The sequence below is a fragment of the Aquimarina acroporae genome, from assembly GCF_023195925.1.
Classification (GTDB): Bacteria; Bacteroidota; Bacteroidia; order Flavobacteriales; family Flavobacteriaceae; genus Aquimarina; species Aquimarina acroporae.
This window is the reverse complement of sequence record NZ_JALPRE010000003.1, coordinates 345,162-402,832: the sequence shown is the minus strand read 5'-3', so window position 1 is coordinate 402,832 and position 57,671 is coordinate 345,162. Positions and strand designations below refer to the sequence as shown.

At 34.6% G+C, this 57,671-nt stretch carries 40 protein-coding genes (2 of these 40 cut by a window edge); 13 read left to right on the top strand and 27 right to left on the bottom strand.

Annotated elements, in window-relative coordinates:
* The 4 genes from M0D21_RS06290 to M0D21_RS06275 all read right to left on the bottom strand — a co-directional run.
* A protein-coding gene (locus M0D21_RS06290; protein ID WP_248327600.1) for a hypothetical protein crosses the window boundary here: on the bottom strand, positions 1 to 568 show its 5' portion. It extends 350 nt beyond the left edge of the window; 568 of the gene's 918 nt are visible here — the first part of the coding sequence; it begins with the start codon at positions 566 to 568; its stop codon lies off the left edge, out of view.
* Between the two features lie 222 nt (positions 569 to 790).
* Complete coding sequence (locus M0D21_RS06285; RefSeq protein WP_248327599.1) at positions 791 to 1,684, bottom strand: hypothetical protein; 894 nt, start codon at positions 1,682 to 1,684, stop codon at positions 791 to 793.
* 29 nt (positions 1,685 to 1,713) lie between these two features.
* Entirely contained in the window at positions 1,714 to 5,802 is a 4,089-nt protein-coding gene (locus tag M0D21_RS06280) for a TOMM system kinase/cyclase fusion protein (protein ID WP_248327598.1), read from the bottom strand.
* Positions 5,803 to 5,853: 51 nt separating this feature from the next.
* Positions 5,854 to 6,813: an FHA domain-containing protein gene (locus M0D21_RS06275; RefSeq protein ID WP_248327597.1), complete on the bottom strand. Its 960-nt coding sequence runs from the start codon at positions 6,811 to 6,813 to the stop codon at positions 5,854 to 5,856.
* Positions 6,814 to 7,391: 578 nt separating this feature from the next.
* Here M0D21_RS06275 and M0D21_RS06270 point away from each other — a divergent pair.
* The gene (locus M0D21_RS06270) at positions 7,392 to 7,601 is read left to right on the top strand and encodes a hypothetical protein (protein ID WP_248327596.1); all 210 of its coding nucleotides are present in this window, start codon (positions 7,392 to 7,394) and stop codon (positions 7,599 to 7,601) included.
* Between the two features lie 93 nt (positions 7,602 to 7,694).
* On the opposite strand, the gene M0D21_RS06265 is transcribed toward M0D21_RS06270, so the two are convergent.
* Genes M0D21_RS06265 through M0D21_RS06240 form a run of 6 tightly spaced genes read right to left on the bottom strand, consistent with a single transcriptional unit; the run spans position 7,695 to position 12,363 of the window.
* Positions 7,695 to 7,976, bottom strand: a complete 282-nt coding sequence (locus tag M0D21_RS06265; RefSeq protein WP_248327595.1) for a hypothetical protein — start codon at positions 7,974 to 7,976, stop codon at positions 7,695 to 7,697.
* A gap of 60 nt (positions 7,977 to 8,036) precedes the next feature.
* Complete coding sequence (locus tag M0D21_RS06260; RefSeq protein WP_248327594.1) at positions 8,037 to 8,447, bottom strand: group III truncated hemoglobin; 411 nt, start codon at positions 8,445 to 8,447, stop codon at positions 8,037 to 8,039.
* Positions 8,448 to 8,459: 12 nt separating this feature from the next.
* Positions 8,460 to 10,727 (bottom strand): nitric-oxide reductase large subunit, encoded by a 2,268-nt coding sequence (locus M0D21_RS06255; protein WP_248327593.1) that lies wholly within the window; start codon positions 10,725 to 10,727, stop codon positions 8,460 to 8,462.
* Positions 10,728 to 10,732: 5 nt separating this feature from the next.
* Positions 10,733 to 11,452, bottom strand: a complete 720-nt coding sequence (gene ric, locus M0D21_RS06250) for an iron-sulfur cluster repair di-iron protein (RefSeq protein ID WP_248327592.1) — start codon at positions 11,450 to 11,452, stop codon at positions 10,733 to 10,735.
* Entirely contained in the window at positions 11,439 to 11,888 is a 450-nt protein-coding gene (locus M0D21_RS06245) for a hypothetical protein (protein ID WP_248327591.1), read from the bottom strand. The genes ric and M0D21_RS06245 overlap by 14 nt, the downstream gene beginning before the upstream one ends.
* A 43-nt stretch (positions 11,889 to 11,931) precedes the next feature.
* Complete coding sequence (locus M0D21_RS06240) at positions 11,932 to 12,363, bottom strand: RrF2 family transcriptional regulator (protein ID WP_248327590.1); 432 nt, start codon at positions 12,361 to 12,363, stop codon at positions 11,932 to 11,934.
* 223 nt (positions 12,364 to 12,586) lie between these two features.
* On the opposite strand from M0D21_RS06240, the gene M0D21_RS06235 reads away from it, so the two are divergent.
* The 3 genes from M0D21_RS06235 to M0D21_RS06225 all read left to right on the top strand — a co-directional run bounded on the left by M0D21_RS06235 (position 12,587) and on the right by M0D21_RS06225 (position 15,362).
* The gene (locus M0D21_RS06235; protein ID WP_248327589.1) at positions 12,587 to 13,327 is read left to right on the top strand and encodes a hypothetical protein; all 741 of its coding nucleotides are present in this window, start codon (positions 12,587 to 12,589) and stop codon (positions 13,325 to 13,327) included.
* Positions 13,328 to 13,954: 627 nt separating this feature from the next.
* A complete protein-coding gene (locus M0D21_RS06230) occupies positions 13,955 to 14,698 on the top strand; it encodes a sensor histidine kinase (RefSeq protein ID WP_248327588.1) in 744 nt (247 codons plus the stop codon).
* The gene (locus M0D21_RS06225) at positions 14,691 to 15,362 is read left to right on the top strand and encodes a response regulator transcription factor (protein WP_248327587.1); all 672 of its coding nucleotides are present in this window, start codon (positions 14,691 to 14,693) and stop codon (positions 15,360 to 15,362) included. The genes M0D21_RS06230 and M0D21_RS06225 overlap by 8 nt, the downstream gene beginning before the upstream one ends.
* Before the next feature lie 21 nt (positions 15,363 to 15,383).
* On the opposite strand, the gene M0D21_RS06220 is transcribed toward M0D21_RS06225, so the two are convergent.
* The 5 genes from M0D21_RS06220 to M0D21_RS06200 form a co-directional block, all read right to left on the bottom strand.
* Positions 15,384 to 16,169, bottom strand: coding sequence for a hypothetical protein (locus M0D21_RS06220; protein ID WP_248327586.1), 786 nt, complete (start codon positions 16,167 to 16,169; stop codon positions 15,384 to 15,386).
* Positions 16,170 to 16,297: 128 nt separating this feature from the next.
* Positions 16,298 to 18,862, bottom strand: coding sequence for a hypothetical protein (locus M0D21_RS06215; RefSeq protein ID WP_248327585.1), 2,565 nt, complete (start codon positions 18,860 to 18,862; stop codon positions 16,298 to 16,300).
* Between the two features lie 33 nt (positions 18,863 to 18,895).
* Positions 18,896 to 19,951, bottom strand: a complete 1,056-nt coding sequence (locus tag M0D21_RS06210) for an AAA family ATPase (protein ID WP_248327584.1) — start codon at positions 19,949 to 19,951, stop codon at positions 18,896 to 18,898.
* 24 nt (positions 19,952 to 19,975) lie between these two features.
* Complete coding sequence (locus M0D21_RS06205) at positions 19,976 to 21,679, bottom strand: hypothetical protein (RefSeq protein WP_248327583.1); 1,704 nt, start codon at positions 21,677 to 21,679, stop codon at positions 19,976 to 19,978.
* 56 nt (positions 21,680 to 21,735) lie between these two features.
* A complete protein-coding gene (locus M0D21_RS06200; protein WP_248327582.1) occupies positions 21,736 to 22,146 on the bottom strand; it encodes a DUF1842 domain-containing protein in 411 nt (136 codons plus the stop codon).
* Between the two features lie 283 nt (positions 22,147 to 22,429).
* On the opposite strand from M0D21_RS06200, the gene M0D21_RS06195 reads away from it, so the two are divergent.
* Positions 22,430 to 23,311, top strand: a complete 882-nt coding sequence (locus tag M0D21_RS06195) for a phosphatase PAP2 family protein (protein ID WP_248327581.1) — start codon at positions 22,430 to 22,432, stop codon at positions 23,309 to 23,311.
* 17 nt (positions 23,312 to 23,328) lie between these two features.
* Here the strand turns inward: M0D21_RS06195 and glpK are convergent, their stop codons facing one another.
* The 9 genes from glpK to M0D21_RS06150 form a co-directional block, all read right to left on the bottom strand.
* Positions 23,329 to 26,502: a glycerol kinase GlpK gene (gene glpK / locus M0D21_RS06190; RefSeq protein ID WP_248327580.1), complete on the bottom strand. Its 3,174-nt coding sequence runs from the start codon at positions 26,500 to 26,502 to the stop codon at positions 23,329 to 23,331.
* A gap of 162 nt (positions 26,503 to 26,664) precedes the next feature.
* Positions 26,665 to 27,567 (bottom strand): GyrI-like domain-containing protein, encoded by a 903-nt coding sequence (locus M0D21_RS06185; RefSeq protein ID WP_248327579.1) that lies wholly within the window; start codon positions 27,565 to 27,567, stop codon positions 26,665 to 26,667.
* 5 nt (positions 27,568 to 27,572) lie between these two features.
* Entirely contained in the window at positions 27,573 to 28,952 is a 1,380-nt protein-coding gene (locus tag M0D21_RS06180; RefSeq protein ID WP_394802450.1) for a vanadium-dependent haloperoxidase, read from the bottom strand.
* Positions 28,936 to 32,070 (bottom strand): VCBS repeat-containing protein, encoded by a 3,135-nt coding sequence (locus M0D21_RS06175; protein WP_317249801.1) that lies wholly within the window; start codon positions 32,068 to 32,070, stop codon positions 28,936 to 28,938. Before M0D21_RS06175 ends, M0D21_RS06180 begins: the two co-directional genes overlap by 17 nt.
* A 124-nt stretch (positions 32,071 to 32,194) precedes the next feature.
* Complete coding sequence (locus M0D21_RS06170; protein WP_248327577.1) at positions 32,195 to 35,500, bottom strand: VCBS repeat-containing protein; 3,306 nt, start codon at positions 35,498 to 35,500, stop codon at positions 32,195 to 32,197.
* Between the two features lies 1 nt (position 35,501).
* Positions 35,502 to 38,729 carry a VCBS repeat-containing protein gene (locus tag M0D21_RS06165; RefSeq protein WP_248327576.1) on the bottom strand — a complete coding sequence of 1,076 codons (3,228 nt, stop codon included), beginning with the start codon at positions 38,727 to 38,729 and terminating at the stop codon, positions 35,502 to 35,504.
* Between the two features lie 171 nt (positions 38,730 to 38,900).
* Positions 38,901 to 40,388, bottom strand: a complete 1,488-nt coding sequence (locus M0D21_RS06160; protein WP_248327575.1) for a RagB/SusD family nutrient uptake outer membrane protein — start codon at positions 40,386 to 40,388, stop codon at positions 38,901 to 38,903.
* Between the two features lie 23 nt (positions 40,389 to 40,411).
* Positions 40,412 to 43,390 (bottom strand): SusC/RagA family TonB-linked outer membrane protein, encoded by a 2,979-nt coding sequence (locus tag M0D21_RS06155; RefSeq protein WP_248327574.1) that lies wholly within the window; start codon positions 43,388 to 43,390, stop codon positions 40,412 to 40,414.
* A 286-nt stretch (positions 43,391 to 43,676) separates the two neighbouring features.
* Positions 43,677 to 45,344: a glycoside hydrolase family 13 protein gene (locus M0D21_RS06150; protein WP_248327573.1), complete on the bottom strand. Its 1,668-nt coding sequence runs from the start codon at positions 45,342 to 45,344 to the stop codon at positions 43,677 to 43,679.
* Positions 45,345 to 45,673: 329 nt separating this feature from the next.
* Here M0D21_RS06150 and M0D21_RS06145 point away from each other — a divergent pair, with 329 nt between their 5' ends.
* Together M0D21_RS06145 and M0D21_RS06140 are read left to right on the top strand one after the other, a co-directional pair.
* Positions 45,674 to 46,699, top strand: a complete 1,026-nt coding sequence (locus M0D21_RS06145) for a LacI family DNA-binding transcriptional regulator (RefSeq protein WP_248327572.1) — start codon at positions 45,674 to 45,676, stop codon at positions 46,697 to 46,699.
* Positions 46,700 to 46,822: 123 nt separating this feature from the next.
* Positions 46,823 to 48,871: a glycosyl hydrolase family 95 catalytic domain-containing protein gene (locus M0D21_RS06140; RefSeq protein WP_248327571.1), complete on the top strand. Its 2,049-nt coding sequence runs from the start codon at positions 46,823 to 46,825 to the stop codon at positions 48,869 to 48,871.
* A 5-nt stretch (positions 48,872 to 48,876) separates the two neighbouring features.
* Here M0D21_RS06140 and M0D21_RS06135 read toward each other — a convergent pair whose 3' ends face one another.
* Positions 48,877 to 49,914, bottom strand: coding sequence for a LacI family DNA-binding transcriptional regulator (locus M0D21_RS06135; RefSeq protein ID WP_248327570.1), 1,038 nt, complete (start codon positions 49,912 to 49,914; stop codon positions 48,877 to 48,879).
* Between the two features lie 295 nt (positions 49,915 to 50,209).
* On the bottom strand, positions 50,210 to 52,510 hold the full coding sequence (gene bglX, locus M0D21_RS06130; RefSeq protein WP_248327569.1) for a beta-glucosidase BglX: 2,301 nt from the start codon (positions 52,508 to 52,510) through the stop codon (positions 50,210 to 50,212).
* Between the two features lie 315 nt (positions 52,511 to 52,825).
* Here bglX and M0D21_RS06125 point away from each other — a divergent pair, with 315 nt between their 5' ends.
* From M0D21_RS06125 to arsM, 6 genes are all read left to right on the top strand, one after another.
* On the top strand, positions 52,826 to 53,161 hold the full coding sequence (locus tag M0D21_RS06125; protein WP_248327568.1) for an arsenosugar biosynthesis-associated peroxidase-like protein: 336 nt from the start codon (positions 52,826 to 52,828) through the stop codon (positions 53,159 to 53,161).
* A gap of 77 nt (positions 53,162 to 53,238) precedes the next feature.
* Positions 53,239 to 54,309: an arsenosugar biosynthesis radical SAM (seleno)protein ArsS gene (gene arsS, locus M0D21_RS06120; protein WP_394802449.1), complete on the top strand. Its 1,071-nt coding sequence runs from the start codon at positions 53,239 to 53,241 to the stop codon at positions 54,307 to 54,309.
* Positions 54,310 to 54,330: 21 nt separating this feature from the next.
* The gene (locus M0D21_RS06115) at positions 54,331 to 54,831 is read left to right on the top strand and encodes a rhodanese-like domain-containing protein (RefSeq protein ID WP_248327567.1); all 501 of its coding nucleotides are present in this window, start codon (positions 54,331 to 54,333) and stop codon (positions 54,829 to 54,831) included.
* A 40-nt stretch (positions 54,832 to 54,871) separates the two neighbouring features.
* Positions 54,872 to 55,477 carry a TIGR04282 family arsenosugar biosynthesis glycosyltransferase gene (locus tag M0D21_RS06110; protein WP_248327566.1) on the top strand — a complete coding sequence of 202 codons (606 nt, stop codon included), beginning with the start codon at positions 54,872 to 54,874 and terminating at the stop codon, positions 55,475 to 55,477.
* 4 nt (positions 55,478 to 55,481) lie between these two features.
* Positions 55,482 to 56,294, top strand: a complete 813-nt coding sequence (locus tag M0D21_RS06105; protein WP_248327565.1) for a purine-nucleoside phosphorylase — start codon at positions 55,482 to 55,484, stop codon at positions 56,292 to 56,294.
* Between the two features lie 117 nt (positions 56,295 to 56,411).
* The gene (gene arsM, locus M0D21_RS06100) at positions 56,412 to 57,380 is read left to right on the top strand and encodes an arsenosugar biosynthesis arsenite methyltransferase ArsM (protein WP_248327564.1); all 969 of its coding nucleotides are present in this window, start codon (positions 56,412 to 56,414) and stop codon (positions 57,378 to 57,380) included.
* Between the two features lie 63 nt (positions 57,381 to 57,443).
* On the opposite strand, the gene M0D21_RS06095 is transcribed toward arsM, so the two are convergent.
* A protein-coding gene (locus tag M0D21_RS06095) for an NADH:flavin oxidoreductase/NADH oxidase family protein (RefSeq protein ID WP_248327563.1) crosses the window boundary here: on the bottom strand, positions 57,444 to 57,671 show its 3' end. It continues 993 nt past the right edge of the window; the window shows 228 of its 1,221 coding nt (coding positions 994-1,221); its start codon lies beyond the right edge, outside the window; its stop codon occupies positions 57,444 to 57,446.

Sequence of the window (57,671 nt, the reverse complement as noted above, 5' to 3'; positions counted from 1 at the left end):
CAAACTTAGATTTAGCAATTGAAGTATCTAAAACAATATTAGTGCTTATAGGAATTTTCATCTCGCAACCCGGCCAGAAATACCATTTCTCTCCAGAGTCAATTGATATAAAACCTTCTAACTCACCTTTAATTTCGTTAAGAATACTACTATATAATTTTGGTTGTTCGTTATAAATATTTACCAATTCAGGTATAGTATACCCTCTGTTAAACTTTAATTGACCATCAATCAACTGTGTTCTTAGTAGGACTCCATTGGATAAAAAACCACGTCTAAAATGATTATAGTTGATATAAGCATCTCTAATAAAATCATTGATAGATTCAAAAAAATGAAATGTGTTAAAGAACTCAACGATTCTTAATATATCTCTTTTGGTTTCTTCTTCTTTTGTATCTAAATCAGAAAATTTTGAAGCTATTACTTTATCAATCGTATCATACACCTGATACAATGGATCATTATTTGGTTTTTTATCAAATAATGATTTTACATCGTTCCGTACAGTTTTTTCCAATTCTGAATTCTTCTCCGATAAGGAGGTTTTCAATTCTTTTGTGATCATGGTTTAAAGTTTTAAGAGTTAATAGTTAAAAGATTGATTTCTAGCGAAAAAACACTTTTGCATACGAAATAACCATAATACATACATAGTCTTAACTTCGTCCACCTACGGTTTTAACCATCTAGAAACCAAACTTTTATATAATTTACTTTAAACCAAACAGCTTGACAAAAAAGCAAGGGTTTTTATCAAGGTTTTAACGTTTTAGAATCTTCACTAGTATTAAGAAGTCGTCGCTACAAATTCTTCTATTCCTTTTTTACTTGAGATTTCCATATTGGTTAATATATCTAGTCTTGGGCTATTGTATGGCACATACAAGGTATAATGGTACTTCTCTCCTTTTTTCAAAGCCAAATCTATTTCACTAAATCCTTGATTATTTTCCTCTTCAAACTCAGGTTTAGACCTATTTATAGAGAAAAATCCTGGTTTTAGTCTTTGTTCATCCGATTTTTCACCTTCCTTATAATAAAACTCATTGTCTCCTAATAAAGAAACTTCTAATTGGTATGGTTTCTCTTCCATCACAATTTGTGTTGCCTCATCAGACCCCTCTATTTTTTTAGTTACTACAAATTTTGACTTTTGCACAGAGGTATCAAGTAATATAGAAGTACTTAAAGGCATTTTCATTTCACAACCTGGCCAGAAATACCACTTTTCCTCAGACTTATCAACTTGGCCTATTGCGCCTCCAATGTTATTTAATTGCGTATCTATTTCATTAAGAATACTTTGATATTCTTGATCATTTAATGAACAAAGTTCATTGATATTATATTTTCTATCCACCTCTACATTCTCACCATTCTTCTTAGTACTAAATAAAGCTCCATTAGTCAAAAAACCATATCGTAAATGGTTATGCTCTAAATAGGCATCTCTAATAGCATCATTAGTAGATTCAACAAAAGATAAAGTGTTAAAAAACTGTGTAATTCTTAAAATTTTATCCTTTGTTGTATCATCTGGTATATGACTATCGATCATATGATATATAATATATGATCCGTCGTTTGCAGGTTTAGCATCAAACCTATCTTTAATTTCTTTTCTAATCTCATCAGCACGTTGGCTTACTTTTTTGTCGGCAGTTAAATCTTGTGTACTCATTTTTGTGATTTTAATTATTTAGATTGTGATTACTTTAAGTTCTTGAGTTGTACATAACGTTTAAAGACATCCAGATTTTTAATTTCGGACATCTCTTCGCAAAAATCTGCTACCGTAGCTAATAATGTATTTGCTTTTTCAGTTTGTTTTTCTTGCAATAGCAATTCACTATAATCTACAATAGCATTTAGTTTTAACAGACCAAATTGCATCTCTTCGGCATATTGTATTGAAGTATTAAAAAGAGAGTCTACTTCATCTGTTATTTTTTTGTTACTATAATATTTGGATAACCCTAGCAAGTTATAAGCAGTTGGAAGAAGAGCTATTTGCTTGCTACCTATTTGTCTTTCTATAGAATCTTCTAATAATTGTATAGCCTTATCATATTTTTGATCTTTTATATAAGTTTGAGCCATAGATGGTTCATAAAATGATAATGCCAAACTTTGACCGGCTTTTATTATTCCATCTCTTTGTATTTCAGCAGTGTCTGTTTTTCCATTAACCCAATCCTCAATAATATAAAACAAACAGGCAACCCAAACTTCATCAAGTCTATTCCCCAATACCTCATGCAATTCATTGACATATTTTCCACATAAACTTTTATCATTGACAATAGAAAGAAAACATACCATAAAAACATAAGAGGTAACAACCAAGGAGTCATTTTCGGTAGTCTTTGCATATTTTATGCTATCCTCATAAAGGCTCAGAGCTTTATCAAAATTCCCCCTGAAACTATAAATAAACCCTGCCATACCTGTGGCAAAAATATAGGGATCAAAACCATACTCTTCAAAAAGAGTTTTATCTTGCTTTAGATCAAAATTTTTAATCACTTTGGTAAGTAATTTTTCGGATTTTGATATATCTCCGGAAACAAAGTAAGATTGTCCCAAAAAAGAAGAAATTGCCATTTCCACCTTGTGGTTTTTCTTCTGAATTGATTTTTCAATGAGTTGTTCCCCAATATCTTTGGCTTCCTTACTTTTTGATTGTGCATGGAAATAAGAAAACAATGCCCAATCATTTTTTAATTCGTATTCATCGATGTTTTCATCAACAATAAAGTCTTTTTGAGATCTCAACATCCCTATTAATTCTGCATTCCTAGTAGCCATATCAAACGAAATATGACTCCCCCAACCTTCTTTTAAAGAAACTGCAGCCTGAACAAATATGTTAAGTTCCAACTCGCGTTTCAGTTTGCGATATTCATCCTTGATATTTACAACCCATTCTTTACTAATTTCATGTAATCGAAGTGCCTCTTCGTTGGCTGAGTTTTTTATATTCTTTTTAATCGCCTCCAATCCTAAATGAGATGCCTTGTTGTAGTTGGTAGCTTCTGCATGATGCCATGCCAATTCGAAAGGGTTATCTCTAACCATCTCATCAAAATCATTCTCCATGGTTTCTGCAATTCTACCATGAACTTCTTGCTTTAGCAAAGACACCATACTATCGTAGGCTGCATCTCGTATTAATGCATGACGAAATACATACTTTTCATTTTGTACCCGACGATGATGATAAATTAAATTCGCATCCATAAGGGCATTAAGGTTCGTTTGCACCATACCTTCATCATGTAATGATGATTTTACCAACAAATCATAGGTAAACTCTCTACCTATTGCAGAGGCAAGTTGTGCTGTTTCTTTGGCAAACCCAATATGATCTAGTCTTGCATTTAATAACCCTTTTAAGGTTACAGGAACCGACGCTGCATCAAAATTTTGTGCCAGCGTATAGATATCATCCTCTAATACCAAATACCGCTCTTCTAAAAGCATGCGGGTAAGGTCTTCTATAAATAAAGGGATTCCGTCGGCTTTATCTACAATATAATTTAGCGCTTTTTCAGCAATTGACTTTTGTTGTAATATATCTTTGATAAAAGACTGTGTAGATCCTTCATTAAGAGTTTCAAGTCCTATTTCGCTAATATTTTCTGAATTCCAATCAAATTGAAACTCTGGTCGGGTTGTGAGCAGTAACAAATAATTTTTATCATTCATTTTTGCTACTATAGTTCTTAAAAAATCTAAACTTGTAGGATCGATCCAATGCAAGTCTTCTATGATAAGAGTGAACTTTTTATCGGTATCGATATGAAGTATAAGCTTTTCTAATGCATCGTAAAGAACCTCTTTTTGTTCTATTGGAGAAGCCTTTGACACTTGGTAGGTCTCATCCAAAGGAATTGAAAACCATGAACATAATACAGGGATGACTTTTTCAGGATCGACATCAGATTTCTTTAGCGCTTCTTCGAGATGCGGAATCACAGTTTCATTATCATGAATTCCCATATCTCTTTTTAGCATTTCAAAAATAGGATGTAACGCATTATTCTGATGCTCAGGAAGACAACGACATTCTCGCACTGCAAAATCTTGATCGATCAATTGTTTTTTGGTTTCGTAGATCAACTTCGACTTTCCTATTCCGGCCTGTCCTTTTATAAGTAAAGCCTTTCCATCTTTTTCTTGTATTGAGTCCCAGGTTTCATAAATTTTGGCTAGTTCTTTGTCGCGACCAACCATTTTTTGATCTGCACTTCGCGGACTTAAATTTGAAAGGGCTTCTGTTTGGCGTTCTCCTGTTAAAAGATAAACCCTCGAAGTATTAATTGTACCTGAAAATTCTTGCGTTGTATTAAATTCTTCAAATTCCAGATGTGCTTCTAGTAATCTTCTGGTATTTTCTGAGGCTAAAATGTGCCCCGGTGGTGTTGAATATAAAAGGTTAAAGGCTTTATTGGTTACTAATCCTTCTGGGGAACTATTATGTTTTACCAATACAGTCCCAGAGTTCATCGATATCCTTATTTCCAGGCCAACCCCATGTTTGGCAAAAAGCAAAGTGCTTCTCTTTTGCAATTGTCCAATAAGTTCTAGTGCCGTTCTTCCTGCTCGTCTGGCATCATTATCACTTCCTTGAGGATATCCAAAACACATCATAATGGTATCGGCAATGATCCCAGAGATATGGGCACCAAAACGAACACCTACATCTTTACATAAATGCAATTGATCTTTTTGAATGGTTTCAATGGTTTCTATATCCATCATTGCACTATCAGATACCGATAGTGAAAGTTTTGCGCAAAGTACCGTGATTTGTCTTTTTTCACTATGTGCACTACGCCAAACCAACTGATTCACTTCGGTAGCATCTTCTGATCGCAATGAGGTTTCATTTTGCGGTTGTATCTGCCCTACCAAAGTATTAAAGTTGATTTTAGAAAACTCTTCATAAGCCAATGCTGCACTAGCAATACGTCTTGAATGATTTTTTTCTAAAACACGATTGAGTACTTTGCCCAAAGAATGCCCAAAAATTGAAGGAGGTAAGGGTACATCTGCCGGGTTTAGTTGTTTCTGAAACACCTCTGCTACATTTGCTCCCTGAATCGCAGGTTGACCTGTAAGGCATTCTAATACAATTAACCCCCAGGCATATAAATCTGATTTTACTGTAGGCGGTTCTCCTCTTAACTGCTCTGGAGAACTATAGGCCGGAGTCCCAATCACTTCGTGAGTAAGGGTTATATCTTTATAATCATCTGTTCTAAAATCATGGGTAAATATTCCAATTCCAAAATCTAATATCTTGATATGCGACCTCGTTCCTGTTTGGGTCACCATGATGTTATGTGGTTTGAGATCACGATGAATAATTCCTTTGGCATGCGCAGCAACCAAAGCATCGAGAACTTGCCCCATAAGTACTCCGGTTTCATTGGCAGATAGGCCATTATGCAACGTAATTAAATCTTTTAAGGTCTGTCCTGAGATATATTCAAAAACGGCAAAAGGTTCCTGATTTGCGGTAACTCCTTTATCTAGAAGTTTGACAATATTGGGATGATTAATTTCTGCACATAACTTTGTTTCGCGATCAAAACGGGCAATTTGTTGCTTTATAGATTTTTGATCCGGTATTTCCTTAAACTTCAGTATTTTAATAGCTACGGTTTGCCCTGTGCTAATTTGTTTTGCTTTATAAACAATTCCGTAACCTCCTTCTCCAATCTTCTCAAGTATGCTGTAGTTTTCAAGTTCAATATCGACATTGGGGGTAGGCTTAGTCGAGTGATTCTCCATGATTTAATTTTAAATTATCTCCTTTATAGTTTTATAGATTTATAATTCATTTCAGTTTGCTGTTGCCAAAACTTCTCCAATACACTGATCTTCTTTTAAGATTTGAAAAAATTGATGAGCAAAACGTATTTCGCCATATCGTCTTTCAATAATGTTTGAAAAGAGATAACCATATGGCTTTGTTTCCAGTAAAAATTTTCTAATTCGATAGATTTTCAAGTTCAAATAGTAGGGATCTAGTTCTTTACCAAACTCTTTACTCATATCGTCTAGTAAATCTTCGATTGACATCCAACCCTGATCACCAATAACAGCACCAGTTTGCACATCTTCCAGCCTTTTTCTCGCCAAGGCTAAAAGAATATAATTGTGAACTCGCTCTCCCAAATCTAGTTCAAGGTTTTGGGTGATAATCTTAATATTGATATGTTCTTCGTCTGAACTTAGGATAAATTGAAAGTAGGCATTGTTCACTACGTGCCCGTTATCCATAGTATCCTCCAACATCTGGTTTTCTACGAACACATACTCTTCATTATCAACAAGGTAGGCGTTATTATGAATCAAGTCTATAATATTACCCTCTTTTTCTAATTTCCAGGTTGCATCCTCTGGGTAAATTAAAACCTCTGGTTCTTCTTCATTTGGAAATGCATGTCCCGAAGTAAGCTCTATTATCTTGTTCTGGTCTTTAACAGACATTAAATAACTAGAAGGGGGATCTATATTTATAATATCCCACTGCGTAGATTCATGCTCTCCAAACTGGATTTTATGTCCTTTAGAAAGTTTTACTGCCGTATTGTTAATATACTCTCCATTTACTATGGTACCATTTCTACTATGGTCCTGAAGATACCAATGACTGCCTCGCCAAGATACTAAAGCATGTGATTGCGATATATCTTTTTCTGTAAGATAAGTGTTTACTATGTTACGATTTCTCCCAAAAGTATGTTGGGTATTGAGGTAAACAATTTCTCCGGTACTTTTATTTTTAATGATTGCCATTACTTAACTAGCCCAATTAAGTTCATGAAAATTCTTATCAGAATAAAATCGACCTTTTAAATTTCGGTTTTCATCATCTACTACAACTAAGCTTTCTACCTTCAAGAAATTTAGTTCATGATCAATGTATTTTCTAAGCAAATTTTTTAAAATATTTTTCTAGGGTTAGTACAATCACATTGCTCTAATCTAATTAGGTTCTGTGAGTTACATTTCCTGTTAAATACTACCTCTAAACCCTATCAAAAAACATCTTTTGAAGATTGTAAAGTATCCTTCTTTAACATGTGCCCTTTTTCCAAATATAAAAAAGAATATCACTCTTTTTATTATTAAAACTAAATTATGTGATTGGCAGATCATATTTTGCGGTTTACCCGTATTTACTATATGTAAAGAGCATAATTAGAAATCCTATCATACATTATTTTTAGCTTTTTAGCATAATCAGGTTTATTATTTCTTGGAGTATGTTTTGAAATATCTCAACATATATTCAGAGCTAAATCTCAGTGAAATACCATGAAATATTTTTAATAAGGACCTTTGGTAACTTTAATCATGTAAAACATCTTATTATGCCAAACAAATCAAAACAAATGAGAGTATTATTTACAGTACCAGGCTCTGTACCCATTCATAATACTTTTGATTCAGATCATCAAATTTCAAGTCCTGCTAATACCTCAATGAATTTTGCTAGAAAAGAGAGCCGTAAAAGAAGGCAAGGTAATACCAAACGAAAGAATGCTACTATCGTTTTGTATTCGGTTTCAAAGAACAAATAACTAATAAACCGAACAAAAAAACCCCTTCAAAAGTATCATATAATGATATCTTTTGATAGGGGTAATAAAATAAAACACAACAATTCTATGCTGTCATAGTAGATTCACAATCACAAAAAGAATGCTAAACACAGTACTTAGAATTAGCAAATTAAAACTTATTCTAGGCTTTTGTTGAGACAAAATAGCACCATTAAAAAACATGCACAGTATGGTTATGATAAATAGTTGTACCATTTGAAGTACCGTATTTCCATTCATTAAAATAAACATTGCTGCAACCGATCCTAAACAACTTTGTCCTATAATAGCTATTGGTGAATAGCCTATAATCCCCTTTTCATATTCTTCTAAATAACTTTGATAAATTTTCATGACTCTATTTTTTAAGAAACCTAGATGAATAGTTATTTCAGCTAAGTTTCAGATTATGTATTAATTATTATTTTCAATTTGATCTGTTGGTCTGTTCTTCCAGATCGATATATATTGGCTAGTCGCCATTTTACGTGCAGCATCTTTTGCCCTTTGGGCTATATCTCCTTCATACAGCTTATCAATGGTTTCGAACCAGAGCTCTAACCATTTTCCAAAATGTATCTGACTGATAGAGTGATTTAGATTTTGATCTACTTTTTTATGAACCTGCGCTGGGTTTCCTTTAAAACAAGCTTTCCCAAATAATGCTGTTACCCAAAAATCTGTTAACTTTTCTATGTGTACTGGCCATTGTTTTGGGGTTATATGGTTATTAAATATTGGTCCCAATACTTCATCTTGTCGTATTTTTTTATAAAAGCCAGACACCAATACAAAAACATCTTCTCTCTCATGTATATCTTTCATTTTTACCTGTTTTTATGAAGTTTTAAAGTCTCCTGTGTTATAGATGGATTTTTGAATGGTTTTCTTTTTCCCTTTAATACAGTACAGTGTCTCTTGTATTGCAAACCAGCAGAAATAGAATATTCCTATTGAAAATAGAATATCACCAATCATACGAAGCCATTTAAGAGTTTGTACAGTAGGCGAATACAATAGTTCTGCATCTCTGGCGAAGGAGTACCCTTTTGTTATTGAAGTATAGGCCTGGATTATACCTACAGGCAATAGACTAAGCACTACCATTGCGATTAAACCTATATTCAAAAACCAAAATGCTCTTTTAAGTTTTGGAGAATCCCAGGACCTATCTGAATAAAATCGTAAGCAAATAATAATAAAGCCCATTCCTAACATTCCATACACACCAAATAAGGCAGTATGTGCATGAACAGCAGTGGTATTTAATCCCTGAATATAGTATAATGCAATTGGTGGGTTGATTAAAAAGCCAAATACTCCTGCACCTAGCATATTCCAAAATGCCACAGCAATAAAGAAAAATATGGGCCACTTATACTTTTGCATCCAAGTGGTTGATTTCAAAAGGTTCCAATGCTCTCGAATTTCAAATCCCATTAAAGTAAGTGGCACAACCTCTAAAGCACTAAAGGTAGCTCCAAGTGCAATCGCTTGCACTGGTGTTCCCGAATAATAAAGGTGATGAAGTGTCCCTATAATTCCTCCTGCCAAAAATATGGTCGCTGACGCTATCGACGCCTTACCAGCAGTTTTTGCCGATAAAATTTTCATTCGTAAGAATATAAATGCGATAATTACCGTAGCAAAAACTTCAAAAAAGCCTTCTACCCAGAGATGCACTAACCACCATCGCCAGTAATTGATTACAGGTAAACTACTGTTCTCCCCATACATCAGTCCTGAAAAGAAGAACATACCTATCGCCATAACCGATATTAACAGTATGATCAACAAATGTTTCGAATCATCATTTTTTTGGATCCCATACAAAATATGTCTACCGACCATACCTACCCACAGTACTAGACCAACAGCCAAAAACAACTGCCAAAACCTACCTAAATCCATATACTCATACCCCTGGTGGCCAAAGAAAAAATTGGTTGTTGTATCTAAAAACTGATGTACTCCCAACCATTCTCCTACTAAGGAACCTAGTACTATTACAAGAAGTGCTACAAAAAGAAAATTAATTCCAAAAATCTGATACTTCATCTCTTTGCCACTAATCATGGGTGCCAGAAATAAACCTGTAGCCAACCAGGTCGCCGCTATCCAAAACACTGCCAACTGTGTATGCCACGTTCTGGTTATGGAGTATGGCAAAAAACTGGCCAAATCAAATCCAAAAAAAGCCTGTCCTTCTACCGTATAATGCACTGTGAGGATTCCCAATATAATTTGCAGCCCTATTAGCAATGAAATAACAATAATGTATTTCAGTACCGCTTTTTGGGATTTAAATAAGGTTATGGTTTTCAGGGGATCTTTCTCTGGATGCTTACTGGCTTCTCCTTTTTCATGATTTCTTACGTAGTAATACACTAATATTCCAATGAATAACAACAATAATATAATTGAAAAACCAGACCAAATTTGTGAATCTGGTGTAATGATATTGTCTATTAAGGGTTCATGAGGCCAATTAGAGGTATATGTATACTCTTTACCTGGTCTATTGGTACTTGCAGCCCAAGAAGTCCAAAACAAAAATGCATTAAGCTGATCTAATTTTTTAGCATCAACCAGTGCTCCTTCTTGAATAGCAAATTGTTCATGTCCTTCTGAAAAAATTGAGGCATAATACAATGCATTATTTTTAAAAGCATCATATTTTGCAGATGATATAGTTATACTGTTATCTGACGTATTAAATGTATTGGTTCTTATATGGTTAATTAATCGAGCCTTTAAAGCTGCTTTTTTCTCATCACCCAAATTTTCATAGCTATCTTGAAATTCATCTTTTGCCCAGGCATCTAACATATAAACCGCTTCCTTGTGAATCCAATCGGCTGTCCAGTCGGGAGCTACATAACTCCCATGCCCCCAAATTGATCCAACTTCCATACCTCCAATTGACTCCCAAACATTTTGCCCTTCTTGTATGTCTTTCTTGGTTAATATTACCTCTTGAGTTTCTTTTACGATTACTTTATCTGGAATTGGAGGCTGAGTTTGATAAATCTCTGTTCCTACCCATAGTAATGCTACAAACGACAGTGTAACTACACTTATAAATCCGATCCAAATCTTCTTCATTGTACTTATTTTAGGCTGTTTTCTATTTCTATTGCTTTTCGGAAAAGGATATTATTTTCCAGATGAATATGTTTATGCAGATCTTCCTCAAAATCTTGTAACATTGAGAATGCTATGTTATAGGTGGTACATGCATCTTTTGGAGGAGTATAACTATTGGTTATTTTTGAAATTAGCCTAAAACGATGCCCTGCATTGTCGTGCTCCTCATGCATCATAGCAATTGGATTTTCTACTGAATTAAATGAAATTGAGGTTTCTACTTTATTGCCTTTACTTGCTCTTGCCAGTTTTTTGAAATATGGGAAAAGAATCAATTCTTCCTTCTTCATATGTGTAGTAAGTTCATTTGCACTTTCCTGAAAAAGGGCTTTAACTTTAAATAACTCTGGGTGGTTTTGCCCGTGTACCTTACATAGCTTTTCTAGATACAGCTTAATCTCTGGTATCTTGTTTTCTACATATTTATGATGATTGTTATATATATAATCTGACAAAAAATCAATATCCCAAGATTGATAATCATTGTTATCTGGTTTCTCTTTGTAATCAATATCTAATTCTTCAATTAGCTCCTGCACTACAATATTATTATCCCTACAGACCTCATCAATACTGCGATTTCCGTTGCAACAAAAATCTATTTGATGGTTTTTAAATATCGTAGCATACTTATAATCTTTTGCTACGATATCACTTACCAAAGTGTTTTTATCTATTTTCATTTGTACTTATTTTTAAATGTTTTATTCCAAAAATGATCAGAGAAGTCACTTTTATCATTTCTAATACTACATACCACAAATGCAATCTGCTTTTAGGAACATCTGCTCCTTGAATGATGAATTGAGCCCGTTGGTCCAGTGCAGGTAGTAGCCATAGTGTTTGGGCTATTAGAATGAAAAGTGGTATTGAAAGAAAAATGAGACGGGTTTGCCTGTTTTTGGTTTCTTTTACACTTGTAAACAACAGTAGCAAACCGAAAGTGATTTCAACTTTGTTTAAGGCATTAAATACTAACTTACCAACACTTAAACCTATTTCTGTGGTAACTCCTGGAGCTTGAAATTTTAACCATGCCTCCATAAAACTTATAGCACCAATAAAACCTATCCAAATAAAGGTGATTGCTATTGTAGTATTTTTGTAATTTTTTCTCATAAAGGATTAAAAGATCTTTTTATCTTTTATTAAATTAAATTTTTTATCTTTTAAGAGTTGCCAGATCTGCATTTAGATCATTTGCCAATGTCTTTAACGATGTATTTTCAAGCATATGTCTAAGATCATTTCGTATGGCTACAAATTTGTGATGTAACGGGCAAGGGGAATTAGCATCACATTGCTTTAATCCTAAACCGCAACCAGTATATATAGCATCCCCATCAAGTACTCTTACTACCTCGCTTAATTTAGTATTCATTTTTTCCTCTTCTATAACAAATCCTCCATACGGCCCTTTAATAGATTTTACTAAATTATTCTTCGTAAGTTGTTGTAGAACTTTTGCAGTAAATGCTTGTGGCGAATTTATTTCGTCAGAAATTGTAGACAAACTCACCTTATTATTTTGAGATGTTTGCTGGGCTATAAAAATTATAGCTCTAAGACCATATTCGCAAGATTTTGAAAACATACTACTAAGTTTGGTACAAAACTATATAATATTTTTATAACGGACAAAAATATCCTTTATAAAACTATATTTTTTTCTTAAACCTCTTATTAATTCTACTTTTTTTACCGAATTTAGAGGGGAAAATAAAAGTCTACCAGGTTGCAACAGACTTTTTTAAAAACTCAGTTTTTGAGTTCCACTATTTTCATTAAATTTTCACTAATCTCTTAAACCCTCTAGAATGTCTGCACTAACAATCCACCAAATTAAAACCAACATTGCTGTTTGGAATCGAATAAGATGCACAGATCTCGGAAAATCGTTTTTAACATCTGTCAACTATTTCAGCATTACCTATCATGACTACACTATACTTAAAGAAACAAGAAATGGTATACCTCCTAAAAACATTCACTGCTATTTTGCTATACACAACGGAGGCTTGCAATTTTATCTAATCAACGACATTAACGATGCATTATTAGCCTCTTTTGATGGTGCAACCGAAGAAATCATTCAAATAGAACCAAAATTTGACGAAAACAGCACTGAAATATGTATTCCTAGGATTCCAGTAAGTAAAACAAAACCTATAAATGAACCTCCGTTTACAGACCAAATTGATCCAGCAGATGCACATCTTCGCATTTTAGCCTGGAACTACTGGGCCTCAAACTGGTATACTTCTTTAAAAAAGCAAGAAAAGCTGGATCATAATGTATTGCGAGTAATGACCATCCCTATGGAAGACCTTACCAGACTATTTAAAAATGACAATGACTCTGATTGTTACCCCGAACGAAGTATTAATGTCATGTTTGGGTTAAAGATTTTTCAAGACTTCGGTCTCAATATGGAGTTCATTTTAGACAATCGCCTAAATACTGATAAAGTGCCATTAGAATCTGGAGATCAGGTTTTTATGGATGTCTCAAGACCGAGACCTCCTTTTACTATTTCTGAGGATTTCAACTTATTATAGTACTTCACTAGCTTATATATTTACTAAGTACCCAAGAGATATGGTGGATTTTTTGTCAATCGGATTTTCTGTATTGTGCCAACTTACGATTCTTATTGGTCTTCTATATTGTTTTATAAGAAAGTACTTTTCTTCTATGACACTCTATTTGAGTCTAATTCTAATTATTGAGATAATGGGTTGGTTTGGTGAGGCTAATTTGTTTCTGTTTTCTATATCCTACTATATACATTTATTCTTTTTGGGGCACTATATTCTAATACATCTTTTAAGATGGGAAAAGAAAAAATTTATAGTGCTTTCCTTAATTTTTCTAACTCCTATGATCTACAGTTTGATTTCTAATACAGAAGTGACTTCCTATCAGTCTTATGATAGAATATTCTATATTTTCTCTATTATCATTTTACTCATAGCTGTGCTATTTAAGTATTTTGATGGTAAATTGTTTTTGTCAAACACTACGATCACCATATTTCTAACAATTCTCTTTTATTTTGGGATCGATTTTATTTTGGCGCTTACTACTAATTACCTTGTAAATGAACATCTTAATTTAGTTGGGTGGATCTGGCTCTTCAGGGCTTTTTGTTTGTTTTTATTTTATGTCGCAATAGTAAATTTAACATGGAAGACTGGAAAAACCCTTTAACTCCTATATGGTGGATTGCAGGAACATTATTCCTGTTTTCTCTATTGCTGTTCTTTATTATTGTATTGACCAAGAAATATGTGAAAAGAATAAAAAGAGAAGAACAGCAAAAAGTGAATCTAAAAATAAAGCACAATGAAGAATTGCTGCAAAATAGTATTGACATTCAGGAGAAAGAACGTACTCGAATTGCCGCCGATGTACACGATGAATTAATAGGGCAATTGCGTAGAATACAACTTATGAATACCGATGAGACATTAAAAATCCCCCTCAAAAACAGTATTGAGACCGCAAGAAGAATTTCTCATGACCTTACCCCACCCTTACTCAATGAGAGCTCTCTAAGTCAATTGTTTTATGGTGTTTTAACACCCATGAAAAATACATTCAAAATTGATTTTTATGCTTCAGAAAAACATGATGTTAATATTCCTGAAAAAGTTAAGATTAACATTTACAGAATTTTACAAGAAGTTATTACAAATATTGAAAAACATGCGGAAGCCTCGCAAATTTTTATTAGATTAAAGGTAGCAAAACAATTTATTTTCTTATCCGTAAAAGATGATGGTCTTGGGTTTGTCGAGAACAAAAATAAAGGACTCGGAATGAAAAATATTTCTCTAAGAACCAAACAGTTAAACGCAGAGTCTAGATTTACAAAAAATTACCCCAAAGGAACAAAATTTATATTTTTTTACAAGAAAAATGGATAATATTCAAATCGCATTAATTGAAGACGATAAGTTAATCGCTAACTTATTAAAAGATTACCTCGATAGCATTGAAGATTTTTCGATACTTTCACTGTCCTATAGTGGTAACTCTTTTCTGGATTCGATAGATCCAGATCACTTACCGGATCTTGTTCTTACTGATCTTCGCATGAAAGATGGGACGGGTAAAGATGTAATAGATGCATTAAACAAAGAATATCCAACTATAAAATCTATTGTTATTTCTTCGCATTATCAGGCCAATTATTTAGGATATATGTTTAAGTCTGGAGCCAATGCTTTTATTCCTAAAGGAATTGACAAAAATGACCTAGTTACGGTGATTCGAAATGTATATCGTAACGGGCACCATTTAGATGTAGATCAAATGGAAGTTTTAAGAGGCCAAATAGCGTCGAATACTCCCGTAATTCCGACCAATAATATTGATGAATTAACCCCAAGAGAATTAGATGTTCTTAAGCTATTATGTTATCAACTTACAGCCAAAGAAATTGGAGAAAAGCTTTTTGTAAGCAGAAAAACAGTAGAAACCCATAAATCTAATTTATTATCCAAAACAGGAGCTAAAAATATCGCTGGACTTATCATTTTTGCAGCACAAAACAAATTAATAGAGTTAGATAAAATTATACTCACCTAATACACAAAGCCTATAGAATAATTACTTCTGAAAAAAATCATGCGTCATTTGTAACAGTTCTTCATAAGAATTTGGAAATTTATCCTTTAGTGGAATTGTAAAATAAATAGTAATGGCAGGGAATTTCGAATATAGACTGTCAAAACCTATGTTTTTACACCTTAGCTTAGTTAACGACTTTAAAACATTATAGCTATCCGAAGAAATTGCATTTTTGATTCCTGCCAAAACAAATTTTAGTTGGGGTCTTTCGGGAAAGGCCAGATATACTTCATGAATTTGGTTTTCTATTTGCTGTAGCCATATGCATTTACACCTTTTGAATAGTGTGCTTTTTGTAAAACTGGTATAATATTTATGCAGTTCGGAATGTATTAACATCTGAATCTGTTCTGGTTGCCAATTACTTTGATAAGTATACTTTAATAATTCATACTTTTCTTTATTTTTCCACCTATAGGATTTTATAGTACTACATTCTTTTTCATGTATATACAAACATTTACTTTCTTGCTCCAGAAGAGGTATTCGTAACCCATTATACAATGAAAAAGCACTAGTTTTTTCTTGTATACGAAGAACCTCTTGCGGACAATCTTGCCCTACCAAAAGGTCATTAATCTTGCTATAAACAGAACGATCATCTTTATGATGATATGCATAGAATGTAGGTTTATATCTTATTTCTACACCTCCGGATGTAAGTTTAACCGACCATTCCAAAATCTGCAAACTATCCTTATCAAATAGAGGTTTAAATAGTTGTAGTGGATCAGACGCTAACTCTTTGTCTATGGATACAATCATTAGATTTACTATTATCTTATACTTCGTGTATTATTCATCTTCAAGAAAAGTAAACTCACCCTCCCCCCGAATTTTCCATCATACCCCCCAATAGAAAATATTAAGCTTGGATGAGTTTATGAGTATATCTACCAGCTATCCCAATGGGTTATTTTATGCCATGCATGGCTAGCAAAATCACCAAAATCACCTCCAAGGGATTCAAAGGCATTTTTAATCGCATCTACACTGTAGCCTGCTCCTTTCATGATTTCATTAATTACATCGGGCGCAAGGTTAAATGCAGATTTTAACGCTTCTGCTGTTTCTTTGGCTCCAAAACCTGCATATTTCAATGCCGATGCAGCCTCGTTCTGGGTAGCACCGAATCCTTCTTTTAAGGCATTTGCTACTGCTGTACTAGAAGCATTAAAGGCGCTCTTAACTCCCGAAGCTATTTCATTGACTCCATAACCAGCACCATGCATTATAGAAGCAACTTCGGCTTCAGATTTCTTAAAAGCAGTTTTAAGCCCATTTGCAACATCTGTAACTCCAGCGATGAAAGCTTGTTTTACCAACTTAGCCCACTTGGCAGCATCTTCAATGATAGCTTTGAAAATATCTTCTACATGACTTAAAATGTAGTTCTCTGCAGATTCTAGCACTCCTTTTATACTGCTTATATTAATGTCTGCATCATAAGGTCCAAAACTAAGACTCAATCCTTCAAAAGTGAAACCTCCCTGAACTTTAAAATCAATATTAGATGTTGAAGTAGAGATAGCTAATTTTAAATCACAGCTATCATTAATCCTTAAAGTTCCTAAACTAAACCCTGCTATGGTAGGGAAAGGAACATTTATATCTAATCCGTAACTAAAGTCACCAGAGAAATTATGATAGTCCTGAAGCACACACTTCATTTTTGTTTCTATGATAGCTCCATAATCCAGTTCAAACTGGATTCCACTTTTTGATATCGAAGCTTCGATCTTTTCATTGATCAAATCGAACAAACTCACTTGTGCTCCCAACGTAAAATAAGGTGAGGATGATGTGCTTATCGTCATCTCTGGTCCACCTGGCACGACCAATTGCTTGGTAGTTGCACTACTGATAACCTTCCTCTCAGCTGCCGTTTTAGGTATGGTATTGTTTGGAATTGGGTTTCCGTTTTCATCAACCTTAATGGTTACTCCCTTTCCATCTCCAGATAACTTGAATAAGGAACCCAGAGAAAGTGGAGACATGGTAATTTCGCCAGATACACCGTGTGCAAGATCAATTCCTAAAGCTCCATAAAATGTTAATCCCAGAATATCCATATACGCACTAAATCCATACCCCATAGGTGCCAACGAACCATCGGGTAATACAACTGGTTCCATTGGATTTTCGGCCCATCTAAATGATAAATCACTAAAAGATACCGGGAAATCTAAATGTATAGAGGTATTGGTAAATAATGTAACTACCTCATCGAGATCTAGTTTCGGTACGTAAAACGAGAGGTACAAGGGATTTGGTATTTCTTCTTCCATTTGGCAAACAATCGCAAACTGGTCATCATCTAGGGCAATTCTATTTTTATCATCACCAATATGGAAAGAACCATCTACACCTATAGCCAAACCTGCCGGTTCAAAAAACAATCCTATACCCACTCCAAAAGAGTCAAAATGTAATCCCTTTATAATCGGTGGCGTTAACAGGGTTGTTTTATTCCCGGTTAATTCTACTCCAACCTCTGCCTCAATATTATCAATAGTCATTGCAATTTGAGCATCGATAGTTGGGCTTTTGAATATATTGAAAGGAATAGTTGCTTTGATTTCGAACACCACAAATTTGAATAATGGATTAATCGTTAACATCATTGTTGGCTTATCGATATCAAATGTTTTACCATTTCCGATAGGAATTTTCACATCGTCTAACGTGAATGTTAAACAGTTAACTCCCATACTTAGTCCTGGTTTAAGAATTACTTCTATTCCAAAGGTAATCTCGGGACTGGGTAAAAAAGAAAGAATATGATCTAGTACTCCCTCCTGAAATGTAACATTATTGATATTTAGTTTCCCTCCTAAACGTAAAACTTCGTTTTCTTCGGAAGAAAAGAAATCTGAAATTACCACATCTGGAAAACCCGAAGGCCAATCAATACCCATGTACTTGCACAACTCACTCAGCCTATATTCCTGTTCTTGAGGTGGTTTGTTTTGGGTCTCGGGTGTTCTAGCCAAAGTAACCACCTCAAGCATATAGGAAATAAAAGTGCAAGAGGTATAATCTGTAGTTCCTTTAAAAAAGCTATTTACTTTATCTGGGTTTGCTTTACCTCCTTTTATTAACTTCTGAAAAGCTATTACTTCTGGATTATTTGGTGAATCCTGAAGTAGCTTTACAAAAGCCTGAGTAGCCTTCATGATATCCACATCGCTTTGTTCTACAGTAAACGTTTGTGGATCATTCCCCAGTGTAAATACTCTTTTTATAGGGTTGTTATTCGAGTCATAAATGATATATGTAGAAATAGGTCCATGAATGGGTTCAAAAACTTGATTCCCTTCTGCATTTACAGAACTGATATTTGTTAATGAACCAAAAAAATTGGACAGGCTCTTATTGTCTTCGTTATCTTGAAAAGCATCATATACAATGACCTCTTCAGACAACTTGTTGTCTAGTGTTATTTTTGGAAATGCCATGTCATTTCTTTTTAGTGTTAAAAAAATAGTTCTTTAGAGTTCTACGGGTTCTACCTCTTCGTTGCCTATGCTTTCTTCGTATTTTTCTATAGAGGTAGCCTCCTCTGCACTTTGATATTCTGAAGCAATTCTTTCCCATTCTTCACTCGCAGATTGTGCCGTCTCGACAGCCGCATTACTGTCGGTAATTAAACTATCTATTCCTGCTTGATGATCTGCACTTAGTGTACTTACAGATTCTTTCAGAGAAGCTCTAGATGTTTCTAATTCTTTAATAGCGTCTTTTACACCTTTTCCGCTTTCAGTAGCCGTTTTAGCTGCTTTTACCTTTTCCTGGAGATCTGCATAAGCTTTTTCAAAATCTTCAGTGGGAGCAATACCATCTGTTTCTATCTTTTCTTTAATATCGCTCATCAACTTATCTATATCTTCTAAAGAACTATCGATAGATTCTTTTGAAGGTTCAATAGATTTTTCTTTAATTTCTTTAATCTGAGATTTAAGTTTTTCAAGAATATCATCATCTGTAATTGAATCAAAATCATCTACATCCAATATCTCACAAACCTTATTTTTAAGAGCGTCAGACAGATCTGTACTAGAAACATCTCTAGAAGTCAATTTGATACTTTCACCTTCTAAAGTAGTATCATTAGCAATAAGACTTAAATGTTTTGTCTCTATCCCTTCAGGAAGGTTTGGTGAGTCTGTAATAGCATTTCCTTTGTGAATAAAGGTATCTTCATTAAACACCGTTGACGAAGTGTCATAAGTTCTTAAATCCTTTGCAGGCTTAGTTTGTAAAGGATCTCCATCAAAACAAAGTTCTCCCTTATCATTAACACTCCATTTTGTGGGTTGAGAAGACCTAACTTTTGGATCATTACTGAAACCAACATATCGTTCTTCTTTAAAAAAGGCTCCTGTACGTCCATCATCTCCTCCAGAAGAACTTGCTTTTCTTCCTAGTTCTAGTCGTATTCTTGTAAACTTTTTTGTCTCTGTATCAAATTGATAGTATGAAGAAAACTTTGTACTTCCTTCTGTAAATGATCCTTTAGAAGGATCAGTAAACCATGTGATTATCATAATTGTTATTTTTGTCGTTAATGTTTAAAGTTCAGTGGGAATCTCATCGGTTTCTGGCCATTCTTCGTCATCGGCATCATAACCCGAATCATCGGCTTCATCCTCAATTTCCTGTTCACGTTCTTCTTGTGCCTTATCCAACGCATCAGATTCTTTGGCAGCATCATCTACGGCTTGAGAAGATTCTTCTAATGAAGATTTTTCCCAATCATGCATTTCGTCTGAACTCTCTTGTAGTGTTTTATCTATACTTTCTGAAGCTTCCGTAAGAGTACTGTTCGCTTCAGAAAAATTTCCATCTTCTATATCTGTTTTCACTTCTTCGAATGAAGATTCCATATCAGATACAGCTTTTTCAAAATCTTCGGTTGGAGTATATCCGTCACTAATCTGTTCACTTATTTCCTGATTAATTCTACTAGAAGTTTCCTCCATCGTATCGGTCATAACACTCTCTTGCATAGCGTTTGAAGTTTCTGTATAACTATCTGCTACTTCTCTTGAATCACTAGTAAATTCTGATTCTTTGCTGTCTGCCTCAGAAGTGACATCCTGATCTGGAGTTTCATCTACGGTCTCTTTTCCATCTTTAAAATCATCCTCAGACTTTGATTTTTCTCTTAGTTTATCAACCTTACTCTTAGCAGATTTTCCAATTTTCATAGCAAACTCTCCCAAGAATAGCAGACCAACAATTAAACCAACTGTTTGGCCTAGTTTGGCGAAAGATGCATCGAATGAAGACGTTTTTTTCTTACTAGCAGGTTTACCGGGTATTTGTCTTGCTGTTTGTGAAGAAACTACATTTTTGTTTGCAATGGTTCCGGTTACCGCTGGGCCAATTAAATAGCTTGATACTGGAACACCATCTTTCATTGTAGTTTGAATTACATTCATCCAAACCGGAGTAAGAGAAACCGACACATCTTGTCCCGGGTTACTATCTCCCATGGTACTATCTCCATTCATTACTACTGTAGTTGTTTGTGGTGGTGAGGCAAAAACAGGATTCCCTTTAGCATCTGCGCTACACATGGTTAATGTGGCCGAATCTTCTTTTTCGTTTGAAACAATATTCAACGTAGCGATTAATACCGGAACATAGTTTGCTGGTGTTGGGTTTGGAGCTTGCTCATATAGAAAATATGGACCTTGCCAACCCGAAGTGAACATTTGTAGCCAAGTCATAACTGCGTTCCATGAACTTAATGTACAATTTTGAAAATTTTTGGTACTTGCAAAAAATGCATTAGTACTGTCAACACTTCCTTTTTTTAATGCTGCATATAGATTTTTGGTCAAAGCAGAGTTAGGATTTGCCATGGCAAAACGATGAAACAAAAAAGATTGAATCATAGCCTGTCTATCTGAAGTCTCTACACTGTATTCTAATGGTGGCGGATTATCAAAAGTAAACTGTATCGCCGACATAATTTTTATGGGAAACTGATAGTAATACGCATTATTAAGCTCCTTGATTACTCCGGTATACATAGCTTGTAACATCGATGCCTCTCGAATGGTTTGAACCTCTACAGTTTGGCCAGAAGCGATAGTGCTAAGTTTTGTATACTGATAAGGAGAGGTAGCTCCATCTTTGGAAGGATTAAAAACGTCATACACATCGATCGAATGTGGCAGATTGTTGGTCACCTTTACGATCGGGTTCTTATTTGTTGCCTGGGTACTAGATGCTTCGGCAACTGGGCTTTCATTTACTGTACTCATTTTTTTAGGTTTTAAGTGAAAAGAGCACCATGCATTGTATGGTGCTCTTTTAAAGTTTAATTTTCAGATTTTACGGGTACATTATTAATTTTTTGTCCTCCATAAGAGAACCCTCCCTGTCCATTCCAGCTATCGTCTATATCCATATGAGCAAAAAACTTTTGCTCCATTATCCCAATTGCCGGAGGTGGGAATGATTGAAAATATTCTCCTTCTAAACTTACAATCTTAGTGATTTTACCGAATCCTGTAGCGCGAATAGTTCCTTTTACATTTTCGATAGTAATATTTCCACCTTCTATAGCTTGGGTAATTTCAACTGTACCAGAAACAGTATTTTTTGAAGGTACTACCACCAAAGAAAAATGTACTATCGGAGCACCTGGTGTACCAACATTTCCTATGGTACCTTTGGTTAAATATGCTCCTGCAATTGCCGGACTTAATTCAAGTTCTTTTGTACTCATTTTGTAGTTTTTAAGAGTTTTGTTCCTACTCTATTAATGGGTTTTCAGATGACCCCAGGGGAAAAGTTTACGTAAAAGTGAATTTCAATACACCGGTAATTGAACTCCAATCAAAGTTCTAAAACACAATAGTTTTTTTACTCAGTACAAATATTGAAATTGGCAAAATGGGTATTTATACTTTATGAAATTTCATTTTTATTTTAGCCGAAGATTGGTTTAAATAAGAGCATTTAGGTTTAGTTATGAATAAGTTGTTATTTTTGTATAGCAAATTTGTACTATGAAATATTCTCACACCCTATTATTTCCCGTCTTCGCTTTTTTAATCTTTCACTCTTCTTATTCTCAGAATTTGACCAAAAAAGCTACCTCAGATTCTATATCTGCTCAAGAAACCCAGAAAGGAATGACTACTTGGCAAATGATAAAATATGACGGAGCATCGGTTTATGGAAGTGTTAAAAATGCCTATACCCAGCCTTTTAGATGGAAAGAAAAAGATTGGGCCACTTTTGGAGGTATTATGGGTGGAACCTTAACATTATTGGCCTTAGATGAACCTGCAAATGATTATTTTCTAGATCAGGGTGAAGATATACCAAGTGGTGTTAGAGAAGTAGCTTTTAGATTTGGAAAACCTTTGGTAAATTATGGATTAACTACTAGTGTGTATGCATTAGGACTAATTACCAAAAATCAAAAAATAAGAAAAACAGGTGTGCTTTTAATAGCTTCAGCAACTGCTGGAGGGTTACTACAAACATTTAGTAAAACTTTGGTAGGTAGGGCTAGACCTCTTACAGACGAAGGTAATTTAAGCTTTAGATTTTGGTCTAGTGAAGCAGGGTATCACTCTTTTCCTTCGGGACATGCAATTTTATCTTTCACCACAGCATATGCTATTGGTAAACAATTTAAAAACCTTTGGATAAAAGGAGGTATTTACACTCTTGGTATGCTTTCTCCGGTTTCTCGTCTATGGTCTGGTGCACATTGGTTGACTGATGTTGTTCTTGGAGTTGCATTAAGCGTAGTTATCGTTGATGGTATCGACAACTATCTCACCAAAAAAGAACGATATGTACACTACGAGAAAAAGAACAAAATAAGATGGAATCTTAACCTAGGTGCTGGACGACTCGGAGTTATTGGTACGTTTTGAGTTTTAAAAAACCACTATTATTCGATCTCTTTGTCATAATATGTTGTTGCATCATCGAGCAAGATATTGAGATAATTGTTTTCTTTTTCTAAACGAGTTTCGTCCCATTTCAGATACTTTATAAGATCTTCCTCTATGATAGATCGGTAGGTATGCACGCTTGCTATATCAAAATACAATCTTCCCGTTCTTCTTACAAAGAAATCGGCAAGACTATTGGTCATTTCATGATGAACACTATACCATAATTCGGCTCTAATTAGTCTTTCTTCTATAGCATCATTTAAAAAATAATTCACCTTGTTGATAATAATATCGGTTTGCTTACCATAGGTAGATACCAGATACCAGCCATAGTAAGGGTCTTCTATTTTTAAGTCTTTAAGCCTTTGGGTCACTTCTTGTAAGTATATATCAACCTCTTCTAGCGTATTTAAAGGCATACTGGTTAGTTGAATTTGCTGTGTATGAGACTTTGAAAACTTTTCTCTTCTTTTACTGCTCATGGTTTTGAGAACAGTATCGATAACACGCTGTGCCATTTTACGATACCCCGTAAGTTTCCCTCCTGCAATAGATATTAATCCTGTTTCTGAAATAAAAATTTCATCTTTTCGTGATAACTCTGAAGGATCTTTTCCATCTTCATGAATTAAAGGTCGTAGCCCTGCCCAATTTGATTCGATATCATCAATAACCAAATTTAAACTCGGGAACATATGATTTACTGCATTTAATAAATAAACGGCATCATCCTGAGTAGCTACTACTCGATTTAGATTTGCATTGTAATTTGTATCGGTCGTACCCACATAGGTGGCTCTTCCTCTGGGAATGGCAAAAATCATTCTTCCATCTGGTACATCAAAATAAATAGATTGGGTTAGCGGAAATTTTTCTCTTGAAAAAACAATATGCACTCCTTTGGTAAGGTGCAAGTGCTTATTATTCATTGAGTGATCTTTTTCTCTTAGCTTATCTACCCAAGGACCCGCTGCAGAAACATAGTTTCTTGCCTTTATTACAAATGTATTTTGGGTATTATGATCCAAACATTGTAGATTTTTGATTTTTCCATCTTCATCATAATTAAAGGATGTCATTTCACAATAATTAATACTATTGGCCCCAAAAGATGCCGCTTTTTTAAGCAATTCGACCGTTAGTCTGGCATCATCTGTTCGATATTCAGCATAATAACCTCCACCTGTTAATCCTTCTTCATTAAGTAATGGCTCTTTCGTTTTAGTTTCATCTGCTGATAGCATTTTACGTTTATCATCTCCCTCGACATTGGCAAGAAAATCATAAACCTTTAAACCTATTGAAGCCATGAATTTCCCGTAGGTACCTCCTTCTATTATTGGAAGCAACATCTTTTCGGGGACTACTAAATGGGGAGCTAGTTTATGTACAGTAGCTCGTTCTGTACCAGATTCTTTTACCAAACCAATTTCCATTTGCTTCAGATACCGTAATCCTCCATGTATTAGTTTTGTAGATTTATTACTGGTACCAGATGCAAAGTCATTTTTTTCTATTAGGCAAACCTTTAATCCTCTTGAGGCTGCATCCAAAGCTATTCCTGCTCCGGTAACTCCTCCGCCTATAACGGCCAGATCATATTTTTCATTCCCAGCTTTTCTTAGTTGCATATCACGATCCAGAACAGAGAACCGTATAGGTCCCTCTTCTTTTACAGCATGCATATTTTTATTTACAGATTTTGTTCTCTCTACCGCCTGCTGCCAACCCGTATACTTACGATTTCGTTCATGTGCTGTAATTTCTGGATTGAATATTCTATCTACTGCTCTAATTTTTGAGATATCTTTCTTGCGCCATACTCCTGCTTTAATACCTGCCAAAAATGCTGCTCCTAATGCGGTAACCTCAAGCATTTGGGGTCGATCTACATCAACATTTAGAATATCTGCTTGAAATTGCATCAAATAATTATTTGCAGAAGCCCCACCATCGACTTTAAGTTCTTTCATTTGCTTTCCGCTATCCTCAACCATCGCTTCCAAAACATCTCTGGTTTGATAAGCTAATGCCTCAATAGTGGCTTTAATAATTTCATTTTTGCCCGAATCAAGGGTTAATCCGTATATCGCACCTTTGGCTTCCATATCCCAGTAAGGTGCTCCCAGACCTGCAAAAGCCGGTACCACATATAAGTCATCAGAAGATTTTGTTGTGTTGCATATCTCTTCGGTCTCCGAAGCCTTATCGATAATTTCTAATTTATCTCTGAGCCACTGCACAGATGCTCCTCCCACAAAAATACTTCCTTCTAAAGCATATTTTATATTGTCCTCAGGCAGACTACAGCATAAGGTAGTAAGTAGTCCATTTTGCGAAGAATAAGGTTTTTTACCAGTATTCAAAAGCATAAAACAACCTGTACCATATGTATTTTTAGCAATTCCAGTCTTATAACCTCCTTGCCCAAACAAAGAAGCTTGTTGATCTCCGGCAACTCCGTAGATTGGAATTTCATATTCCTTATAGCTTACGGTTCCAAAATCTGAAGAAGAAAACTGGACTTCAGGTAATAAAGATTCTGGAATATCAAGTTCTTGTAAAAGTTTCTTATCCCATTCTAAACTAATAATGTTATACAACATTGTTCTAGATGCATTAGAATGATCTGTGACATGACGCTGTCCATTCGTAAATTTCCAAATAAGCCAAGTATCTATGGTTCCAAAAAGAAGTTCTCCTTTTTCTGCTTTTTCTCTAGCGCCTTCTACATTATCCAATATCCATTTTAATTTGGTACCAGAAAAATAGGAGTCAATCACCAGCCCTGTATTTTCTGAAACATATCCTTCTAAATCTTGTGCTTTAAGATGATCACATATTTTTGATGTTCTCTTATCTAACCAAACAATGGCATTATGTATAGGCTCGCCAGTATTTTTATCCCATACTACCGTAGTTTCCCGTTGATTGGTAATCCCTATTCCTCCTATTTCATCGATAGATATTTTAGATTTTTCCAACACCTCAACAAAGACTTCATTTTGATGTTCAAAAATTTCCAAAGGATTATGTTCTACCCAACCAGCCTTAGGGTAATACTGGGTTAATTCCTTTTGTGAGATACCACAAATTTCTCCAGAATTATTAAAAATTATTGCTCTTGTACTCGTAGTTCCTTGATCAAATGCTATGATATACTTCATAATCACATTGTTGAATTCTATTTAATATCCTGTAACGACTAACTTATCTTAGCTCTTCATGTTTTAAATTTTCCATCCTAAAAAAAGGTATTTTGAGGTTTCAAAAAACAATCTATGCTACTCTGTGCTACAATATACTACAAAAAATAAAATTAACCTCTCTCAATGTGTTTTTATTGGAATAAATATTTCCGCTTTCCAATCTAATTCATTACCTCCGTTCATAGGATTGTTGTAAAACATTTCTAAAGGTTCCAAGACAATATCAATGTTATTTTTACTTGCATAATTCATGATTGCAAACCATGACTGATCACTATTCTTATAGTTACCGTAGTATGTCGCTTTAATTGCTTTTGAAGAGCTTATATTTCCTATTTGCAGCAAAGGGTCACGGTGTAACGAATCACTTTTTACAATGATAGGAAATCCAAAATCAAATTCAATATCATCACTATCTTTATTCCAGGATTTAATCTTCACAAAGGGAAGATCTCCTTTTTTATCTTTTTTTACTATGGAGACAAGCCTATCATTTTTACTAATCATCTCGCCAGCTTTCTCAGCTCTTTTAGACGTCCCTTGTACTGCAGCATATTCAAAATCGGGCATGCTAACTTCTCCATTGATCTCAACAACAAACTTTTTAGAAAAATCATATAATTCCTCTCTAAATCTGATGAGTTCTTGTTTTACATTTTCTACTCGATTTGAAGATCCTGTTAAAATATGAAATCTGTTTTTTAATTTGTTTTCTTCTGAAATAATGCCCACCACTACTTTGGTAACCGAATCATTTACTTGAGTAAAAGACCAATCAAGTATAAATGACTCATTATCATCAATTATTCTTTGTTTCACATTCTCAAAAACAATATCGTCTATTACCTCAACAGCTTTCTTGTTCTCTCCCCACGAATCCCAGTGTTTTACTTCATAAAAAACCCCTTGAGAAGCTATGTTCGATTTAAAACTTATTTGATAATCGTATTCTCTAATAAACAAAAACCAGGTTAATAAACCTACAATAAGAAAAACAGCTACTCCAAAAATCTTCCGTTTCATCAACCTTAGTTTGTCATTTTAAGATTTTGCACCACAAATTTTCCCAATGATCTCCCTTGTTCTAATCCAAGATCAATCGCTGCGCGATAATGGATCCCTCCATATAATCTACTTATGGCCGCTTCTTCGGCCGCCTGATGAAAAGATATAAAGGATCGAATAGGTAACCCATATGGTTCTTCCGTAGTATCATTAAATGCAAAACCATCCCCAAAAATATCGGTCAAAACCGTTGAAGCAGCACCAGAAACCACCGAATGTCCACTAGTATATTCAGGAAATGGAGGAGTTTGTAAAACAGGTTCCCAATTCTCATCGATATGTTGATTAATTAGTGTTTCTGGTCTAATAAGATTACTTCGGTATTTTTCATCCCAACAGCTTATAAAAGCATCTGCAATGGCTATAGATGTCTTGGTATATGCATATACCGTTTGGTTAAAATCTGATTGGGTTTTCTGACAGGCTATTTTACAGATTCCAATCCAATGTGCACCAGGAGTGATTTTTTTGGTAGCAAACATTAAATGTCCCTTATGAGTAGACACATAAGGATTACAGTCCCAAAACCTTGCGATTTGAATTTTCTCAGAGGTTTCTCCTTCATCTTTAATTGTATTTCCGACTTCATATGTTTCTAATACTTCCTTAAAAAAAGGTGAGTCTTTTTCTAAAGAAAAATCAGGATGTCCTTTGGGTGTAAATTGTGATGCAGAATCTATAATCGATGGGCGTATCTCTCGCCAATGAGGTTCTATGCCGTCCATGTAATCTGGAGGTGTTGGCTGCCATCTTGCAGGATCATCTGTATTAACCGAAAACTTAGGCATCGTTCTGGTTTGGGCATAATTATCTGTAGTTATCCACTTTTTAATATGACTTGCTACTTGTAGACCATAATCTCTTGAATTTTTGAAGCTTTGTTCATTTATTGCACCCCATGAGGCATACAAACTATCTCTGTATTTTTCTATTTTATCTTCTGAAAAGATCAGTTCCTTCCCAACATCTAGATAAGCTATCAAAGCAGCTACTTTATAGTTTACTATTTTGGTGGTATCTGCAGCTGGAACGGTTTCTAAACCATGTAATTGGCTCGCTAGAGATTTATATTTTTGATTTTCCTGTCTTATAATCTCATACGCTGCTATATTAGGATAATTATATATTCTACTCGCCACAGGGGGAGAGAAGATATCATGTACAATAACCTCAGTTAACTTATCTACTACTTTATGATAATCTTCCTGATTTAACGAAATCGGTTTTGACTCCTTTTCACACGAAGTACAAGTCATAAGTAATCCCAAAATAAACATAGAAACTTTACTCAGGAGATATATCTTCTTTTTCAATTGAAAACTTGTTCTATTCGTTGATTGCATAAATTTCGATTTTTTCATTGTTCATTGTCACTAAGAGATAATCTATTCCCTTAAAATTAATCATATTTAAACTTCTTACAGATTTTTGTGTAAAATTCAAACCAGTATCGTCACCTGTAATCATTTCCTTATCATTCTTAACAACAGCGCCAGGAAAACCGTCGAAACGGCCATGAAATGGAATAAGGCCATGGTAATTACCTGCCATTAGAACCTCTTTGGAACCATCTTTATCAAAGTCGTAACTTATCATTTTGGTCATAGGTGCAACTTGCAGTTCATCATCAAAGGGTACAAATGCAAAAGTTCCTTGTTCATTCTTGAGATACCCTGAAGCCAGTTGATGCACCTCAAACAGCCTAGCATTATCTAAGGTTTTCTTATCGAATATTTCTTCCATAGTTTTACCTGCAAAGCTTTTATAACTTGTAAATTTTTTACGTAAAAAATTCATTTGCCCTGCAAGATCATCTAACCCCAAAAGTGTATAATATTTAGCATCCTTTTCTTGTGCCAGTATTGTTTCAGTCTTTTGATTACCGTCAAAATCTCCGTAGTACATTCGCAATGGAAATTGCTCTGTGGCTCTAAACTTGGTATTCAAACCATAATTCCCGAGCATATAATCTACATCTCCATCATTATCGATATCGAATGGTTGAATTGTTTGCCATAATCCGTTTAGTTTTTCTTTCAGTACAGTTGTTGTCACATTAGTCAATTTCCCTTTTTGATTTTCAAAAAACTGAGGAGAAGTCCATTCTCCAACAGTGATCAAATCTGGAATATCATCCTCATTAAAATCGGTCCATATAGCATCAGTTATCATTCCTAAAGTTTCAAGCTCTTCAACATTGTCTACACTAAAACTTCCATTATCATTTTTCAAGATATAAGAATTAGGTAGTTTTCCAAAATCATTAGAAACGGCATATCCTCCCACAAAAAGATCTAAATCTCCGTCGTTATCTATATCACACGGTTCGATAACAGAAGTTTGTTCAAAAACATCTACCAATTGATTTTGCATAAGAGTTTCACCCTTATTGATATACAATCGATCCAACAACTGTTTAGACGTTCCGAAAAATTCTCCTCCTGCTGTTCCTACCAGTAAATCATTGATATTATCATTATTAAAATCTTCGATAAATGCAACAACATCTTCCTGGGTTTTAGAAGCTGTAAAAAGTGAAGTAAACTCTTCTACAAATCCCTCATTGGTCTGTAAAAACAACTTCGATGTTTTATGTTTGGCACTTCCGAAGAAAATATCATCTCTCCCATCGGCATTAATATCCCCCACTGCTACACCAGGTCCTTTATCTGAAATTTTATAAGGAATCAACTTTTGCCTATTTACATCCTGATAATTATTCTCTTTGTGAGTATACTTTAATCCGGGAATACTATCTACCTTCCTAAACCATTTTTTTGGCTTAGTAAATAACAAGGGGTAGTTTACCTTATCTCGCTTATGTAGTACTTTAATGGTAAGCGTTTGATTCGTTTTTATCTTCTCTGCCACTTGAATAGTATGGTCTGGCCAGATTATTTTTAAAGAATCGACCATTTTAGCATCTTTATAGCCTAAGTGAATTATGGGTTCTGACGAAGATTGGAAACCTCGTGAGGTATACAACTGTTTGTATTGCATTTTACCCTGATGGTATGAGATAACTTTGGTTCCAATACCAAACGGATTAGGCTTTTTGTAGACAAATTTCAGTTTTAAATAATTTGCGGTTGTATCTACTTTGTTTTCAAAAATTGTAGCCTTTGCATTTAGATTATTAGTTATTACATCTAAATCTCCATCATTATCTAAATCTGCATATGCACTCCCGGTAGATATAATACTATCTTTTGGAAGCCATTGCAATGTTTGATTGGTAAACCGTATTCCCTTTTCGCCTTTGAATATATAATTTTGTACCGCTCCGGTTGGCATAATATTTAGTGCTTCCCGATCTATCAATTTTGTAGTGGTAAGTTTATCCTTAATTTTTTCATTAGAAATAAACTTAATGTAGTCTAAATCATTTGGTCTTTTAGGAATTCCATTAGATATAAAAACATCTTGGTTACCATCTTGATCATAATCTGCAAAAAGTGCCGACCAACTCCAATCGGTTTCAGAAATCCCACTCAATAAAGCCGTTTCGGAGAAAAAAGCGCCACTTTGATTAATATGTAGCATATTTCTAGCATACTGATAATGATATCCCAATTGTTTTGTTCTCATTTGGAGCATATCTATAGTTTCATCTCCAACAGAGGCTTTTAGTACTTTTTCATCTTCTGGAGCCATATCTAACGTGAGCATATCCATATACCCATCATTATTGATATCGGCTACATCGTTACCCATTGAAAAACGACTGGTATGTCCGAATTTTTCTTTCAGTTTTTCTGAAAACGTTCCATCTCCATTATTGATATAATAATAATCATCTTCATGAAAATCATTACTTACATAAATATCTACAAATCCATCATTATTAAAGTCTGAAGTTGCAATCCCCAACCCATAGCCATTAGCTCCTCCAAATATTCCTGCTTCCTGGCTAACGTCTGTAAAAACCTCTCCATCGTTACGCAACAATTTATCTCCACTTTTATAGTCTCTTTTATTACGTATACTAGCTTTACCAAATGAATTTTGTGTATGTACGGCATGATTGAGTAAATACATATCTAAATCTCCATCATTATCATAATCGAAAAAAGCAGAAGTCGTTGAATAATTCTCAAAATCGAGCTGGTATTGTTCTCCTTGTTCTGTAAATGTACCATTGCGATTATTGATAAACAGTTCATTCTTTCCTTTAAGCCCTTGTATACCGGATACTGCACAAACGTAAATATCTAGATACCCATCACCATTTACATCGGCCATAACTGTACCCGTATTCCAATCTGAATTTCCTCCTACACCTGCTTGCTTAGTAATATCATCAAATTGAAAGTTTCCCTTATTAAGATACAAGGAGTTTTTACCTTGATTAGAGGTAAAAAACACATCGATTAAATCATCATTGTTGATATCCCCAACAGCCACTCCCGCACCATTGTAGAAGTACAAATAATCCAAAATATTAAGGCTATCTGTTGCCATTAAATTATTTTGAAAAGTTATGTTACTATTTTTAGATTGTACCTTTACAAATAGAGTATTTTGCTCCTGTTTTTGCGTACAGCCTACGAGAAAAAGTACTAGAAGATTTACTATGTACCACAGTTTACTCATTCAGCTTAAATATTTTTGGAGATTCATTATTTAAAGCGGTAAACAAATATTTTTCCTTAGAACTATTTTCTACCCAATTGAGAGATTTTACTTCACCTTCTATCAAAAATCCTGTAGACTTTTGTTCTTCATAACTTTGTTTATCTCTACTAATTAGAACTACTCCCCGACTTGCATCCAATCTAGAGAACTGAGGTTTAAAGTTGTAATTATTTCCTCCCAAAATAAGATCTAAAATCCCATCTTGGTTAAGATCAATAGTCTCTACATCGTTAATACAAGACAGCTGAGCTGATACCGGTAACATCTTGATTTCGAAATTACCTTGACCGTCATTATAGGCAACCAAGCTTGCAAAAGTATTTACTTGTTTTACCGAAGCTTTTTTTAGAATATCTGGAGAAAACAATTCTTGAATTGATTTTGTTGCATACTCTGAAAATTTAAGGTTTTGCTTCTTCAATGAGTTGATCTGTCTGGTTATTTCATTTTTTAAGTGTATTGGAATGTCCTTACCATCTATGGTTTGGGTGAAAATTTGCTCTATGGTGCCATTATTATCAAAATCACAGATAAAAGCTTTCATAGGTTTTTCAGAAGTAGCCTCATAAATTCCATTTAATCCACGATTTCCTAATATCAAATCGATATCTCCATCATTATCGAGATCCTCAGCTTTTACAGTATGAAACCATCCTGAAGTATCATCTAAGTTGGAAGTAGTAAGTTTTAATCTAGTACCATCATTTTTTAGAATTTTTGGACTCATCCAGTCTCCAACCACAATGAGGTCTGCTTTACCATCGGCATCTACATCTTTCCATGTAGCATCTGTAATCATTCCTAAGCTCGTGAGCTCTGGAGCATATGAAGCTGTAACATTTTTGAACCCTCCTTTCCCATTATTTTGCAACAAAAAACTTTTAGGAGTAACTCCGTATGTTCCCACTTCACTAAGGCTTCCAACAAAAATATCTAAATCATTATCTTGATCATAATCAAACAATCTAACGGTCGAGATATTACTACTTGATGGTAAAATAATGTCTCCTCTTGAAAAATTTCCTTGACCATCATTCACATAATATCTTACCCCTGTTCTTGCTCCTTTAAAATTTCCTCCTGATCCAACGATCAAATCGAGGTCCTGGTCACCATCAATATCTCCAAAAGCGGCAGCAGTATCTTCAAAAAAGTCTTCAGTAGTAAAACCTGACAACTGTAGTTCTCCTTTACTATTTTGAAAATACAAAACGCCCTGCTGTTTAAATGCTCCTCCGACAAAGACATCCTGATTACCATCATTATTTACATCTGCAACTGCTATAGCAGGTCCTTCTTTAGATTGCATTTTATAAATGAGTCCCTCATAATCAAAGTCTACATAATGATCCTCTTTATGTGCTGCTATATCCTGATTTTGCGTTGTAAAAAATATCTTAGCGGTATGGGCAACCTCATCAGTAACATTTTGTGCTTCTTTCTGATCTACTTCGATCAAAGTATTTAAAGCAACATCATGCAACGTTTCAGATTTTCCGTTGGGATATACGATACGCAATGAATCTGGTTTTCGATCTTTCCCCATACCGATAGTCATTACATAGTCTATTGAAGATTGAAAACCTCTAGTTGGAATTAGTTCTTGCCGTATAATTTCATTTTCACTAAAAACTTCAACTACACTCCCTATAGCATATGTATTTTGCCCTTCTCCTTTTACCTTTAGCCTGATGTAATTGTTATTCTCTTTTTCGGTATTATTTCGATACACGAAAACTTCGGCATTAAAATTACTTACAATCAAATCTAGGTCTCCATCGTTATCTAAATCCCCATAGGCCGATCCATTTGAAAACGTGGGTTCATCGAACCCCCAATCTTTTGTAACATCTGAGAAACTTAGATCTCCACCATTCTTGAAAGCATAATTGGGAATAGGATTTGATGGCATTTTATTGATAATACCATCTATTTCTTCCTTTTTACCTGTAAGCGTCATTTTTTGAATGATATCATTGGCGAAAAAATTCATAAAATCCTGATCGGTAAGATCATGGTATATACCATTGCTCACATAAATATCTCTATACCCATCATTATCCATATCAAACAACAATGCTCCCCAACTCCAATCGGTTTGTGCTACACCTCCGTAAAAAGCGATCTCAGAAAAGGTATTATCCTGATTGTTTAACTGCAATGAGTTTTGCATGAATTGGTTATAAAAATCTCTGTTTTTTTTAAGGTTGAACACATCATAAGTTTCGAAGGCACTGGTTTCTTTCAACCTTTGATCTTCTTCTGGCAACATATCGGTTACAAAAATCTCTGGATACCCATCGTTATTAATATCTGCCATATCTGCACCCATAGAAGAAATACTTAAATGCTCAACCCAGTCTTTTATTTCTTCACTAAAAGTCCCATCTCCTTGATTGATATAGAGGTAGTCTCTCTCATAAAAGTCGTTTGAAACATAAATATCTGGTAACAAATCTTTATTTACATCACCTATAGTAACTCCTAGTCCAAAACCAATTAAACTACCGTAGATTCCGGCCTCTTCACTCACATCCCTAAAAACACCGTCATCATTACGTAAAAGTTTATCTCCGCCTCCTTTTAAGATTGGAGGTAGATCCCAGTCCTCAGCTCTTAGATTTCTTTTGTTTACAAATCCCAAACTACTTACTGGTATAAAACTGTTATTAAGGATATATACATCAAGATCCCCATCTCTATCATAATCGAAAAAAGCAGCATGCGTTGTAAAACCGCAATCTGCCAAATTATATTCGGCTGCCTTTTCGGTGAACGTAAGATCTCCATTATTAATAAACAATTCGTTTTTTTGATCATCCCCTTCTACATTTCCAGCATTACACACATAAATATCTAATAACCCATCGGCATTAATATCTACCATCACCACACCTGTAGACCAAGAATTTTTTCCTGTCGTTCCCGATGTTTCGCTTAGATCTTCAAACTTAAAACCCCCTTTATTTAAAAACAATTTATTGTTTCCTCTATTGGCGGTTAAATAGACATCGGCCAAACCATCATTATTAATATCTCCTATTCCTACACCTCCTCCATTATAAAAATTCCGGTATTTGAAAATATTGAAATCTCTTTCATTTTGCACTTCATTAATGAAGTTAATGTGCGTTTGATCTGATGACAATTTTGTAAATAACTTTTCTTCGGAAGTTGAAGTTGAAACCTCTGTTGTTTGCTGTTTACACGAAAAAATAAAAAGCCCTAAAATCAATATTTTTAGTGATGATCGCATGTTAATTTTTAATTTTTTTTGCTAGTTGTAAGCTGTCATTGTTTATTCCAAAAAGAAAGTATTCTTCTTCGTTCACCTTAAGTTTTTGAATAGATCTAACCGCTCCTGTTATTTTAAAATCTTTTGTAGCCATATCCTTAAAATTCCCTTTACCATCGTTGATTAATAAACTTCCGTAAGAAGCATCTAATCTACTTAATTGTGTATTGATCTCATAGGTGTTTCCGCCTAAAATAATATCAGGAAAATTATCTCCATTTACATCATCTACACACATGTCATGTACAGATGAAATTTGTGTTTCCCAGGGAAGTACTATACTCTCAAAAGTAAGGTTTCCTTTATTTTCAAAATATGTGGTTGCCAGTGTATATACTTCTTTTTTCTGAGCCGATGTAATTTTACTTTTGGGGAAATAACTTTCAAAATTGGCTTTTGCAAAATCACCGTAAGACAGGAATTTTTTGTTTAGTGTCGGTATTTGCTTACTGAGTTCATCTTTTGTGGCTATGGGAGTTTCTTTACCTCTATAAAAATAAGTTACAATTGGATCTACTTTACCATTACCATCAAAATCATTTCTATACAGCTGTATAGGCTCATCTAAAGAGGCTGATAGCCTTGAATTGAGTCCCCAGTTACCTGCTAAAATATCGAGATCCCCATCATTATCCATATCAGCAACTTCTACACAATTCCACCACCCATTTGTTTTCTGAAGTGTATCTGGTGTACTATTTTCAAAATGTCCTTTACCGTTATTCAGAAAAACAGAAATAGGCATATAGTGTCCTACAACTATTAAATCTGAATCTCCGTCTTGATCTATGTCTACAAAATTAGCATCAAAAACCATCCCTATCTGGTCGAGTTGATTAGCATAACTATTTGTTACATCACTAAACTCTCCAGAACCATTATTAAGCATAAGATAATTCTGGGGTGTTTTTCCATATCTTCCTGGCACAGTATTAGAGCCTATAAAAAGGTCTATATCTCCATCTAGATCTATATCGGCCGATGTTACAGTAGATCCATTCGTTTTTATATCTTCTATACCGCTATCGAATTTTATGAACTTACCTCCTTCATTTTTATATATTCTAGGTGTACCTCTATACTCGGAAAAAGTTTCATTTCCGGCAGACAAAATCACCAAATCCAAATCTTGATCGCCATCTATATCGACAAATGTCTGAACAATATCTTCAAATTTGATATCTTCTTCAAAAACAGACTGAATACTTTTCTCAAATTCTCCGTTTACTTGCTGAATTAACAACTCTGAGGCATCAAATCTTCCTCCGGGAATAAAAATATCGTCTAAACCATCTTGATTAACATCTACCACCGAAACATGAGGACCTTCGTTAGAAATTGCATAAGGAGCCAAGGGTTCACTAGTAAAATCTTTAGTCTCAAATTCTTTATGCTCCCATGGTATAAAACACGAATCATTTTTTATAAAACTCACGATTCTTTCCCTTTTTGAACCTTTATCACCTCTACCAGTTCTTTCGAGTACATTAACCGAATTAATTTTTAAATCTTTAAAGGTTTCGGCATTGCCATTAGGCCAATGCACCACTATAGAGTCAATACTAGTTTGATTACCAAGTCCAAAATGGATATCTCCAGAAACCGATGACAGATACCCTCTTGTTCTATAATTCTCATAAGCTTGCATCTCATTATTTGCAAAGAGCGTAACTTTTGAACCGACAGCATCAGGGTTATTATCTGAACTTTTGAGTTTTACTTTTATGAAGTTGTTTTTTATCAGCTCATTGGCTTTGTTCTCATAAACAAAAACATCTTCGTCTATATTATTGGTAATAATGTCTAAATCTCCGTCATTATCAAGATCTGAAAACACTGCACCATTGCTATATGATTTTTTGTTTTGCAACCACAAGCTCGACATATTCTTAAAGGTCAAATCCCCATTATTTTTATAAAAATAATTTGATGCTTTCTTATCTGGTAATTCTTTAATCAATGAGAGGTCTTCACTTTTCATCCCCTTATTGATTCTTTTTTGGATTTTTTCATTTGCGATAAAACTTATAAAATCCATATCATTCGTAGCTCCTTTTATTCCGTTCGAAATAAATATATCTTTATATCCATCGTTGTCTAAATCTGCAATAAGCGGAGCCCAACTCCATTCTGTAGCTGCTATCCCTGAATAAAAAGCTATTTCACTAAAAGTATTTCCTCCTCGATTGAGCTGTAGGGTGTTTTGCATGTATTGCGGTTGGTATCCATTTTTCAAATATTGATTATAGGTAGTATACCCATATTCTGTACCTGAAGCTTTATAGGTTTCTAAATCTTCTGGTAACATATCTAGCGAAATAATATCATTTAAGCCGTCATTATTAATATCAGCAATATCGATACCCATAGAAAAGTGTGAAGTATGCCCAATTTTGCCTTTTTCTTTGGTAACAAGCTCTTTAAACTCTCCATTTTTTTGATTGATATACAAATAGTCATTTTCAAAAAAATCATTTCCAATGTACAAATCTGAAAAACCATTATTGTTCAAATCACCTGTGGCAATTCCCAATCCGTACCCAATTTTACCTTGATAAATTTTGGCTTTACCAGAAATATTCATAAAAACACCATCGTCATTTCTATACAATCGATCTCCAGACAACGAATCGATTTGTTTTCTTTTTGTTCCTCTACCATAGGTTCTATTAGGATGAACCGAATGATTAAGCAAAAACATATCTAGGTCTCCATCTTTATCGTAATCGAAAAAAGATGATTGTGTGGCGAGTGAAGCAATATCTAAATTGTAGTTACTGGCTTGTTCTTCAAAAACCGGAATCCCATTTTGATCTGGCCCACGATTTATGAATAGTTTGTTTTTACCTGTTATCCCCAGAAAACCACTCACTTTACAGAGGTAAATATCTTGCCATCCGTCATGATTAACATCAATGACTGAAACTCCTGTCGACCATCCTTCTTCGTCCTTTAAAATCTCAGGAGTTGCTTCTCTAAACTGAAGGTTTTTTTGGTTTAAGTATAAATGATTTGCACCTTGATTGGCGACAAAATATAAATCTTCCCAGCCGTCATTATTAAAATCTCCAACTCCAATACCAGCACCATTATAATAATACAGATAGGTAAGAATATTTAATTCTGGAGTGTTTTTCAGCGTATTGGCAAACTGTATGCCCGTGTCCTTATTATCTTTAATTTGAAACAAAAAGGGTTGCTTTTCTTTATAACAAGAAACCAATAACCAACTGATAACAAGAATTTTGAATCTAATAAATATACCTTTACGAAGACTATTCACATCAAAAAATTATGTAATTAACTAAGCCCTTCGTTCTTGAAGGGCTTAGTAATTTACATCAAATAAATTTTTATCTAATTAATATCCTGTATTTTGTGATAAATTAGGATTGGTAGCTACTGCGGTAGCAGGAATTGGGAATAATACTCTGAAAGTTTCTGTGTTTTCTTTCATGTCCCAAGTTTCGTTAAAAGTACCAAATCTAATTTGGTCATTTCTTCTCCAACCTTCTACCCATAATTCTCTTCTTCTCTCATCAAGTAGTTCTGCCATGGTATAACTTCCATTTGCGCTTACTCCTCTTAACGTTCTCAAGTTATCTATTATACTTTCAGCAGTTTCAGCAGAAGTCCCACCTTTCATAATTGCTTCAGCTTTCATCAACAATACATCTGCATATCTTGCCAATACAGTACCGTTACCTGGACTTGGTTTTCCATCGTCTCCTTCCTCAGTATATTTCATAGGCCTTACCCCTGTACGTTCGTTGTTACCACTAATACCTGTGGGGAAATCTTTTGTAAATACAAGAGCATTTCCTCCTCTATCGGTCAACGCAGTTCCATCGGCATCATATTGTTGACCGATTAGCATTCCTGTACCAAATCCTTCAGTAGGAGAACTGGGAGTTCCTAAGCGAATATCTCCTGTTTCAAAAGAGTCATATACTTCAGCAAGGGTAGCAAAACCATTCCATCCTCCTTGATTAGGGTGAAGTATATTCCAAACTCTATTACCTGTAAAGGTATCAAGTGCTAAAATGATTTCTTGATTGGCATGACCTGGTTTGAAGATTTCAAAATACTCGGCATCCAAAGTATATCCATCTGCCGTGATCGCATCGCAGGCTTCTATTACTCTAGTATAATCTGAAGCATCTGCACTTCCTGTGTATACTTCTTTATTAAGATATAGTTTAGCTAGCATAAAGTTTGCAAAACCTCGATCAGCAGTAAAGATTTCTCCCACATCTGAACCTAAATTAGGTAATGCTTCTGTAAGATCCTGAACAATAAAATCAAATGCTTCTGCTCTTGTAAGTACTCTAGGATCTACATCGATACCATCGTTTACGTCCCTAAAAGGTACCTGACCAAAGAAATCCATTACATAAAACATATTTAGTGCTCTCAACACCTTGGCTTGAGCCAGTTGCTCTGGTGATGCTCCAGATTCTGGTGCGATGATTTGATTACATCTAAATACTGCGGCATTTCTGTTGTTCCAAGCGGTTAGAATATGTTGGTGGTTTGCATCCCAAGTATGTTGGTGCATAGTTCTCCAAATTCCATTATCTCCCCAGTCTGCGCCTCTTGTAAGTACCACAAGTTCGTCAGATGACACTTCTAATAAAGCATAAGTATTGGCCTGGTCTCCCATTCCTTCAATATCGTTATATGCTGATTCTAAAAAGTTAGTTGGGTCTACACCAGTGAACGCACCTGACGCGTCTTCAGCTGGTATGGAGTCATCGAATGATGGTTCTAAGTCTGTACAAGCTCCGAAAGAAAATATCAGAACGCCTGCAAAGATCATTGCTCCCGATTTAAATTTAAAATTTTTCATTTTTCGTTTTTTACTAAAATATACTAAAATGTTACGTTTAATCCTAATGTGAAGGTTCTCGGTCTAGGATAGGCTGTGTAATCGATTCCTATTGATGGAACACCGTTTATTTGCTTATTAACCGAAACCTCAGGATCCTGACCACTATAATCTGTGATCACAAATAGGTTTTGAGCATTTGCATACACTCTAAATCTATCGATGATTTTAGAGTTATTCATATCGAAGTTGTATCCAAGAGTAACGTTCTGTAACCTTAAGAAAGATCCATCTTCCAAAAATCTGGTAGAAACATCACCAGCATTAAAAGGATCTTCTGTTCCTATTAAAGCAGCAGTATCTGTAGATACGTTTCTACCCTGTGATAAATTGGCTACAGTAAACAATGCGTTGGCAGTATTGTTATAAATCTTATGTCCAAATTGTCCTGCAAAAAACAGACTTAAATCAAGGTTTTTATACTTAAATGTATTTGTAAAACCTAAATTAAAGTCTGGTAATGGGCTATCTCCTGTAAACCTTTGTACATCTCCACCTGCATATTGAGCAATACCATTACTATCGAAACCTGTAAATTCTCTTAAGAAATAAGCATATAACGGTCTTCCGTCTGCTATCTGCTGCGCGAATGCTCCTGTTAAACCAGGACCATCAATTTGTCCTGTATTAATTGGTGCTTCATTAAAATTGGTAACCTCATTTTTGTTGTAAGAAATATTAAACTGCGTGTTCCAAGTAAAATTCTCTGTTCTTACAGCCTCTGCGTTGATCGCAAATTCTACCCCTTGGTTAATAACATCAGCATCAAGATTGTTCCAAACGAATGGAGTAACAGCCGGCTGAGCACTTGTTACTTGTATTAACAGATCAGAAGTATTTTTTCTATAGAAATCTATAGAACCTGTAATTCTGTTATCTAAGAATCCGAAATCTAAACCAACATTTAACTGAGATGTTTCCTCCCATTGTAGATCTGGATTATTAAATGTTACAGCACCTTCTCCTCCAGGAATAAAGTTACCTCCATTATCGATAGTTCCTGTTCCAAATCTGGTACGTTGTACATATAGGTTTCCTGGAATTTCCTGGTTACCAGTAACCCCATATCCAAGTCTTAATTTTAAGTCACTAAATATATTGCTTGGAATAAAATCTTCTTCAGATAATCTCCATGCTAATGCAAAAGATGGGAAGTATCCATATTTTCTATCTGGACCAAATCTAGTCGAACCATCAGCCCTTAGTGTTGCAGTAACTAAATATTTACCCATCAATGAATAATTCACCCTACCATAAAAGGATTGTAACTCATCGGTAAAATCAGTAGTATTTGCTCCAAAAACCTGAGCAGAAGCAATATTGTTAATCATAAATCCTGGATCAGGATTTCTAAAATCAGCCGCAATTAAGGTGGTAGTTTCCGCCTTAAATTCTTGGAAAGAATATCCTAAAATTGCATCTAAAGTGGCATTACTACCTATCTCGGTATTATAATTAAAATAGTTTTCCCAAAGTGTCGTAGTAAGATTTAAATCATCTATTTGAGCTCGACCCAAATCTTGTACTCCATTCATTTCTAAATCTGGAGAATAAGCTCCTGCTCTTCTTGATACAGATTTATCAAGCCCCACTAAGGTCTTAAAAGTAAGTCCTTCGAAAATTTCATATTCTGCAGACAAGTTTGCAAAAGTTCTGAAAGTGTTGGTATTATCTTGAATATAAAACAATAATGCAGCCGGATTCAGTTGCTCCTGAGAACCAGTAGATGTCGGAATTCCATTTGCATCATATGGAGCTAATGTAGGATTAGAATAATAAGATGCTGAAATTAAATCACCTCTAGCATTGGCGTTATCAGCGATTGGTGCTCTTTGGTCATCTACATCAGAAACTGTGATTTGAGAGGCCAATCTTAACTTGTCATCAAAGAATTTTTGAGACAAATTCACTCTTGCCGTAATTCTTTCTAAACCACTATTTTCTACAACACCTTCTTGATCAGAATAACTCAGAGATAATAAATATCTACCTGTATCTGTTCCTCCACCATAAGATACATTATGATTTGACGAGAATGAATTTCTATAAATTAAATCCTGCCAGTCTGTATCACTTCCTTGATCTAAAACACTTAAATCACCTCCAAGGGCAGTTTGAGCCGCTAAGAAACCTGCTCTATCTAAAACTTCTACACGATTAGGAACACTAGCAGTAGAAATTGATGTCGAAAATTCGAGAATAGGTTTACCTGCTTTACCTTTTTTGGTGGTAATAATCACAACCCCATTGGCTCCCCTTGAACCATAAATTGCTGTAGCAGATGCATCTTTTAAGATATCTATACTTGCAATATCACTTGGATTTAAGAAGTTTAAAGGGTTTTTTGCAGAAGCACCTCCAATATCTGCTCCTCCAGTTCCTGAAGAAGAATCTGAACCACTTAAAGGTACCCCATCTAATACATATAATGGGTTATTGTTACCTCGTACCGAAGATGTACCTCGTATTCTAATATTTACCCCAGCCCCAGGTTCACCACTGGTTTGGGTAATTTGTACACCGGCTGTTTTACCCTGAATAAGCTCTTCAGGAGAGGCTATCACACCACTGTTAAAGTCTTCGGCTTTTACCGAAGCAACAGACCCTGTAACATCTCTTACCGATTGTGTACCGTATCCAACTACCACAACCTCATCTAATTCTGAAGCGTCTTCGACCATGGTAACATTTATTGTAGTTTGTCCTCCAACTGCAACTTCTTGCGTTTGAAAACCAACATAACTAAAGACTAATATGGCATCTTCTGCAACATTGTCTATAGTATATTTACCATCAAAATCGGTACTAGCCCCCTGATTAGTACCTTTGACGATTACATTAATCCCAGGAACAGGCCCATTGGGATCTGAAACCACTCCAGAAACAGTGATTTGCGCAAACATCATACCCCCCGATAAAAATACAAGAAGGAATATGAGTCGTTTAAGTATCATACTTTTCATAATATAGAGTTTGATTTAAATTTGAATTGTTTCTAATATTTAAAATGATTTAACTGTTATTAAATTTACCATATAAAAGTGTAAGCAACACTAGGATGCCCTTATCTTTTTTATTAAAATTTTAACGATTTCGCAATACCATTATAGTATAAGAGACAAAACCTTAATAGACATAGACACCCTATTGTTACTTTTTTTAAGAATTTCTTATGAAATAGAAATTCTCCGCTAACAAACAAAAACTAATTTCACTTTCTAGTTTGCACATATAGATCTTATAATTCTTCTAATTTATTTTCAGAATAACACCTTGATACGGCTCAAGGTCTATTTTACCATCGTTATCTATCTTAAAATCTGAATAGTTATTTAATAATATTTCCGATATCGATTCTGAAGCATTAAAAACCATTCCAGTATCATCAAAATTTAACACCACCATAATTTTATCATCTCCTAAAGATTTCTTGTAGATGTATAGATTGGGGTTACCAAAATCCAATTCTTCAAAATCGCCATAAACGAAAACATCATTTTCCTTTCTCACTTTTAATAACTTTCTATAAAAATTTAAAATTGAGTCTTCGTCATCTTCTTGACGCTCTACATTTATCTTATCGTAATTAGGGTTGGTTTTTAGCCAAGGGGCTTTAATAGAAAATCCTCCATTTATTTCATCATTCCATTGCACTGGTGTTCGTGCATTATCCCTTCCCTCTTTATTAATCATTTGTAAAGCTTCTTCTTTTGAGTAGCGTTTTGTCTTTAGATTATCTTCATAGAAATTCAGCGATTGTACATCCTTTACCTCTTCGACATTTTCTAGTGTGATGTTGGTCATTCCTATTTCATCTCCCTGATAAATATTTAGTGTTCCATTTTGAGTTGCCTGCATCATAAAAAGCATTTTGGCAGATTGTTTCCAATACTTTTTATCATCTCCAAATCGGGATACCATTCTAGCAAAATCATGGTTTCCCAAAGCATTTGCAATCCACCCTTTGTTCCCCATCGCATCCCTCCATCTCTTGAAAATACGTTTCATGTTTACCAAATCAAAAACAGATGATTCTTCAAATTTCCCATTAACTATGGTACATTCGAGAATATCGAAATGATATAGCATATTAAGTTCTTTACGATCATGATTAACATATAACCCTGCCTCATGATGATTTATCCCTACTCCTTCTGCCAAAGAAAATGCATCGTATTTACTGATTACCTTTTCTGTCATTTCTCTTAAATATTCATGAACTCTTGGGCCATTGGCATAAACATCTTCGATTACTTTTCTAAAACCAACATTTGGAGCATCGGGATATCCTTCTCGTTTTGAAATCAAGGGTATTACATCCATTCTAAAACCATCTACTCCCTTATCGAGCCAAAACCTCATTGCTTCATAAATTTCTTGTCTCACTTTTGGGTTTTCCCAATTAAGGTCTGGTTGTTTTCTTGTAAAGAGATGTAAATAATATTCTCCAGAGGCTTCATCAAACTCCCAAGCGCTACCTCCAAAAAAAGACTTCCAATTATTAGGTGGCTCTCCATCGTTACCTGGTTTTCTCCAATGAAAATAATCTCTATATGGGTTATCTTTTGATTTCTTTGCTTCTTCAAACCATCTATGCTCATCAGAACAATGATTTGCTACTAAATCCAATACCAGGCGCATACCTCTTTGATGTGTTTGCTCCAGTAGTTCTTCAAAATCATCCATAGAACCAAATTCAGGCATAATTGAGCAATAATCACTTATATCGTAACCATTATCATCGTTTGGAGAACTAAAAATTGGACTTAGCCATAGGATATCAACATGTAAACTCTTTAGATAATCTAATTTTTCTATAATACCTCTTAAATCACCAATCCCATCGTTATTACTATCATTAAAACTTCTAGGATATATTTGATAAATAGTTCCTTTTTTGAACCAAGAAAGCTCCATATAAACAAATCTAATATGCGTTATAAAAAAAACTAATCCACGCGCATTTTAAACAATGTTTATTATCTTTAAATTACATTGTTTATCTCTGGTAGTAAAGCATAACTAATTCTGAACTGTAAGATTTGGGGATAATCAATAAAAGATATTTTTGTAGCAGCTAAATTGCTAAATGTTCAATAATTACTAGCTTCTGTTACAAATTACTAAACAATTCATCTAACTGAAAAGCAAACACCTGATTTTAAAAAATGCAAACGTTTGTATTATTGTATTTTTAGTGAAAATGATGTTTTATTAATAATTTTTTAACAAAATTATAATCGATTTTGAAAAAAAGAAGAATTAAACTTGAGGATATTGCCAGAAAACTAAACATTTCTATAGCTACGGTATCCAGAGCATTAGATAAAAATCCTAGGGTTAAGTTAAGTACTCAAAAAAAGGTTCTAGAAACTGCAGAACTAATGGGTTATATGCCTAACCAAATTGCCAAAAGTTTAAGCTCTGGAAAAACAAATATTATCGGAGTGATTATCCCCAGATACGATGAACCTTTTTTTATCGAAGTATGCAGAGGAATTGATCATTACGCACGTGAACATAATTACAAAATTCTAATTAGCTCTTCAAGAAACTCTTTTGAGTTTGAACGAGAAAATCTGATGTCTTTTGAGAAAGGTCTAGTCGATGGTATTATTCTTTCCCCAACTCATGAAACTGAAACCTTTACGCACATACGAAGTATTATTAAAAAAGGTATTCCCGTTGTGTTATTCGACAACATAAAGGAAGAGGTCTCTGGAGCAGATCATGTTTTGATTGAAGATGATAAGGCCTCGTTTTCTGCTGTTGAATTCTTAATTAAAAAAGGCAGAAAAAAAATTGGGTTTATAGGAGGTATAAAAGAGAAAAAGGTTTTTCAAGATCGGTTTAAAGGATATTTAGATGCCATGCGAGCTTATGATATTCCTATACATGAAGAATTGATATTACATTGTTCCTCACTAGAACGACAATTTGAAGATAATGAGATACAGCATTTTTTTAATACTATAAATACTACCCCGGATGCTATTTTCACCTGTACCGACAATTATGGTTTACTTACAATGAAAACTCTATTAAAGATGGGGTACAAAATCCCAGAAGACATATCAGTTATAGGGTTTGGTGATTTAGGACTTGGGAATATTTTTGTTCCTTCTCTTACTTGCGTCTCTCAGCCTAACTTTGAAATGGGCGAAAAAGCCGCGGAACTTCTCATTGCTCAATTTAATGAGTCTAATGAATTTAACCATGTCAAAAAAGTGATAAAGCTAAAAACAAATTTAGTTGAAAGAGATAGCACATAAAAACATTCTTTTTTTTTAACTTTAGCACTACGCTAACAAACTTTCTGGAGTTCATATTTTGAAGTTATATCGATTAACTTCAAATGATTCTATTATATACACAAAACATCTAAAGAAAGAAAAATGTCAGCAAAAAAAATCAACCTCCCCTTATTAGTTCTTGTTTTTTTCCTATTCCTTTCTAAAAGCTTTTCACAATCTCAAGATTGGGAAATATCTGTTTCTAATTATGAACAATATACTGGTATTGTTGCTGCCAATGGACGTATCGGGATTTTACCTTCTGCACAAATATTTCAAACCGATAAGATTATACTCAATAATGTATACGACAAAGAATCAGTTCTAGGAGTTAGTAAAATTTTACTGGGAATGAACTTCGGAAATCTTGAAGTAGAGATCAATGGTGATAAACTAGACAATTCCAAAATCAGCGATTGGAAACAAACCATAAATATGAAAGAGGCTAGATTAATCACTTCTTTCACTTATAAGGATATTGCAAAGATATCGTATAGTATTATTGCATTGAGAAATGTACCATATTCTGGATACATAGATATTGAAATAACCGCATTAAAACACCTCAATTTAAGGACCACAGGCAAAATTCAAACCCCAGAAGAGTATCAGAACCCCCTTAGTACATTTAGAGTTTTAAAAGATTTGGAAACTACCATGCCAATTCTACAAACTGTAGCCAAAAGTAGACTTGGAAAGCATACTGTTGCCACATCTGGAACATTTATATGGCATCATATCAATTCAACCAGAGAGAACCAAAGACCAAAGCTTACCCACCAAAAAATATCAGAGTACGACAACAGAATCTCGTTTGAAGAATCTGTAAAAAAAGGCACCACCTACAAATTTGCTTGGACCGCTGCACAGTGTACTACACAAGATTTTTATGACCCTCAAACAGAGAGTGAACGTTTTGTTATTTTTAATCTATTAACCCCAAGAAATGATCTTTTACAACAACATCAAAAATTATGGGAGGATCTATGGAAAGGAGATATTATTATAGAAGGAGACACTCAATCACAGCTTGATGTTCGTTTAGCACTATATCATCTGTATGCCTTCTCTAGAGCAGATTCAGATCTTAGTATTGCCCCCATGGGACTTAGCTCACAAAATTATAATGGTCATATTTTCTGGGATACTGAACTATGGATGTACCCTCCTCTTTTAGTTTTTAATCAAGGAATTGCAAGATCTTTGGTTAATTATAGATCTAATCGCTTAGAGATGGCGAAGAAAAAAGCCATTAATTTTGGGTACAAAGGAGCTATGTTTCCTTGGGAGAGTGATGACACCGGAGAAGAAGCAACTCCCGCCTGGGCACTAACGGGTACTTTTGAACATCACATAACAGCAGATGTGGGAATCGCTTTTTGGAATTATTATAGAGTGACCAAAGATAAAAAGTGGTTAAAAGAAAGAGGTTACCCGTTACTTAAAGAAGTTGCTGATTATTGGGTCAGTCGAAGTACTCCAAATGCTGATGGTTCATATTCAATAAAAAATGTGGTGGGAGCAAATGAGTTTGCTCCAAATGTTGATGATAATGCGTTTACAAATGGGTCTGCTATAACTTGTCTAAGATATGCTACTTTGGCAGCAGAAGCACTGGGAATTAGTTCAAATCCTAATTGGAATGCTGTCTCAGATAAAATAATCATTCATAAACTACCAGATGGAACCACTAAAGAACATAATAATTACAAAGGAGAAATCATAAAACAAGCAGATGTTAATCTACTCGCTTATCCTTTAAATATTGTTAAAGACAAATCAACTATTTTGAAAGACCTAAAGTATTATGAACCTAAACTCGCCAAAGAAGGCCCCGCCATGGCACAAAGTGTTTTTGCAGTAATATATGCGCGGCTGGGTGACGCAGAAAATGCATATCGATTATTTAAAAGAAGTTATGAACCTAATAAAAGACCTCCCTTTGGCGCACTAGCAGAAGCTGCGACAAGTAATAATCCTTATTTCGCCACAGGAGCTGGAGGAATGCTACAAACCGTAATATTCGGATTTGCTGGATTGCATCTAACCGATGAGGGCATCGTTCAGAAAAATCCTGTTTTACCAAAAAAATGGAAAAAACTTACACTTACGGGGGTGGGTACAGATCAAAAAACTTACGTAGTTAAATAATAATATTACATTGTTGAATCCCTAACGATTAGCGATGTTTTTACTATTTCTGTTTGCGGTTTATATTTCTCTACCTCATTATCAAGGTGATTAAGCAAAATCTTGGCTGCCTTGGCCCCCAAATCTTCTGCATGTTGAGACACAGTAGTTAATTTTGGATAAGAATGCCTTGACAATAACCCATCTGTAAACCCTACTACGGAAATATCTTGTGGGATTTTATACCCGAGTTTATGTGAAATATTTATAGTTATCGCAGCAGCAGTTTCATCTAAACCAAGTACCGCATCCAGATCGTTTTCTTTTAGGAACTTTTCTATCTCATTTTCTATATTGTGAGAATCTTGCTCTACCAAATCTAAAATAGTATCCTTAACCTGCAAATCTATAAGAGACACATCGTTGTTAGCATTGGCAACTTCTCTGGCTCCCTCTAACCTGAGTTTAGCTACACTTAAATCCCCAATAGTGGTTACCACTGCGATCTTTTTACAACCCGAATCTATAAGATATTGTATCGCATTTTTAGACGCCACTTTATCATCAACAATTACCTTATCGCAATCAATCTCATCGCTCACCCGATCAAACATAACGAAGGGAACATTATCCCGCTTCAACACCTGAAAATGATCAAATTTATTAAGCACTTGTGTTTCCTGACTTAACGCGACCACAAAGCCGTCTACACTGCTATAATTTAACATTTCTACGTATTCGACCTCTTTTTGGTAAGACTCATTGGTTATACAGGTTACAATTTTATATCCATTTTCTGCAGCTTGTTTTTCGATACCAAAAAGTGCTTTTGCAAAAAAATGATTTAAAATTTCTGGCAGTATCACCCCAATAGTTTTGGTTTTACTACTTTTTAAGCTTACAGCTAACGCATTAGGTTTGTAATTATAAAAATTTGCCAGTTCGTGAACTCTAGTAATGGTTTTCTGACTTATTTCAGGGTCATTTTTCAACGACTTAGAAACAGTAGAAATAGAAAGATTAAGTTCTCTTGCCAACTGTTTTAATGTAACTTTTTTTCGCATGACCTAATGTGTTTGACTATGTGTTATTTAAGACCAATGAGAGAATATTGGTCAGATTATCTTTCGAGCCTAAATTAAGCTTTTTTCTTAACCTATGTCTACTAACATCTACACTTTGTGAACTTACACCCAATAAAGTGACAAATTCTTCTTAAAGTAGATGCATTTTAAGGAGACACATAAACGCAAATCTTTTGAGGTAAGATTAGGACATTTCTTTGATAACACCTTACAAAAATCTTAATGTGATTTATCAAAATTTATTACGAAAATTACTTAACTATTATATCAACTTTTAGTTCTTATATAAAAAATCACTCTTAAGACTAGCCAAAGAATCTCCTCCTACAAAAACAGTAAATTTTCCGGATTCTGCTTCCCATTTCTTATTAGCAGTATAAAAAGAAATTAAACGTTCATCAACAATAAAAGAGACCTTTTTGCTTTCACCAGGCGCCAATTCTATCATCTCAAAACCTTTTAGTTCTCTAACAGGTCTGGTAAGACTCCCGAAATGATCTTTAATATACAACTGTACAATTTCTTTCCCCTTAACACCACCTGTATTTTTAACGGTTACTGTAACCTTTATGTTTCCTCCATTTGAGAACGAAGAATTGCTTAAAACTAAATCTTTATACTCAAAGCTTGTATAACTCAATCCATACCCAAAAGCAAATAATGGATCATTTTTTTCATCTGTATAGTGTGACCAAAAAACCATACCATCAGGGTTAGAAGGCCTACCTGTATTCTTAGCGTTGTAATATAGTGGCACTTGCCCAACATGCCTAGGAAAAGAAACTGGCAATTTTCCCGAAGGATTATAATCTCCAAATAACACATCGGCAATGGCGTTCCCTGATTGAGATCCTAGGTGCCATGCCTCCACGATGGCTGACGCTTTTTCTTCAACATTAGGTATAGCCAAAGGACGTCCGTTCATTAAAACCACAATAATATTTTTATTCACCTTGTAGACTTCTTCAAAAAGTTGTTGCTGTGGCTCGGTTAACTCAATATCGACCTGACTTCTTCCTTCTCCAGACTGAAAAGCTTCTTCACCTAATGCCATAACAACAACTTCGGACTCCTTGGCAACTTTTACAGCACCAGAAATACCTTTAAAATCAGCCCTATTTAGCTTAAGCTCCCTAATAAAACTTCGCTCACCAACTCCAAGGGCAACTCCTTTTTGATATTCTACCTTTGTATCAGAAGTAACTGCTGTTTTTATTCCTTCTAAAAGTGAAACTGCAGAATTAGGAAGGGCTTGTGCTCTCCAACTACCTATTGGACTATCTTTATCATCTGCCAAAGGCCCAATGACAGCTATTTTCTGAACTTTTTTACTTAATGGGAGAATGTTATTCTCATTTTTAAGTAAAACAATTGATTTTCGAGCTACATCTCTAGCAATCTCTAAATGTTCTTTGGTATAAATTTCATTTTTTTCTCGATCTTCATTACAGTATTTATATGGATCGTCGAACAACCCCAGTCTATATTTAATAGTTAGTATCCGTTTTACTGCCTCATCAACTAATTTTTCTTCTACTTTACCATCTTTTACCAATTGCACCAAACTAGTATCGTAGGCTCTTCCTTCCATATCCATATCATTACCTGCAATCATAGCTCTTTCAGCTGCTTCAGTTCGATCCTGAACATAACCATGAAATATCATCTCTGCGATCGATGCCCAATCAGACACAATAAAACCATCCCAATTCCAAGATTTTTTCACAATATCTCTTTGCAGCCCTTTATGCCCGGTTGCTGGAATTCCATCAATTTCGTTAAAAGAACTCATCATTGTGGCCACGCCTGCATCTACTGCAGCCTTAAACGGAGGCAAAACTGTATTATGCAACTCATATTCTCCAATACTCACAGTATTATAATCTCTTCCTCCCTCTGCAAATCCATACGCTGCCAGATGTTTAGCACAAGCTGCAAGAGTATTATTAAGTGCAAGATCATCCCCTTGAAAACCATTTACTCTTGCTATTGCAATTTTTGATGCTAAATAGGGATCTTCTCCTGCTCCTTCCATAATTCTACCCCAACGAGCATCTCTAGAAATATCAACCATAGGTGCAAAGGTCCAATTAATTCCTGCTGCTGTAGCTTCTTTAGCGGCAACAGATGCAGATATTTTTATTGCATCCATATCCCAACTGGCACTTTCTCCCAACGGAATAGGAAAGATGGTTTTGAAACCATGAATCACATCGTATCCAAAAAGCAGAGGAATCTTAAGTCTAGAATTTTCGACAACCGCCTTTTGCAACGCTTTGGTTCCTTCTACCGAAGTAGCATTGAGCATAGCTCCAACTTCTCCATTTTTTAATTTCTGGTACTTCACTTTATTTCCAACATCTGAAGGAGGACCGGTTACATCCCAACTTCCGTTGTATAATACCAATTGTCCAACTTTTTCTTCAAGTGTCATAAGAGTTAGAATCGAATCTACTTTTTTAGCTATTTCTTTGTTGTTAGATACCATATTTTGTGAAAAGCAAATCCCAGGAAATAAAATTCCTAAGATTAAGGTTAGTAGTAACTTCTTTAAGGTATTAAGTAGTGTCTCCATTTATTATTATGATTATTTTTTGGCCTTAAGTTTAGTGTATACCCTTAAAATTACTATTTTTCATTGGAAGTTGTTATCCTTTTAGGAATATCACAATTAATTTAATTTTCTACTTTAAATCCTGATAAATTTTCAGTAAAATGCATTAAAAATTATCTTTACAATAACCCACAATAACTAGGCGATTTTTTAAGTTCTAATTCTCTTTGCTTTTATAAGTTTTTTTTACTTAAAATTAATAGTAAGTTTATTGTAAGTATTCTATACCAAAGAACGACTTAAATTATTTAAAACAATTGTTTAAAAAAATAGCATATGTCTAAAACATATTATGACCCTTCAGACCTAAGGAAATTTGGAAAAATCACAGAATGGAGTGAAGAACTTGGTACTAAATTCTTTGATTATTATGGAAAGGTATTTGAAGAAGGAGCTTTGAGCGCCAGAGAAAAATCGTTGATCGCTTTGGCCGTTTCTCATGTTGTTAAATGCCCTTATTGTATTGATGCTTATACAAAAGATGGTCTTCAACGAGGGATTACAAAGGAAGAGATGATGGAGGCAGTGCATGCAGGTGCTGCAATAGAAAGTGGTGCTACTCTGGTACACGGAGTACAAATGATGAATAAATACGAAAAACTATCTATGTAACGCAACATAGTTTTTCTAAAACATGGTTTTTAATCTTTTGGAGCTCTCCTTAAGAGTAAAAAATCCAACAAAAGAAAATGATGTCAGAAACTAAGAAAAAGCAATCTTTACATAAAAGAAATGATCAATTGGCCAATGCCAATAGGCAGCTGGAAATTCTTAATAATGGAATTTTTGCGAGTGGTGAATTACCAAAATTCTCAGATAAAATTGCAGAAATTGATCAATTCCCCCTTCGTCCTAAAAAGCTGGAAATCTTACAGATTAATGTAGGGTATATGTGCAATCAGGTTTGCGAACATTGTCATGTAGATGCAGGGCCTGATAGAAAAGAAATTATGACCAAAGAAACAATGCAACAATGCCTTGAAGTTATAAAAAAAACAGGAGCACATACGCTTGACCTTACAGGAGGAGCTCCAGAAATGAACCCAAATTTTAGATGGTTTGTTGAGGAAGCAAGTAAAGCAGGAATTAAAGATTTTATTGTAAGAAGTAATCTTACCATTATAAGAGCAAACAAAAAATATTACGACTTACCAGACTTCTTCAAAAAACACAATGTACACGTGGTATCTTCTATGCCTCATTGGACTCGTGGTAAGACAGATAAACAAAGAGGTGATGGTGTTTTTGACAAATCTATCAAAGCCCTTCAAGAGCTTAATGATCGAGGTTATGGTATGCCCGACAGTGATCTAAGATTAGATTTGGTATACAATCCTTCGGGTGCCTTTTTACCAGGAGATCAAGCAGCCATGGAAAAAGACTTCAAAAAAGCATTACAAGAAGACTTTGGAATACAATTCCATAATCTTTTTGCTATTACCAACTTACCTATTAGTAGGTTTTTGGATTATCTCATTGCTTCTGAAAATTATGAAGACTATATGTATGCATTGGTTGAAGCTTATAATCCTGCCGCTGTAGCCAATGTTATGTGTACAAATACTATTTCTGTAAGTTGGGACGGCTGGTTATACGATTGTGATTTTAATCAAATGCTCGATCTTAAGGTAGCTAGCAAGGTAAAACATATTAGTGAGTATAATGAAGAACTGCTTCAGAACAGAAACATCGTTATTTCTCAACACTGTTACGGTTGTACTGCCGGTGCAGGAAGTAGCTGTCAAGGAACCGTTGCATAATTACTAAGCCCCAAAACATTTATGAAACGAACTTTTCTATTCCTTACCTTTCTGTTTATTTATTATTTTGGCAATGCTCAAAACTCATTAGCCGAACTATTAAAAACATTCAATAAGGAAAATATCCCTTATATAACGGTGAGTGAGCTTACTAAAATTCAGGATCAAGTGCTACTATTTGATGCGAGAGAACCGCAAGAATTTGAAATTAGCCATATTAAAAATGCAACGCTAGTTGGTTACAACCGTTTTAATATTAGCAACGTTCTAAAAAACAACATCGACAAAGATCAACCCATAGTTGTATATTGCAGTTTAGGTGTTCGGTCTGAAGATATTTCGGAAAAGCTGAAAGAAGCAGGATTTTCAAAAGTTTATAATCTATATGGTGGTATTTTTGAATGGAAAAATAATGATCATCCTGTAGTAAATTCTGAAGGTGAATTGACTGAAAATGTTCATCCTTGCTCAAAAGAATGGGAAAAATGGCTGGTGAAAGGGCAAAAGGTATATTCAAATTAAATGCTTAAATGTTGCTTATTACTAGTGACCAATATCATACATGAAAGAAAAAAACCTACTCATGATTTTTACCCGAAATCCAGAATTGGGTAAATGTAAAACACGTTTAGCGGCAACTATTGGGGATCAAGCCGCACTAGATATTTACAAGTTCTTATTACAACATACTGTAGAGATTACCCAAAACCTCCATGCAACCAAAGAAGTACATTATTCTGTTAAAGTTAGAGATAATGATATTTGGGACTCAGAAATTTATACTAAGAAACAACAATCTGGAGACCACTTGGGAAAACGAATGGAAAATGCATTTCAGAAAGGATTTACCGAGGGATATGAAAATATTGTTATTATTGGGAGTGATATTTATGACTTAAATCAAAACGATATAGAAAATGCTTTTGCAGCTTTAGAAACTCATAACTATGTAATTGGCCCAGCCCAGGACGGTGGATATTATTTATTCGGAATGAAATCATTAAATTCACGAGTATTTAGAAATAAAGAATGGGGAACCGATACGGTTTTAAAAGATACCCTTATTGATTTAGAAAATGAAAACGTAAAATTACTTGAAGAACGAAACGATATAGACTATTATGAAGACATCCAAAATATCGACGTTTTTCAAAAATTTATAAAATAACCATATGATTAAATATATTGAAGAAACTACTGAATTTCTTGTCGAAAGAGGCTTTGAAAACCCAGAAATCGGGATTATTCTGGGAACAGGACTAGGACAACTTATCAATGAGATAGAGATTATTAAAGAGATAAGTTATAATCATATTCCTAATTTTCCCACGGCTACCGTTGAGTTTCATAAAGGGAAATTAATTTATGGAACCCTTGAAGGAAAAACTGTAGTGGTTATGCAAGGTAGATTTCACCTATATGAAGGATACTCTTTGCAAGACGTAACATACCCTGTAAGAATTATGCATAAACTTGGTGTTAAAACACTTTTAGTTTCAAATGCATCAGGAGCTGTAAACCTAAACTTCAAAAAAGGTGAATTAATGCTTATTGATGATCACATTAATCTTCAAGGCGGTTCTCCGTTGGCTTTTAAAGGTGTTGAGCAATTGGGAAGTAGATTTACCGATATGAGCGCACCATATGACCTCGAGATTAATAAAAAACTTGAAAACATAGCAAAAACTAAGAATATTAACCTTCATAAAGGAGTTTATGCTTCTGTTCTTGGACCGCAGCTGGAAACACGTGCAGAGTATCGCTACCTTAAAACTATAGGAGCCGATGCAGTGGGAATGAGTACTGTCCCCGAAGTAATTGTAGCTAATCATCTAGATTTACCCGTTGCAGCAGTATCAGTACTAACCGATGAATGTGATCCAGATAACTTAAAACCCATAGATATCGATGAGATCATTGCCATGGCAGGTAAAGCAGAGCCTGAAATGATTGCTCTATTTAAAGAATTAATAACCACACTATAATACTACTAAAAAATAATGTTGCTGATTTGAAAGTTTTATCTTCATTTTCAGACTAACATAAATTATAACCCAAAATAACTTATATTTCCACTCTAAAGGAAAGACAAAATTCGATTTATGAGCTATTTAGATACTACACATGATGTATATAAGGAAGCAGCACTAACACCAGATGTTGGTTTATGCTGTACTACAAATCCTATTTGGGAACTACCCGGACTCAAAATTCCTAAAATTATGCAGGAAATGAATTATGGTTGCGGTAGTACAGTAAATGCAAGAGACTTAACAAATAACCCGAAAATATTATACGTTGGTGTTGGAGGTGGAATGGAATTACTCCAATTTTCTTATTTCTCTCGTCAAAAACATGGTGTTATTGGTGTTGATGTAGTAGAAGAAATGCTAGAAGCTTCAAGAAAAAATTTCAAAGAAGCTGAGGCTCAAAATGACTGGTTCAATAGTGATTTTGTAGATCTTAGATACGGTGATGCGCTTAACCTTCCTTTGGAAGATAATAGTGTAGATGTTGCCGCTCAAAATTGTTTATTCAATATCTTTAAAGAAGATGATCTCAAAAAGGCTATAGAAGAAATGTACAGAGTACTTAAGCCTCACGGGAGATTGGTAATGAGTGATCCTACTTGTGAGCAGCCTATGAATGATAATCTTCGAAATGATGAACGTTTAAGAGCATTATGTTTAAGTGGTAGCTTACCCATAGCAGAGTATGTAAAAGCACTTACAGATGTTGGATTTGGAACTATTGAAATTAGAGCCCGTAAACCTTATCGAATTTTGGATCCTAAAAATTATGATACTGATGAATTAATCTATATAGAATCTATTGAAGTAGCTGCTATTAAAGACCCTATGCCAAAAGATGGACCTTGTGTGTTTACGGGTAAAGCTGCTATATATTTTGGAGATGAAGATTATTTCGATGATAAAAAAGGGCATGTTTTACTAAAAAACCAGCCTATTGCAGTATGCGATAAAACAGCGGGAGCCTTAGCAGACTTAGGAAGAGATGATATCTTTATAAGCGAATCTACCTACCATTATGATGGTGGTGGATGCTGTTAAAAATTAAGGCTAATTAACTATAACCCGAAAGCTGGAAACAACATTATGTTTTCGGCTTTCTTTTTATAAAAACTTCTTAGCCATTGCCTTTCTAAATTCATAGATAATTAAAAACATTGAACACCACAATGGACTCATATTTACTTTGAGCTCTTTTCCTTTTGAAAATCGTATTAATTGCCTTGCATAAAAACCTCCTTCTGCTGCATCTTCAAATTGTTTCATTCCTGTTCTCACCACTAAATTCTCCAACACTGGAACTTCTCCCTCAAGAAAACCTGGAATGTCTTT

Coding starts and splice junctions, on each gene's coding strand:
- M0D21_RS06110 (WP_248327566.1), top strand. CDS start 54,872: ATGAAAGAAAAAAACCTACTCATGATTTTTACCCGAAATCCAGAATTG.
- M0D21_RS06275 (WP_248327597.1), bottom strand. CDS start 6,813: ATGGCAATCATTAAAAATAAAAGTACCGGAGAAATTGTTTACCTCAAT.
- M0D21_RS06105 (WP_248327565.1), top strand. CDS start 55,482: ATGATTAAATATATTGAAGAAACTACTGAATTTCTTGTCGAAAGAGGC.
- arsM (WP_248327564.1), top strand. CDS start 56,412: ATGAGCTATTTAGATACTACACATGATGTATATAAGGAAGCAGCACTA.
- M0D21_RS06235 (WP_248327589.1), top strand. CDS start 12,587: ATGTCTGCACTAACAATCCACCAAATTAAAACCAACATTGCTGTTTGG.
- M0D21_RS06115 (WP_248327567.1), top strand. CDS start 54,331: ATGAAACGAACTTTTCTATTCCTTACCTTTCTGTTTATTTATTATTTT.
- M0D21_RS06150 (WP_248327573.1), bottom strand. CDS start 45,344: ATGGAGCTTTCTTGGTTCAAAAAAGGAACTATTTATCAAATATATCCT.
- M0D21_RS06280 (WP_248327598.1), bottom strand. CDS start 5,802: ATGGAGAATCACTCGACTAAGCCTACCCCCAATGTCGATATTGAACTT.
- M0D21_RS06155 (WP_248327574.1), bottom strand. CDS start 43,390: ATGAAAAGTATGATACTTAAACGACTCATATTCCTTCTTGTATTTTTA.
- M0D21_RS06210 (WP_248327584.1), bottom strand. CDS start 19,951: ATGATAATCACATGGTTTACTGATCCTTCTAAAGGATCATTTACAGAA.
- M0D21_RS06245 (WP_248327591.1), bottom strand. CDS start 11,888: ATGAGAAAAAATTACAAAAATACTACAATAGCAATCACCTTTATTTGG.
- M0D21_RS06240 (WP_248327590.1), bottom strand. CDS start 12,363: ATGTTTTCAAAATCTTGCGAATATGGTCTTAGAGCTATAATTTTTATA.
- arsS (WP_394802449.1), top strand. CDS start 53,239: ATGATGTCAGAAACTAAGAAAAAGCAATCTTTACATAAAAGAAATGAT.
- M0D21_RS06185 (WP_248327579.1), bottom strand. CDS start 27,567: ATGAAACGGAAGATTTTTGGAGTAGCTGTTTTTCTTATTGTAGGTTTA.
- M0D21_RS06175 (WP_317249801.1), bottom strand. CDS start 32,070: ATGGCAACAGATAGCCTTAATATTTTGGATTATTTGTACTTCTACAAT.
- M0D21_RS06230 (WP_248327588.1), top strand. CDS start 13,955: ATGGAAGACTGGAAAAACCCTTTAACTCCTATATGGTGGATTGCAGGA.
- M0D21_RS06265 (WP_248327595.1), bottom strand. CDS start 7,976: ATGAAAATTTATCAAAGTTATTTAGAAGAATATGAAAAGGGGATTATA.
- M0D21_RS06160 (WP_248327575.1), bottom strand. CDS start 40,388: ATGAAAAATTTTAAATTTAAATCGGGAGCAATGATCTTTGCAGGCGTT.
- M0D21_RS06200 (WP_248327582.1), bottom strand. CDS start 22,146: ATGAGTACAAAAGAACTTGAATTAAGTCCGGCAATTGCAGGAGCATAT.
- glpK (WP_248327580.1), bottom strand. CDS start 26,502: ATGAAGTATATCATAGCATTTGATCAAGGAACTACGAGTACAAGAGCA.
- M0D21_RS06205 (WP_248327583.1), bottom strand. CDS start 21,679: ATGAGTACAGTAAATGAAAGCCCAGTTGCCGAAGCATCTAGTACCCAG.
- M0D21_RS06140 (WP_248327571.1), top strand. CDS start 46,823: ATGTCAGCAAAAAAAATCAACCTCCCCTTATTAGTTCTTGTTTTTTTC.
- M0D21_RS06195 (WP_248327581.1), top strand. CDS start 22,430: ATGAAATATTCTCACACCCTATTATTTCCCGTCTTCGCTTTTTTAATC.
- M0D21_RS06135 (WP_248327570.1), bottom strand. CDS start 49,914: ATGCGAAAAAAAGTTACATTAAAACAGTTGGCAAGAGAACTTAATCTT.
- M0D21_RS06260 (WP_248327594.1), bottom strand. CDS start 8,447: ATGAAAGATATACATGAGAGAGAAGATGTTTTTGTATTGGTGTCTGGC.
- M0D21_RS06255 (WP_248327593.1), bottom strand. CDS start 10,727: ATGAAGAAGATTTGGATCGGATTTATAAGTGTAGTTACACTGTCGTTT.
- M0D21_RS06285 (WP_248327599.1), bottom strand. CDS start 1,684: ATGAGTACACAAGATTTAACTGCCGACAAAAAAGTAAGCCAACGTGCT.
- M0D21_RS06215 (WP_248327585.1), bottom strand. CDS start 18,862: ATGGCATTTCCAAAAATAACACTAGACAACAAGTTGTCTGAAGAGGTC.
- bglX (WP_248327569.1), bottom strand. CDS start 52,510: ATGGAGACACTACTTAATACCTTAAAGAAGTTACTACTAACCTTAATC.
- M0D21_RS06270 (WP_248327596.1), top strand. CDS start 7,392: ATGCCAAACAAATCAAAACAAATGAGAGTATTATTTACAGTACCAGGC.
- M0D21_RS06225 (WP_248327587.1), top strand. CDS start 14,691: ATGGATAATATTCAAATCGCATTAATTGAAGACGATAAGTTAATCGCT.
- ric (WP_248327592.1), bottom strand. CDS start 11,452: ATGAAAATAGATAAAAACACTTTGGTAAGTGATATCGTAGCAAAAGAT.
- M0D21_RS06125 (WP_248327568.1), top strand. CDS start 52,826: ATGTCTAAAACATATTATGACCCTTCAGACCTAAGGAAATTTGGAAAA.
- M0D21_RS06170 (WP_248327577.1), bottom strand. CDS start 35,500: ATGCGATCATCACTAAAAATATTGATTTTAGGGCTTTTTATTTTTTCG.
- M0D21_RS06220 (WP_248327586.1), bottom strand. CDS start 16,169: ATGATTGTATCCATAGACAAAGAGTTAGCGTCTGATCCACTACAACTA.
- M0D21_RS06180 (WP_394802450.1), bottom strand. CDS start 28,952: ATGCAATCAACGAATAGAACAAGTTTTCAATTGAAAAAGAAGATATAT.